This window comes from Mucilaginibacter sp. L3T2-6, from assembly GCF_030519355.1.
Lineage (GTDB): Bacteria > Bacteroidota > Bacteroidia > Sphingobacteriales > Sphingobacteriaceae > Mucilaginibacter.
The window spans coordinates 1-57,671 of the sequence record NZ_JAUMKC010000021.1 but is presented as its reverse complement, the minus strand read 5'-3'; the positions used below and the strand labels follow the sequence as shown (position 1 = coordinate 57,671).

The window sequence follows — 57,671 nt, the reverse complement described above, 5'->3', positions numbered from 1 at the left end:
TGCCGGCGCGCCAAAAATGGCTGTTTCCAAATCGTCTGAAGAAATGTTCAACAGGATAGGTGCAAGCTTTGTACCGCTGAATGCATCGCAAAAAGCTAAGTTCCATGTTAACAATGGCGTAATAGTTACCCAGGTTAGGGAAGGCGGCTTGTTCGACAACACCGAAATCCCTGTGGGTTCTGTAATCAACCAGGTAAACCGTCAAACCATCAATAGCGTTGATGACCTTGATCGTGCATTGAGCAACCCGCGGAATGGCATTCTGTTGATCTCGGGTGTTTATCCTGACGGTTCAAGATTAAAAGTTGCTGTGGAAGTGCAGTAACAGAAAATTTAAGTGATTATATAAGAAAAGAGAGCCTGGTGAAATTGCCGGGCTTTCTTGTTATACCTCAACCAGTGATTTACTGGTGATGGTGGTTTTTTGGGTAATATCTTTTATAATTTCATCGAGTTCACCTGACGAAACCTGGAGCAAATTAATAATTTCTTCCTTCTCTTTCTCATTAGTTTCGGCAGACAGCAGTGTAATTAATCCCATAATGCGCGCTAATGGCGCCCTTACCAGGTGCGATTGTATCCAGGATATTTCCCTGAGCGTTTTGTTTTGCATCTCAATTGTTTGCACATACTTTTTGTGCTCGGTAATGTCGCGCCCGGTTATACAGGCGCCTGCAATTATTCCGCCTTCAAAAACCGGCGTCAACGCAAAATGTATCCATTTGGTCTCGCCGTTTACATAAAAATCGCGGTCGTATTCAATCGTTTCGCCGTTGTGTACGCGGCGCAACAAATCTTTAAATCCTGCCCTTAACGCAGACTCCACAAAATCAAAAATACTGCGGCCTGCTTCAAACTCAATTTTATTCTTATTAAATATTACCGACTCCCTGGCTTTTGAATTTGATGTGATAATATCATTGTCAGTGTTCAATAATACAAATCCTTCATTCGTGTTATCAAATATGGCGCGAAGATTTGACTCCGACTGTTTAACCTTTTCGTTCGATTTCTGAATTTCCGCCCGGCTTCTTACCTGCGCTGTAATGTCGGTTGCTAAAACAAGCTTGGCTTTGTAACCGTTAAATTCCAGGAAGCTGCTTTCTATTTTTACGTTGATCTGCTGCCCGTTCTTTTTTAAATGAACGATATTGTCGTTATAGAATTTATGCTCATTCTTATGAAACTGAACCACCTGCTCAATGCCCTTTACATATTGCGCCGGACGAATTTCTCTTATTGTTATATTTAGAAATTCCTCTTTGCTGTAGCCGTATTGTGCGATAGCAGCCTCGTTAACATCCAAAAATTTCAGCGACTCCACATCAAAAAGCCACATGGGCTGCGGGCTGGTTTCAAAAATGGTTTTATACCTGAGTTTCAGCTGGTCCTTTTTAGTGATGGACAATTGCAAGCCGTTAAACATTTTATGAATAAGCATAACCAGCACAATGCTTAGAAAAACAAGATTCGAGCTGAAGGCAATCCATTGCCCGGCTGAATAGTCATTTTCAATAGCTGAATTAAAAGGCTTCAGATAAATCAATGCAGCAAAGCCGGCGAGTATTGAGGTATTGGCGATTATTGACCAATAGCTGAATTTTACCGGAAATATAAGTGCCGTTAAAATTGTAATGGCGAATAAGTAAAATATCCCCGGGCCTATATACCCGAGGTTTGCCGTCAAAAAAACTGCCAGGAGGTAAAACAAAAAAATGACAATAACTTTTCTGCTTCGCAATTTCAGTCGGCGGGCAAATGTGCTTACTGCCAGGAACACCATGCAGAAAGTGTCGATGATCCCGACAACCGGGTGGCCCGTAGTAAACGATATATAAATGCCGGGTACAGCGGCTATAAAGCTTACCGGGAAACAATAAATCAGGAATTGTATAAACAGCCGGTCTTTCCAGTTATTGATATCGTCTTTATCGGTCTTGACGTCATCGGCCCAGCGGGTTTTCACGAATCGCTCATAGCGCAGCATCCCTTTTCGGACGTGATTTACAGACATTAATTATAAATTAGCTTTTATGCATTTTACGAAAAATAGCGAAAATGGTTGTGGCTATTTATAGTAAATACACCAGTAATATGGTATTTATGCCTGACTGACTTGCCAATCAATCAGCGATCAAATAGATTAGATAATTAATGGAGCATACGCAGATGCTTCACTGGATATTTTTCATTACAGGAGAGATTTTTCTTTATCAATGGCTTCATTGATGGCTAGTGTTTCGGTTTGCGGCTGTAGTAAATTTTGCGAAGAGAAGTTGGTCAACTGCAGTTAAACCCATTGAAAATAATTAAAGTTGCTGATCGCGAATATGCCCTTACTTATTCTTTTGTGCTTTGGATCCGATATTTTTTTTGCCGGCATTCCAAAAGGCGTGCAACTCCTCATTTGATTGAATTGCCAGCTTTAATCTTTCCCCTGGCGGTTTAGACAACCAGATTTCAAGCTGAAGTTTTTTTACATGTTCTGGTGTATCCTCCACTATATAACTAAATTGAATGTTTTCAAATTTAAAGTATTTATCCAGTAATTTACATATTCCCTTTGTAGGTCGGGTAATGAAGAAAGGTTTTTTATATCTTCCATTTGTATGGCGGATTGCAATTGCTGTATCCATATGAGCTTTGAAATTAACAGGTCCTCTTTTGATACAGCGTAAATCTGCATATCTCCAAAATCTACTAATTGTCGCCGCTCAAACTCAGCCAGCCTATAGTCGTTGTTTTTCCGGATTACAAAGTCGGCCTTGAATCCTGAAACAGGGTCTATAATATTGAACATGCTTTGCCGCTCAATAGCATCGATTATAGCTTCTTTACTGCAATAGAAATCGGCTTGAAAATAGTTAACAAACTCATCCACGTCTTCAGGACGGAGGTTAACAACAAAATCAAAATCCCTGGTGGAGCGGGGAACCATATAAAGACTCATCGCCATACTGCCTGACAGCATATAAGGAATTTGCCGGGAATCAAAGTATTTTATTATATATTTTAAAAAATCAAGCACACTCAAAGATAAGCATTAGAATTACCCTGTTTATAAAACTTCGCAATTCTTATCCGGTTTCCTATTTTTGCCCCATGATTATGGGGAGCGGGAAATCTTTCAATTTACTAAATCAGGACCTTTTATTGTTGCCACAGCGGGCCGTCTACTGGAAACAGGAAAACGCCCTTATTGCTGCCGATGTGCATTTGGGCAAAGTAGGCCACTTTCGCAAGGCCGGCATAGCCGTTCCGCGGGATATGGAACAAAACGAACTGGCAGTGCTGTCTGATCTTATATTTGAGCATAAGCCGGAAAAGTTAATTCTGCTCGGCGATTTTTTTCACAGCGACATGAATGCCGACTGGGACTGGTTCATTCTTTGGCGCAGCCAGTTTCCAAAGCTTGAAATTATACTGATACGCGGCAATCACGATATTATAGACGACAGTCACTACCTGCAGCTTAATATCAGCTTACATGAGCAGTTGCTTATCGGGCCTTTTCTGATGCTGCACCACCCATTAACGGACAGCAAACTTAAAGATACCGAAGGCTATGTATTTTGCGGACATATACATCCCGGCGTAAGATTGATCGGCCGTGGGCGGCAGTCCATTACATTGCCATGTTTTGCGTTTGGGCAAAAGCAGGTTGTGCTGCCCTCCTTCGGTAAATTTACCGGGAAAGTAGCCATACGCAGCAGTAAAAGCGACAAGATATTCGCGATAGCAAAAGATAAAGTGCTGACGATTGATTAAGGGTGCTTCTTCAAATATTCCCCAACTTCGAAACCAATACTTTTCAAGCCTATTTGGGGGACTAAGATCGTCCAGTTGCCGTCGAGCAGGTAATAGCTTGGTATCTCGGTTATATTATAATTCGCTGCATTGGGCGAGTCGTTGCCTTTAAGGTCAGATACTTGCATCCAGTTTAACTGATCGTCTCTCAGGGCTGTTTTCCACCAATCCGGTTTTGAATCGAGTGATACACTGATAAAAGCTACATTATTTTTAACATCCGGTTGTTCCAGCAGCGTTTTAATCTGGTCGTGGCTGGTCCGGCTGAATGAATTACCGGCCTTCCAAAAGTCCAGGACGATTAACTTTTTATGGATGCTTTTAGGGTCGAATGGTTTTCCGTCCGGCGTGTTACCCTCCAGTGCGGGCGCCTTTTTTCCGGCTACCAGCTTTACCATGTGGCTTAGCTTATCCCCTATTTCCTGCCCGTCTTCACTTTGTTGTGCGGCAGGCGAAAGAGTTTTAAACAGCGCATAGTAAGTAGCCGGGTCGCCCTCATAGTCAAGCTTCGAAAAAATATGAGCGGCTATTTCACTTTGCGGATATCGTTTTAAAAACTGCCCGAAAACAACAGCATTGGCATTTCGCAGCTTAGCTTCATTTTCCCCGAGCTTAGCCAAAAGGCTATTATAAGCGTCGGGCGTTAATTTGGCGTAATCGTCTTTAAGCTTTTTGTTAATCTTTAATATCTGTTGTTGTGCGCCTGCACTAAGGCTATCAGCCATCGTATAAAATGACGACAGTTCTGCCTGGGCTTTTGAAGGAGAAGTAATTTTGGGATATTTATATAGCTGACTTGCGGTGGCTCCTATAGTGTATTTGCCACCATCCAGGTAAACTTCAAATTCGCCGCGATCCTCGTTATTGCCATCTTCGGATATACTCATTTTATAGAAGCCCGGGTGGTTAAGCCGCTTTTGCGCTATGGCAAACTTCCCGTCTTTAATATTTTCGCCAAACACAGTGCTGTCTGCCATGTTTTTAATTGTAAACACACCGCTCTTTAAACCGGGTACACTCCCGGAAAATTCTATTTGTGCTTGTTTTTTGCAGCCGGCTATTACAACAGCTATTGCGATAAGATAAGGGAATTTCATTTGTGTGGTTAGAATCGGTTAACAGTTAAGAATCAAACGCCAAGATATAAAAAAGAGGCACAGAAATAAAACTAATCATCACAAGTCAGCAATTGCGCTTAGGTCCGGGTTCGTGATCCTTTCAGCCTCTTTTTAGATTGTTTCTAAATAGCTAATTCATACTCAATAAGCTGAATCCATTAATATCTTTTGGCATATAATAAATACTTTTGCGGAAAATAAATCTGACAATATAATGAGCGAATTTAAACAAACCTTTAACTCGTCGTTAGGGAAAAAGCTGATAATGGCTTTAACGGGCTTGTTTTTGTGTACGTTTTTAATTGTGCACCTTGGCGGCAACCTGTTGCTGTTCAGAAATGACGATGGCTATGGTTTCAACCTTTATGCTAATTTCCTGACGCATTTTCCGCCAATCGAGGTGATAGCATATATCCTTTACATCTCGATTGTAATACATGCTATCTACGCCCTGGTCTTAACCATCAAAAACCGCAAGGCAAGGCCTGTAAGCTATGCAACACCAAACAGGTCGCCCGCTACATGGTCGTCAAAAAACATGGGGCTGCTGGGCTCAATCCTGCTGCTGTTCATTGTAATCCACATGAGTGATTTTTGGTTTGCCTATAAATACAGCAACAAGGTGCCTTATAAAGAATACCGTACAGATTTAGCGACTGATAAGACCACCTCACAAGCGTTCACGCCGGTAACGTCTGATTTTGAAAAATCGGTAACTACAGAAAATAACGTTGAAGTTATTAAAGTGAAAGATTTGCATGCACGGGTAGCAGAGAGCTTTAAAAACCCGGTGTATGACTTATTCTATGTGATAGCCATGATAGCGGTAGCCTACCACCTGCTGCACGGCTTTCAGAGTGCTTTCCGCACATTAGGATGGACGCACCGGAAGTATACGCCTATTGTTGAATTTGTAGGTACCTGGCTGTTTGCTGTAATAATCCCTGTAGGATTTGCACTGATGCCGATTTGGTACTATTATATAAATGTTATAAGTAAATAGTTGACTAAGTTAGATTAGTTGATTAAGGAGCAGTTGAACGGGGAAACCTGGTCAGCAACTCAACCTGATCAACCACTCACTAAATATAAAAGAGAAATGACTTTAGATGCTAAAATTCCAAAAGGTCCATTAGCCGAAAAATGGAGCAAGCATAAATTCGACTTAAAGCTGGTTAACCCCGCCAATAAGCGTAAATACGACGTGATTGTTGTAGGTACGGGTTTGGCCGGGGGAGCAGCAGCGGCATCACTGGCCGAGCTGGGCTACAACGTAAAAGCGTTTTGTTTCCAGGACAGCCCGCGCCGTGCGCACTCTATTGCCGCGCAGGGTGGTATAAACGCCGCTAAAAACTATCAGAATGATGGCGACAGCGTTTACCGCCTGTTTTACGATACTATTAAAGGCGGAGACTACCGTGCCCGCGAAGGAAACGTTTACCGTTTGGCCGAGGTGTCGGTGAATATCATCGATCAGTGCGTGGCACAAGGCGTTCCGTTTGCCCGCGAATACGGCGGCTTGCTTGATAACCGGTCATTTGGTGGTGCGCAGGTATCGCGTACATTTTATGCCAGGGGCCAAACCGGGCAGCAATTATTGCTGGGCGCTTATTCAGCGCTAAACCGGCAGATACATTTAGGCAAGGTTAAAATGTACACCCGTACCGAAATGCTGGACGTGGTGATGATTGATGGTCATGCCAAAGGTATAGTTACCCGTAACCTGATTACAGGCGCGATTGAGACACACAGCGGTCACGCGGTATTACTGGCAACCGGGGGATACGGCAATGTGTTTTACTTATCTACCAATGCTATCGGCTCAAACGTAACTGCTGCGTGGCGCGCGCATAAACGCGGTGCATTCTTTGCAAACCCCTGCTATACACAGATACACCCGACCTGTATCCCTGTAACCGGCGACCACCAGTCGAAGCTGACGCTGATGTCGGAATCGCTGCGTAATGACGGACGTGTCTGGGCTCCGAAAACCCAGGCTGTTGCCGAGCGCCTTCGCAAAGGAGAGCTTAAAGCTGCAGATGTGAAAGAAGAAGACAGGGATTACTTCCTGGAAAGAAAATATCCGTCATTCGGCAACCTGGTGCCACGCGACGTGGCTTCGCGTAACGCCAAGGAAATGGTTGACGACGGAAGGGGCGTAGGCGGTTCGGGCATAGCCGTATTCCTTGACTTTGCTGACGCCATAAACCGTTTGGGCAAGGACGCCGTATCTGCAAAATATGGTAACCTGTTTGACATGTACTACCAGATCACTAACGAAGACCCATACACCCAGCCAATGCGTATATACCCCGCGGTGCATTACACTATGGGCGGTCTTTGGGTAGATTATAACCTGAGCACCAACGTGCCCGGCCTGTATGCTTTGGGTGAATGTAACTTCAGCGATCACGGCGCCAATCGCCTGGGTGCATCTGCACTGATGCAAGGCTTGGCCGACGGCTATTTCGTTATACCATATACATTGGGCGATTACTTAGCATCAATAGGGCCAAAACCGGTGGATATTAAGCACCCGGCATTTGAGCAAACCAAACAGGAGGTTATCGCCCGGATAAATAAGTTGCTTGCCCTAAAAGGCAACAAAACAGTAGTTGAATATCACCGTGAACTGGGCCACATTATGTGGGAATATTGCGGAATGGCGCGCACCGAAGAAGGCCTGATCAAAGCTAAAGGTTTAATACGCGAGTTAAGGGCCGACTTTTGGAAAAATGCCAAAGTAGTAGGCGAGAATGATGAAGTTAACCCTGCCCTTGAGCGTGCCGGCCGCGTAGCCGACTTCCTGGAATTGGGTGAACTGATGGTTGACGATGCCCTGCAGCGCAAAGAATCATGCGGCGGTCACTTCCGCCTGGAATCGCAAACTCCTGAAGGCGAAGCGCTTCGCGACGATGATAATTTCTCGTTTGTTGCAGCATGGGAGTACACCGGTGACAATCAGCCTGAAAACATGCATAAAGAAATGCTCGAGTTTGAATTTGTTCATCCGTCACAACGTAGTTATAAATAAGTCTAAAGTTTAAAGCCTTGAGTCGCTTACCGGCTCAGGACTTTAAACTTAGGGCTCAAGACTTAATAATATGAGTACTGGAAATATGAATTTGACGCTAAAAGTCTGGAGGCAGAAAAATGCCCAGACCAAGGGCGCTTTTGTTACTTACAAGGCTGAAGGCATCTCGCCTGACATGTCATTCCTGGAAATGCTCGACGTGGTAAACGAGAGCCTTATCCATAAAGGCGAGGAGCCTATCCATTTTGATCACGATTGCCGCGAGGGTATCTGCGGAATGTGTTCGCTCTATATCAACGGGCATCCGCACGGGCCTAAGCAGGCAATTACAACCTGCCAGTTGCACATGCGTTCATTTCACGATGGTGAAACTATCGTGATTGAGCCATGGCGTGCCGCTGCATTCCCGGTTGTGAAGGACCTGGCGGTTGACCGTTCAGCGTTCGACAGGATACAACAGGCGGGTGGTTTCGTCTCGGTAAATACCGGCGTTACTGTCGATGCGAATGCTATCCCTATCCCAAAGGTAATTGCCGATGAAGCCTTCAACTCGGCTACATGTATAGGTTGCGGCGCCTGCGTAGCGGCTTGTAAAAATGCATCCGCTATGTTATTTGTTTCTGCAAAAATTACCCAGTTGGGTATGTTGCCCCAGGGCCAGCCCGAGCGTTACAGCCGTGTGCAGGCTATGGTAGCGCAAATGGATGAAGAAGGATTTGGCAATTGCACCAATACAGGCGCTTGCGAAGCCGAATGTCCTAAGGAAATCAAAATGACCAATATCAGCCGCATGAATAATGATTACTTCAGCGCCAAGCTGTTCAGGCAGGAAGCTGCACATGATCATGCGGGCGGTGAATAGATAGCACACAATTGTTTAATTACGATAAGGCTCCGTGGGAAATCACGGGGCTTTTATTTTTTAATTCGCTGTGGATAATTACATTCGTTGCAGCGTCGCCACAATTAAAAGGCAGCTACAACCCGGCTGTTTGCCCGGCAGGATTTACCCGGCCATGGTTTACAGGTACTTTACAGTTTTTTATGTAAACCCTTGATGTAACTAACTGAAAATAAATTAATTAGACTGAAACGTTGGAGCCAAACCTGCAACCATTATTAATTTACAATAAACTATTGATTTACAGATATTTAACAAAAAATCTATATTTCCTCCCTATTGCCTAATATGGCCGTTATCGGTTTGTTGGTTACAAGGCATGCAACATCAGCAAACGCATTACCGTTTTTCATAAAACACCGGTTCTCTGCTATATATCTCAATTCAATCAAGGCAGTTTATCAATAGTAATGCGCGAAAAAGTAACACAATGCAACCATTTTTGTAAGAATATCGTCTTGCCTTAAAACCCTATAAAGATGATGACCTTACCCTCTAAACTAAAATGTGCAGCAGTAATACTTTTGCTGACCACAACTACTGTAATCGCGCAAAACAAGTATAAAACCAGGCATATCGGCAATAAGCCCCGCGATGGTTCGGCAAACAGCAGCTTCGACCTGCGAAAGGGCAACCAGGTAGGTGTTAAAATGAATATCGGGCACAAGCCGGCACAATTGCTGAAGTTTCATTTCGATGTGGAGAACGGCAACAGTGATAGCCTTAGATTTAAAGTGAATGTTTACAGGTTCAATGATGATGGTCCGCAGGAAAAGCTGTTCACGCAGGATATCTATGGTGCAGCGCCAAAAGGGAAAAGCTGTGTAAATATCGATCTCGAACCCTACCATCTGCAGACAAAAGGCGCCATATTAGTCGCTATTGAGAGCCTGGCTGATTATGGCGGAGACAATCATTTTCCCGTAGTTATATTAAACGGAGGCACCTGGACTTATAAAGACAGCCATTGGAAAAAAATCCCGGTAGTTGGTGTCGATTTTAATATGCTGGTTAGAAGGATATAATTTAATAACCGGTTTGCCGGGCATCCCGCGAAAATGAAGGGGGCGCGCTGAATTTGATTAACATTAACTTAACATAGCCGTAATTTCCTGTTAATCTGTTAACCTTACCTTTACAACACTGCTAACTGACAAAGCAGAGCTGGTTCTTAGTGTTAAACGATCGTTAAAAAAGCATTAAAAATTAGTTTCAGCTTAAGTCAGAAGGTTGTAAGTCCGTAATTGCAATCTTAGCGTAGAGTAAATGTTTAAGTAAATTAATTCCATTAACCGTTCGCTAAAATCAATTGAGCTATGAAAAACAACAGTCAAAATCAAAACCGGGAAATAACGCAGATCCAGGCAAATTCAGCAGATGAGTACTGGACAAAAAAATATGGTGTATCCACCGACGAACTAAAAGCAAAAAGCCATCGCATGAGCATAACCGACAAGATATTGGAGGTTGCTGCAAAAAACAAAACTTTTAGCTATTAAGCCCCGAAAGGCCTAAACGATTTAACTAAAGATTTTTAGTCCGGCTCTGCAATCGCGGGGCCGGATTTTTTTATCATCTCGCCTGTCGATGCTCAGGCTACTATTTGTGCCGCAGTAAGTAATTCCATTGGAGCATTTTTTTACTGATCTTGTTTGTGGAAATAGTTTTTTCCATTTGCACATCCCCGCATCAGAAATTCGCACATCAATCATCTGCACATCCGCACATCAAATAAATTCCTATCTTGCGAATTACTTTAATGTTTAATTATGTCCCAACTCTGTTGTATAGGTCATATCACGTCTGATAAGGTAGTTACAACCAAAGCTACTAAACACATGCCTGGTGGCACGGCGTATTATTTTTCGTGCGCAGTAAGCAAGCTGGATATTGATTACTTGCTGGTGACAGCATTGGCCCCCGCCGAGATGCACTATGTGACAGCCCTGCGAGAAAAAGACATAAACGTGCAGGTACTGCCAAGCGCCCATACTGTTGTTTTTGAAAATATTTATGGCGAAAACCAGGATGAGCGCACTCAAAACGTTTTGGATACGGCCGACCCGTTTGAGCCAGGCGGGCTCTCTGATGTAAATGCGCAGCTATTTCATTTAGGCCCGCTGCTGGCAGGCGATATGGATGTTGAGCTGATAGCAGAGCTGGCAGCCAGGGGGCGTGTAAGTATTGATGTGCAGGGCTACCTGCGCAGGGTAGAAAACCAAAAAGTATATGCCACGGGCTGGCCGGATAAACAGGCAGCACTTGCCTGCGCAGAGATTGTGAAAGCCGATGTTGCCGAATTGCAGGCCTTGACTGGATGCGAAACTACTAAACAGGGGGCGCAACAATTAGCCGAATGGGGTGTAAAAGAAATTGTAGTAACCAACGGCAGCCACGGTTCGGAGATTTTTCAGGACGGAAAACGCTATGTCATACCGGCATTTGCCCCCCGGGAAGTTGTGGATGCAACGGGCTGCGGCGACACCTATATGGCGGGCTATCTTTATCGCCGGCTTAAAGGGGATGATATTCAGCATGCAGGAGAATTTGCAGCTGCTATGGCCAGCCTTAAAATGGAGGCCTCGGGCCCATTTCTGGGGACTGAAGATGAGATTAATGATTTTTTGAATAAGCACTCAGGCCGGCTAAATTCTGCAGAACTGGGAAAAGAACCGATATCCTGAACATATATACAACTCTCTTTTTGTTAACAGCCATCTTAAAGTCACATATTGAATAAGGCCGGCCCAATCGGTTATTCTGTCAATTAATTTGATCAATTAAAACTTATCTTTAACCAAGTATTCACAGAAACAATTGACCGAGCTCAGCCCCTCTAAACGAACCTGGACAATATTTAAGCGCAATAAGCTCGCTGTCGCAGGCCTGGCCCTGATTGTTTTAATGCTTGTGGTAGCTGTACTAGGTTATCTTATAATGCCCGATTCTACCCCACTTGCTAATAACATGACGATACAGCTTAGCGTGAAAAAGCCCGGCTCTTCATTCACTATACTTCGTCTCCGCAAAACGGAACCGGTCGACACAGTTAATTTCTTTAACAAAATGCTCTTCGGTCAGCCTTCCTTTTACAGGGAAATACCCATTACCGGCTACCACGTAATAAAAGACTCCATATATGTAAACGAGTATATCGGGGCAGAGGATAAGCCGGAAAAGAAAGCTTACAAATTTACTCCCCCTTTGGGAGGCCGGGGAGCTGATATTATCCAGCGCACGTATTGGTTCGGAACTGACATTTACGGCCGCGACCTTTTAAGCCGTTTGATTCTGGGCACGCGCATATCTTTATCGGTAGGTTTAATGTCTGTTATTATAAGCATGCTGCTGGGGGTAAGCATAGGGGCTATTGCGGGTTATTTTGGCGGATGGATTGATGCGGCCTTAAGCTGGCTGATGAATATTTTATGGTCGTTACCTGCATTACTCCTGGTTATTGCCATTTCGTTTGCGCTGGGCAAGGGGCTATGGCAAATTTTTATTGCCGTAGGCCTGTCTATGTGGGTTGAGGTAGCACGCCTGGTACGCGGACAGGTTTTAAGTTTAAAACAGGTAGAATACATAGAAGCAGCGCGCTCACTGGGATTCAACAACGCACGTATTATCACCAGGCATATTTTGCCAAACATTATCGGCCCGATACTGGTTTTAGCATCATCCAACTTTGCATCCGCCATATTGCTCGAAGCAGGATTAAGCTTCCTGGGGTTTGGTGCGCAGCCGCCTATGCCCACCTGGGGCAGTATGATTAAAGAGCATTACGGATATATTGTAATGGATTCGGCATACCTGGCTATTATTCCGGGATTGGCTATAATGGTGCTGGTTTATGCCTTTAACCTTGTAACGGTAGGATTAAGAGATGCTTTTGATATAAAATCACAAAGTACCCGCATTTAAAAAAATAATCTTTATTTTAGGCTGCCCTTCCCAATTAACTGATGGATAATATTGACGAACTCTCAGCCGAAGACGAACTGATACGCTTGCTGCTTAAACGGCAAACCGAATTAAACGCTTTGCTTGAGGTTACGCAGGCCATTAACAAGGACACAGCCACCTCTACCCTGCTGCAGATGCTGCAGGTAATTCTAAAAAGCTATCTGCAGGTTGGTAAACTTAGATTTTTAATAGAAAAAGACGGCACTTATGTGCTGTTATCCAAATATGGTGGCGATATTGAGCCACTTACCGAGCTGCATAAAGCCTGCCTTAAACTGGGGAAATTTAAATGGCCAACCCCGCTTGCCAATAATGAAAATCCGCTGCTGGCAAAGTATGACTACTTTATTCCTATTTACCATAAAAAGAAAGCTTTGGCTTTCGCGCTGATCGGCGATTTCAATACTTCAAGCGAATTGCTCAACAACGATCTTAATTTTATCCAGACCGTAATAAACGTTATTGTAGTAGCGCTTGAAAATAAAAAACTTTTCCGCGAAAGGCTGCAATCAGAACGTTTTCAGCGTGAGATGGAACTTGCCGTTGAGGTGCAGAATATGCTTATTCCGTTAAAAGCCTATAAAGACAAAAGTGTTGAGGTTAGCGCGCGCTATATCCCTCATCAAAACATAGGCGGAGATTATTTCGACTTTATACGTTTGAATGAGCATGAATTTTTATGGTGTATTGCAGATGTGTCGGGCAAAGGTATTTCAGCGGCGCTGCTGATGGCTAATTTCCAGGCCAGTTTGCATGCATGGGCAGCTGTAGAAGACGATTTGGCAAACATCATTGACCGCCTGAATAAAGTTGTTATTAATAACACCAAAGGCGAGCGGTTTATCACCCTTTTCCTTGCTAAATATAACGAACGTACACATAAATTAAGCTACATAAATGCCGGCCACAATGCAACGGTGATGGTACTCAATGGCGAAAATATCTCTCTTAAGCTGGGTACTACCATGATTGGCGTGTTTGATGAGCTGCCCTTCATTAACCAGGGTGAAGTTGACATTGAACCCGGCACTATGATTGTAAACTACACTGACGGCTTGATGGACCACGAGCACCCCAACAAGAACTGGACTGAAGAAAGTTTGCTGGATTTTATTAAAGCTAACGGGCACTTATCTCCAAATGATTTCAACCAGTTGCTGATGAACCACATTAACCTTGTTATAAAAGGTAAGCCAATTGATGACGTGACGCTGCTAACGCTCAGAATATTTTGATCTTTGTTGTAAAGTTGAAAGGTTAAAAAGTTTTAATGTTATTAGCTGGGTTACAGTTTATGGATTTGATAGTGGTAACAACTTATTCGCGTGGCAAAAATTGAACGATTTGAGGACCTGGAGATTTGGAAATTAGCAGTTTCTATAGCCGTAGATGTTTATTTATTGTGTGACATGGAGCCATTAAAACTGACTGGGGGATGAAAGACCCAATCAAAAGGGCAGCTTGCTCAATGTCTGACAATATTGCAGAGGGCTTTGAGTATAATAACAATCCGGATTTTATTCGTTTTCTTAATTATGCTAAGGGGTCATCCGGGGAATTCCGCAATAAACTTTCAATTTTAAATTTAGCAAACAAGATTGATGACGATATTTGCCGGGAACTTTATGCCAGAAGTATCGAATTTTCAAGCAAAACTAAAAGCCTGATAGATTATTTAAAAAAATTTGAGGCAGCTAAGAAAAAAACTATATTGAAAAGCACAAAAACTTAACAAAAGAAAATAAACATTCCAACGTTACAACTTTACAACATTCCAACAATAAATGCTGTTATCACGATATCAATTCGAGTTTTTAGAGGCTGGTTGTGATGAGGCCGGGAGAGGCTGCCTTGCCGGACCGGTGTTCGCGGCTGCTGTTATACTCCCTGATAATTTTGAGCACGATTTATTAAACGACTCCAAGCAGCTTACTGAAGAAATAAGGTACCAGTTACGCATGGAAATAGAGGAGCGGGCGCTTGCCCACGCAGTCGGCATAGTTGATAACAATGAAATAGATGAAATTAACATCTTGAATGCCTCTTTTCTGGCAATGCACCGGGCAATTGAAAAACTGCACCTCATTCCCGAATTCCTGATCATAGACGGTAACCGGTTCAATAAATATAAAAAGGTGCCCCACCAGTGTATAGTTGAGGGAGACGGGAAATACTTCAGCATTGCAGCAGCTTCTATCCTTGCAAAGACCTATCGCGACGATTACATGAAAAAAATAGCCGAAGAACACCCGGAATATGACTGGCACCAGAATAAAGGCTATCCCACCGTAAAACATCGCGAAACGGTAATGAAAATAGGTTATACGCCGTATCACCGGCGTACGTTTAGAGTTACAGACCCTCAATTAGAATTATTCGGCGAGGTTTGATTTAACGTCTCACACAGCAGGCTTGGTTTAAGATTATTTTTCCATTTTTTGTAATTTCAGTGCAAAAAATTGACTATATGCTATCATCAGTGGCCCTGATTGGTCATTTTTTATATTTTTGTTAAAAAACCTGCAAACAGTTGAGGATACTAATTTTAACCCACCGCGTTCCGTTTCCGCAAAATGGTGGCTATGCAATAGTAGTTTGCAATACTATCCGCGGCCTCGTAAACCAGGGGCACGAGGTTTCATTAGTCGCCCTTAACGCACGTAAAAACCATCATGAACACACGGATGATGATAATTACCTCCTCTCTAAAATAAACTACCGGGCTTATGACATTGATACCAATGTTTCGGTATTGGATGTAGCGGTAAATCTCTTCAGCAGAACATCATTTAACATTGATAAGTATTACGACGCCGAATTTGAAAAGCTGCTGGTACGCGAACTTAGGAATAAGGATTATGATATTATCCAGTTTGAAGGCTTATATGTGTCGCTTTACCTGCCCGCTGTGCGCAAAGCATCAAAGGCAAAACTCATCTATCGTTCTCATAATATAGAGAACCAGGTATGGCAGCGAATGTCGGAACAAAAAAACGACCCCTTTAAAAAGTCGTATCTGAAAATGCATGCAAAGCGTATTAAAAACTATGAATTGCAGCAGCTGAACAGTTTTGATGGCATCGCCGTATTTACCAACCAGGACAGAAATACATTGCTGGGATATGGTATTAACATCCCCATTGAAGAATTGCCGGTTGGCCTGAACCTGGAGCATTATAAACCAGACTTTACCAAAACCGAATTTCCCAGCCTTTTCTTCCTGGGCTCGTTGGATTGGCTGCCCAATCGCGAAGGCATAGAGTGGTTTATTGAAAATTTTAACAAGGATTTAACCGACGGCGACCTGCGGGTAAAGTTTTATGTGGCCGGCAACGATATCCCCGAACGTTTTGACGACTACGACGTAATGGGCAAGATATTTATACAGGGGGAAGTTGATGATGCGCTGGAATTTGTAAACAGCAAATCGATAATGATTGTACCCCTGATGTCGGGCGGGGGCATGCGGGTAAAAATTGTAGAAGGCATGGCTATGCAGAAATGTATCATTTCTACATCGCTTGGAGCGGAGGGGATCAATTACACCAACCACGAAAATATCATTATTGCCAATAATTACGACGAGTTTTATGAGGCCATTAAGCTTTGTATTTCCGACGAGGATTTTTGCAAAAATATAGGTATAAACGCAAGAAAGCTGATGGAAGAACAACACAACCTGGAGAAGGTAACCAACATGCTGGTGTCGTTTTACGATACTATTAAGCTTTGAAGAATATCAGGACAGCGCGATTCAATAAAAAATCTAATAAATCCTTTAAATCCCTAAATCGTATTATTTTTGCCGCTTAATAATTGTAAATGAAAAATACAGCTTTAACCGAAGTTCATATAAAAGAAGGCGCTAAAATGGTGCCATTTGCCGGATATAACATGCCCGTGCAATATACAGGCATTAATGCGGAACACGAAACCGTACGCACCGGTGTTGGTGTGTTCGACGTGAGCCACATGGGCGAATTCATCATTAAAGGCGACCATGCTTTGGATTTGATCCAGCGGGTTACCAGTAATGATGCTTCCAAACTGTACGACGGTAAAGTGCAATACTCCTGCCTGCCTAATCTTGATGGCGGTATAGTCGACGACTTGCTGGTCTATCGCATCGACGAAAAAACCTATATGCTGGTAGTTAACGCATCAAACATCGAAAAAGATTGGCAGTGGATTTCAAAATTCAATACCATGGGCGCCGAGATGAAAAATATCTCCGACCGCACTTCGCTTTTAGCAATCCAGGGGCCTAAAGCCGCAGCCGCTTTGCAGAGCCTTACCGCTATCGACCTGGCTTCGATGGAGTATTATACCTTTAAAAAAGGCACTTTCGCAGGTATCGGTAACGTATTGGTTTCAGCCACAGGTTATACCGGCGCCGGCGGATTTGAGATCTATTTTGATAATGAGAATGCTGAACATATCTGGAACGCCGTTTTTGAAGCCGGCAAGCCTTTTGGCATAAAACCTATCGGGCTTGGCGCACGCGATACCCTGCGCCTGGAGATGGGTTTCTGCCTTTACGGAAACGACATTGACGATACTACTTCGCCCCTTGAGGCCGGCTTAGGCTGGGTAACTAAATTCAGCAAAGAATTTAACAATTCTGCCGCGCTGCAACAACAAAAAGCAGACGGCCTTAAGCGCAAGCTGGTAGGCTTTGAAATGATTGACCGCGGCATCCCGCGCCATGATTATGACATTGAAGACGCAGATGGCAACAAAATCGGCCGTGTAACTTCAGGCACACAATCGCCATCGCTGCAAAAGGCTATCGGAATGGGTTATGTAGATAATGCTTATGCTAAAGAAGGCACAGAAATATATATTAGTATCCGCGATAATAAAGTAAAGGCACAAGTTGTAAAACCGCCATTTATAAAATAATCATTAGTCACTGGTCAGGTAGTCATTCGTAAAAGCGAATAGCTACCTGACCAATGACAAATGGCATTAATGACTAATGACAAATGACTAATGACAAATGACTAATGACTAATGACTAATGACTAATGACTAATGACTAATGACCTTAACGTTTGCCTTACTCCTTCCCTGCTTTCCTTATATAATGTTGAAAACTACATTGTAGTTATCATCGATATTTTTCGCGCAACTTCTTCTATTTGCTACGGTATTGAAAATGGTGCAAACGCTATAATTCCAGTTGCTGAAATTGAAGAATGCGAAGCCTACCGCACGCATGGTCACCTGCTGGCGGCCGAGCGCAATGGCGAGGTAGTAACAGGATTTGATTTTGGTAACTCGCCTTTTTCATATACTGCGGACAAGGTAGCCGGTAAAACTGTTGTACTTACCACCACAAATGGTACACAGGCGCTGCATTTATCACGGACGGCTAAGCGCGTGGTAATCGGTTCATTTTTAAACCTTACCGCGCTTTGCGATTGGCTTAAAACGCAAAATGATCATATCCTGCTGGTATGCGCCGGCTGGAAAAACAATTTCAACCTGGAAGATACCCTTTTTGCAGGCGCCGTTACGGAGCAATTAAAATATGGTAATTTTAAGCTTGACGACCCTGCAATTGCGGCAAATGATTTATTTCAAGCCGGCAGGAACGACATTAACGGTTATCTCAAAAAAACGTCGCACAGCGAACGGCTTAAAAAACTGGGTATAGAAAAGGATATTGAGTTTTGCCTTCAGGTTGATTTGACGACGGCAATTCCGGTGCTTGAAGGAGAAAAGTTAGTGAAATTGCTAATATAAAACCTGCTATAAGCTTCTGTATTATTATTTCAATTTCTCGTTATTCTTGTGCCGTTCAGCGTCCCGAATACTTTTCTTTTGCAGGTTTTTTTCCAGCGCATCGGTTAGGTTAATGCCTGTTTGGTTAGCCAGGCATATCAGCACAAATAATACATCGGCCATTTCGTCTGCCAGGTTAACCTCCGTATCAGATTTCTTAAACGACTGCTCGCCATACTGCCGGGCCATAATGCGGGCCACCTCTCCTACCTCTTCCATCAGGATGGCTGTATTGGTAAGCTCATTAAAGTAACGGATTCCCGTTGTCTTTATCCAGTTATCAACCAATTGCTGTGCTTCTTCAATAGTCATGTTAAAATAGTAGCAGTGATAAACAGCAGTTGCGGTAACAGGCCGGTCACTGGCACTTACCACAGCTACTGCCCCTTAGTGATTATCTTTATCCTTCGTATCCATTATAATTGTCACCGGTCCATCATTAAGCAGCCTGATCTTCATATCGGCGCCGAAAATGCCGGTTTCTACTTTTTTTCCGGTAAGGGCTGTCATAACCTGTATCATACGCTCATATATGGGTATGGCCTTGTCAGGTTTTGCAGCGCGGATGAATGACGGCCGGTTTCCCTTTTTTGTTTGAGCAAATAATGTAAACTGCGAAATAAGCAGTATGTCTCCGTTAATATCAGCCAATGCTTTATTCATCAGCCCATTTTCATCACCAAACACACGCAGGTTAACGATTTTTTGGGCAAGCCATTGAACATCTTCATCTGTATCTGCATCCTCGATACCAAGCAGAACCACATACCCGGCGCCGATTTTTCCTGTTATCACATGGTCGACTGTACAACTTGCTTCGGTTACACGCTGGATAACTGCCCTCATAGGTTGAATTAGTTAAAGCCCAAACATAATCAACTTAATGTAAATCTATCAAGCCGTCAGAGCAATAATTTCAGATTTAATTAAAACTCCTTCCGTATTTTATTAGTTTCGCAATTCGTATTACTGTAATACTATTATGAGCACCAACAGAGGTTTTACAACTACCATACTTCATTCTGACCGCCTTGGCAAACCCGAACACGGCGCTTTGCATAAACCTATCCATACCGCGGTAACTTACGGGTTCGACGATGTGCAGGATTTGGTTGATATCTTTCAAAATAAAAAGAAAGGCTATGCTTATTCGCGCCAGGGGAATCCCACGGTTTCGGCGTTGGAGCATAAGGTAACGCAGATGGAAAACGGCATGGCCTCTATTTGCTTTTCTACAGGTATGGCAGCTATATCAGCCACTATATTGTCGTTAATGAAGCATGGTGACCACGTACTGGCAAGTTCGTATTTGTTCGGTAACACCCGCAGCGTGTTTCAGTCGTTTATTGATCTGGGGCTGGACATTACTTTCACCGATGCAACTTCTATCGATAATATAACAGCCGGAGTTAAGGAAAACACCCGGATGATCTTTGTGGAAACCATAGCCAACCCGGGAACCCAGATTGCCGACCTTGCAAAAATAGGCGACCTGTGCCAGGAAAAAGGCATTATTTATGTGGTTGATAACACCATGACCTCGCCCTACCTGTTTAAACCGGTTAATGTAAAGGCAAGCCTGGTGATAAATGCGCTCACCAAATATATCGGCGGTCATGGCAATGCGTTAGGCGGCAGTGTTACCGATACAGGTTTATATGATTGGAGCAACTTCCCCAACATATTCCCAACCTTTAAAACCCAGGTTAAGCCTGAGGTTTTAGGCATGACGCAAATTCGCAAAAAGGGTTTGCGCGATGCGGGGGGTACCCTATCGCCCGAAGCGGCACATGTTTTATCGGTAGGGTCAGAAACGTTGGCCTTGCGTATGGAGCGTGCTTGTACCAATGCCTTAGCACTGGCTACATTCTTTGAATCGCACCCGCTAATTAAGAAAGTTTACTACCCCGGTTTGAAATCGCACCCGCAGCATGGACTTGCCGGTGAGCTATTTACCAAATACGGTGCACTGATGAGTTTTGAACTTGATAATAGCATCGACCTGTTTGGCTTTTTAAATAAACTGAAACTTGTCATCAAATCGAGCAACCTTGGCGATACCCGCACACTGGCAATACCTGTCGCTCACACCATCTTTAATGAACTGGGCGCTGCCAAACGCGCGGAGATGGGGATTGATGATTCGTTGATCAGGCTATCGGTAGGTATCGAGGATTTAGATGATCTGCTGGAAGACTTTAAAACGGCTTTGGGTGATTGATCTATTCATCAAGCCCTGGTATCATTCCCATTATAAATACTCAGATAGCTTTCATACCGCGACAGCTCGATCTCGCCTTCTTCAAGTGCAGCCAGCACGGCACAGCCGGGTTCGTTTATATGGCGGCAATTGTTAAAGCGGCAATCGTGCATGCGCTCGCGCATTTCGGGGAAGAAATGGCTTAACTCTTGTTTTTCTATATCAATAACGCCAAGCTCGCGGATGCCCGGGGTATCGATAATGTAACCGCCCTGCGGCAGTTCGTACATCTCAGCAAAAGTAGTAGTATGCATGCCTTTATCGCTCCAGTCGGATATTTGATGGGTACGCAGGCCCAGGTCAGGTAATAAAGCATTGATCAGGCTTGATTTACCTACGCCGGAATGGCCGGAAAACAGTGTAACCTTATGCTGCAGCAATGCTTGTACCTGTTCGATATTAGTTCCCTTTAGGGCTGATACTTCGTAACACGGATAGCCTATATTTTCGTAGATGGCTTTATAATCAGCCAATACTTCAAGTCCTTCATCGCTGAATAAGTCGAGCTTATTGAAGATCAGCATTGCAGGAATATCGTAAGCCTCGGCTGTTACCAGGAACCTGTCAATAAACCCCAAGGATGTACGCGGCGAGGCTAATGTTACCACCAGCATCGCCTGATCCAGGTTAGCAGCGATGATCTGCCCCTGCTTGGACAGGTTAACCGATTTGCGGATAATATAATTTTTGCGCGGATGCAGGGTAGTTATAACGCCATTCTCGCTATCCGGCTCCATTTCAAAATCAACGATATCTCCTACGGCTAACGGATTGGTAGTAACGATTCCTTTAATACGGAATTTACCTTTTATGCGGCAATCAATAACCTGCCCGCCCGGCGTTTGCACCTGGTACCAGCTTCCCGTCGATTTTGTAATTAATCCCTGCATTATCAGGCAAAGGTATTAAATTTGTTAGCATCCGTTCAGCTTCCTTATGAAAGTAGCCGTTGCATCTCCCCCATTTCCCAAATCCATCAATGATGGCCTGTACTGGCTCGAAAAACTAACCAAAGAGGCATCTGCAAAGGGTGCCGATGTGATATGCTTCCCGGAATCGTTTATCCCCGGCTATCCGCTGGAAGAATGCAAGGTTGAGCAAAGCACGCCCGGAAAGATGCAGGCTGCGCTTGATAAAGCTTGTGCGATAGCCGCCGGAAACAACGTTGCCATTATTTTACCTATGGATTGGTATGAGGATGGCAAGTATTTTAATATCGCCCAGGTAATTTCGCGCACCGGGAAAATACTGGGCTATCAGTCTAAAAATCAACTCGACCCAACTGAAGACAACATTTGGTCGGCAGGTATCGCACGCCGGGTTTTTGATTTGGATGGTGTAAAAATAGGTATTACTATTTGCCACGAAGGCTTCCGTTACCCGGAATCGGTTAGATGGTCTGCCAGAAACGGAGCACAAATAGTATTTCACCCGCATTGCGCCGGCAGCAATATTGACGGTCCACAGCTGACCGAATGGGGCCATAAAGATAACCCGTACTATGAAAAGGCCATGATGATGCGCGCGCTCGAAAACACCATCTACTTTGCCAGCTCAAATTACGCCTCATTATTTCCCGATTCAGCGAGCGCATTAATCGCACCTGATGGAAAATGTGTTGCACATGCGGTTTACGGCGAACCGGGGGTGTTTGTGGCTGAAATTGACTTGAGCAAAGCTACCGGATTACTGGCGAAGAGGTTTAAGCCGGAGAATTATTATTGAATTATTGCGTTATTGTTCCGAACTTTTGTTTAAATCGGTCGATGAAGCTACTTCAAATTCTTCGATAAGTTCTGCATTACAATCAAACTTGTTCAAAATCTGAACTTCTTCGATAATCTGACGTTCCATATCTTTTATGGGTTGTTCTGCTTCTTTATCTGACTTCGATAACCTATTTTTCATAGTATCAAATATATACTTTTATTTACCGAATGGATTTATTCGGGAATGACCTAATAAAACGCATGCAAAAGACACAAGAATTGTGTCTCTACAAAACCCTGTCAATCTTTAACATAATCGCAAATACGCTGATTAAATAGCTGCATTTATTTCAATTTTCATAAAAAACAAAATACTATTGCATCTTTAAAAAATATCTACTTCCTTTACAGACATTATATGATTACAATAATTACATCAACAACTACAACAACCACCGGCGTAAAAACCGGAGGAAGATAGTCGTATGGTGTAAACGAAGATAAAAACCAAACAGGCGCCTTCCTCCAAAACGGGGAAGGCGCTTTGTTTTTAATAGCTTATTCGATGAAGATTTTAAAATTTGGCGGCACTTCAGTGGGTTCTGTACAAAGCATCCAGACCTTACTAAACATTCTGAAAACAGAAGTGGCAAACGGCGAGCGGCCGGTAGTTATATTGTCGGCCATGAGTGGAGTGACAAACCTCCTGCTTTCAATGGCCGAAGGCGCTGCCAACGGCGTGGACTATTCCGTTTCATTAAATGAACTGGAAACCCGCCATTTTGCCGTGGTAAAAAGTTTGCTTACAGTTCAAAACCAGAACCCTGCCTTTACCAGGCTTAAAATCTATTTTAACCAGCTGGAAGATCTGCTGCAGGGCGTTTTGACGCTGCGCGAACTTACGCCAAAAACCCGCGACCAAATTGTAAGCTTTGGCGAACGCTGCTCGACTCTGATGATCTGCAAAATAGCCGCACAGCACATCCCGCAATCGCATTGCGCAGATGCATCTGAATTAATAAAAACCGACAGCGCCTTCGGCAATGCAAAGGTGAATATGGAGCTGACTGAATTGCTTATCCGCAACTTCCAGCAGGAGCATCGCGATAAGGTGCTTTTTGTAACCGGCTTTATTGCATCAAACGAGGCCGGACAGGTAACCACCCTAGGCCGTGGTGGCAGCGATTATACCGCGGCCATATTCGGCGCAGCTTTGAATGCACAGGAAATACAAATATGGACTGATGTAAATGGCATGATGACCGCCGACCCGCGCATGGTGAAAAAAGCATTCTCTCTGCCGGAGTTAACTTATACAGAGGCGATGGAGCTATCCTATTTCGGGGCGAAGGTTATTTATCCGCCTACTATGATACCGGCGTTTCTGAAAAAGATTCCCATCGTTATTAAAAATACGTTTGAACCGGATTTTGAGGGTACAGTTATCCGCCACGACTGCAAACCATCGAAGCTGCCGATAAAAGGTATATCATCCATTAATAATATCAGCATTCTCAACCTGGAAGGGAGCGGTATGGTGGGTAAGTCTGGCTTTAGCGGCAGACTGTTTTCATTGCTGGCCAGGGAACAGATCAATATTATTTTAATTACGCAATCGTCATCAGAGCATAGCATAACTTTCGCCGTGAATCCGGAAGATACCGCCAAAGCCAAACAACTGATCGAGCAGGAATTTGAACTGGAACTAATGGCTAAAAAGCTGGATGAAGTAGTTGTTGAGCAAAATCTTGCAATTATCGCCATAGTGGGCGAAAACATGAAGCAAACTCCCGGCGTATCTGGCAAGTTGTTTCATGCACTCGGCAGGAACGGTGTAAATGTAAGGGCAATTGCACAAGGCTCATCAGAGTACAATATTTCGGTTATTATTTCGGCACATGATCTGGCAAAAGCATTGAATGCAGTACATGATGGATTTTTTACCCAACTCACTAAAACCCTGCATGCGTTTTGCCTCGGGACCGGCAACATCGGGCAAACTCTGTTTAAGCAATTAAACGCGCATAGCGATTACCTGCAGGAGCATAACGGCATCCAGGTAAAAATTACCGGAGTAGCCAATACCCGCAAAATGATTTTTAATGGCGATGGTATTTCATTAGACGACTGGCAGCAAGAATTACAAATGAACGGGGAGACCGCAGACCTGGAAGCATTTGTAGAGCGCATGAAAGGCATGAACCTGCCTAACTGCGTGTTTATAGATAATACCGCAAGTCCGAACCCGGTTAAGTTTTATGAGGAAGTTTTTAAATCGAACATATCTGTCATCACTTGCAATAAAATCGGAAACTCCGCGTCGTATCAACAATACAAAACCTTTCACGACGCGGCTAAACAGCACGGTGTCGACTTTTTTTATGAGACCAACGTTGGCGCAGGGCTGCCCATCATCGGCACGTTAAAAAATCTGATGAACAGTGGCGACAGGATAGCCAGAATTGAAGCCATATTATCAGGTACTATCTCTTTCATCTTTAATAATTTTAAAGGCGGCGCCAGTTTTCATGATGTGGTAAAAGAGGCACAGGACAAAGGCTACACCGAACCTGATCCGCGTGATGATTTAAGCGGAAGAGATTTTATGCGCAAAATATTAATCCTGGCGCGGGATGCAGGTTACCCCATGGAAGAAACAGATATACAGATTGAGAGTGTACTGCCCCAGGCATGCCTGGAAGCGCAGTCTGTAGATGATTTTTATGCCGCATTGAAAGCCGAAGACGCTTTTTTTGCAGATTTAAAAAATAAAGCCGAAGCAAGCGGGAAAGTATTACGCTATATCGGCAAGCTGGAAGGCGGCAAGGCCGCTATTACCCTTCAAATGGTGGATGAAAGTCACCCGTTTTATACACTATCCGGCAGCGATAATATCATTTCATTCACCACGGACAGGTATAAGGAACGGCCATTAGTAGTGAAAGGTCCTGGAGCAGGCGCTGAAGTGACCGCTGCGGGCGTGTTTGCAGACCTTATCAACGTAGCAGCCTCCTGACCCCTAAAGGGAACGAATGTTCAATAATTAAATCTGTTAAAATGGAAGAAAAATATATAAAAGAAGTAAAAGCTCTAAATGCCGTTAAAACTCCCCCTTTAGGGGGGCGGGAGGCTTCGGCTATTTCCGTCTTCGCCCCGGCAACCGTCGCCAACGTAGTATGCGGCTTTGATGTGCTGGGATTTGCCGTGAACGAGCCGGGAGATGAGGTAGTTATGAGGCTGACCAACAAGCCGGGCATTACTATCAGCAAAATTACCGGTGATAACGGCCGCCTGCCGCTCGACCCGGCAAAGAACACAGTAAGTGTAAGTGTGCAGCATTATTTAAACAGCATCGGCAGGAATGAGATTGGCCTTGATATCGAGCTGCATAAGAAGATGCCCATCGGCAGCGGGCTAGGGTCAAGTTCGGCCAGCACGGTAGCGGGATTGTTTGCTATTAAAACACTGTTAGGCGATGATGCCGATCCGGCCAGGTTATTACCTTTCGCAATGAAAGGCGAAGAAATGGCCTGCGGGTACGGTCATGCGGATAATGTTGCCCCCGCCTTATTCGGTGGATTCGTGCTGATACGCAGCTATGAGCCGCTGGATGTTATCCGGCTGCCGCATCCTGAAAACCTGCATTGTGCCATTGTTTTCCCCGATGTAGACGTCCCTACCCGCGAGGCCCGGCAAATTATCCGCAAAAATATTCAGATGAAAGATGCGGTTACGCAATGGGGCAATATTGCAGGTTTAGTAAGCGGTTTATTTATGAACGACCTTAACCTGATTGGCCGCAGCATGAAAGATGTTTTGGTAGAGCCGGTACGTTCTATGCTGATACCTGATTTTTACAAAATGCGCGATATGGCAATGGAAGCGGGCGCAATAAGCTTTGGCATATCAGGCTCCGGGCCATCTGTTTTTGCTTTTACAGAAGATGCGGATACGGCGCATCGCATCACCCAAAAACTGCAGCAGCATTTAACCGCTTTAAGTATCGGCAGTAATACTTATGTATCAACCATCAATGATAATGGGCCAAGAGTTTTGTGATCTGCGGTTGTGTAACCTGCAGATGTGCGAATGAAAACTTAAATAATTAAACAGATCCGAAATCGAAATTCCGAAATCCGAAGTCAACAATGCAACTATACAGCACTAATAACCCAGCCACACGCGTATCTTTTAAAGAGGCAGTTTTTAACAGCATGCCGCAGGACAAAGGCCTTTACATGCCGGCTGCAATTCCCCGCCTGGATGATAAATTCCTCAACAATCTCGACCAGTACACTTTGCCCGAAATCGCTTTTCATGTAGCCAAAAATCTGCTTGGCGATGATATTCCGGATGGTGATTTGCAAAACATTATACATGGTGCAATCAACTTCCTGGCGCCAGTTGTCAAATTAGAAGATAATGTATTTGTGCTGGAATTGTGGCACGGGCCATCCCTCGCTTTCAAGGATTTTGGCGCACGGTTTATGAGCCGGGTGATGAGCTACTTTTTGAAAGAAGGTGAAAAACAGCTGGATGTACTGGTTGCCACTTCCGGTGATACCGGCGGCGCTGTGGCCTTGGGATTTTTAGGCGTACCCAATACCCGCGTTACTATACTTTTTCCTAAAGGAAAAGTGAGCGGCATACAGGAATTACAACTAACCACCAACGGACGAAATATTCGCGCTATTGAGGTCGGCGGTACCTTTGATGATTGCCAGGCATTAGTAAAACAAGCCTTTACCGATAAGGATTTGAATGAGAAGTTCAGACTGACATCTGCTAATTCTATCAACATTGCCCGACTGATACCACAAACCTTTTATTACTTTAACGCTTATGCTCAGTTATTAAAACAGGGTATCAGCAAAGTAGTATTTTCGGTGCCGAGTGGCAATTTCGGTAATTTGGGAGCAGGCTTACTAGCCTGGAAAATGGGCTTGCCTGCAGAGCATTTTATAGCGGCTACCAACGCAAACGATACTGTACCTGAGTATTTAAAATCTGGCATCTATCACCCCAAGCCGTCAGTAGCCACATTAAGCAATGCAATGGATGTAGGGAATCCAAGCAACTGGGTGCGAATTGCAGATTTGTTTAAAGAAGATAGCGATGTATTGAAAAACCTTGTAAGCGGTTACCGCTATAACGATGAAGAAACATTGGAGGCGGTAAAGTTCATTAACGATAATTACAATTATGTCGCCTGCCCTCATACAGCTATAGCCTGGCAGGCCCTTCGTGATTATCAGCAGGATAATTTTAAAGCCGATACGGCCGGTGTATTTTTATCAACCGCACACCCATGCAAATTTCCGGATGTTTTTCCCGGAAGCATAGCAGCTAAGATTGATGTTCCTGAACAAGTAAAAGGGTTGCATAGCAAGCAAAAACAGGTTGTAAGTTTAGGCAAGGATTTTGATGGATTTAAGGAATATTTGGCGGAGAACGCATAGTTAAACATCGTACTTAAGGCAAAATGCTGCCGTCGGCTGTGGAGGCACAACTGACCAGTGAACCCAAAAGCTAAACCGTGAAAATAACAACCCAAACATATTTAACCGGCGAGCAAAAAGAGATTGCGCTAAAAATCTGGAACACAGAATACCCCGTAAGGCTCCAGATGGCTGCACTGGCAGATTTTGAAGAATTTTTAGCCACGTTGTTGGAGCCTAAATACTATTTTCTTTTAGATAATGAAAATACAGCCGGTTGGGCTGCTACTTTTACCGCAGGGCCAGTCCGCAGCTTTTTTATAATGCTGCATGGCGCTTATCATGGAAAAGGTTATGGAACTATTTTACTGAACGAGCTAAAAAAGGAAGGCCCGCAATTATTTGCCTGGGCCATAGACCACAATAACGATGTAAAGCCAGATGGCAGGCCCTATCCATCGCCAATAAATTTCTATCTTAAAAATGGCTTTACCGTTAATAATGACTTGAGGCTGGAGGATGAAGTCCTGTCGGCAGTGAATATTCTTTGGCAAGCCAAATAATGTTTATTTCCTACTTTTACCTCCATGATTAACACCATTATCTTCGACCTCGGCGCAGTTTTGATCGACTGGAACCCTCATTATTTGTACCGCACCCTCTTCAGCGATGAAGAAGAAATGAAAAATTTCCTGGCAACCGTTTGCACCCCGGACTGGAACGAGGAACAGGATGCCGGCCGGCCATTGGCAGAGGGTACCGAACTATTGGTTAAACAATTTCCGGAGCATGAAGCTAATATTCGTGCCTTTTATGGCCGCTGGGATGAAATGCTGGGTGAGGCATTCCACGATACTGTTGAGGTATTTAAAGAACTGAAAGAAGGCGGCAAACACAAAATATACGCGTTGACTAATTGGTCGGCAGAGACATTCCCGGTTGCTTTAGATCGGTTTGAATTTTTGCATTGGTTTGACGGAGTTGTTGTATCAGGCGCGGAAAAAATGCGCAAACCCGCGCCGGAGTTTTACCAATTGCTTTTGGACCGTTACCAGGTAAAAGCAGATGAAGCCTTGTTTATTGACGATAATTACCGCAATATTTTAGCCGCTGAAAAATTAGGGATACATTGTGTGCATTTTATTGGGGCAGAAGCGTTGAGAGAAAGGTTAGCGCAATTCGAGATATTCTAATAAACTTGCCTTTGCTAGCGAGTAACGGCGAATCAACCCCCGTTATGCTATGACCTCTATGTATAGTTCGCGATACATTGCGACGAGGTTGCTTCGTTCCCCGCAATGAAAAACTTTTTATTTTTTTGCAAGCAATACCATCCACGCCTCCATCACCTTGCATTCATCCAGCAGTTTTTTAGCTTTTAAGTGAATTTGCATTTCCGCATCATCTGCATTAAGTAGCTCTTGTATCTCCCAAGATGATCTGTAACCTGCAATTTGCTCCAATGAGGGTAAAGCCTCAACATTACCCAACTGGCCAAGGTTATTGCCCGTAAGTACTTTTGAATTGCGGATCGCAAATGGAATAGCATCTACGCCGATGCCTATACTTCTCACCGGCTTGGTTACCTCAAAAAGGTTATCATTTGTAACGCGGCAATACCAATCACCGCCCAGGCGGGCCACGTGGTCCATCTTACGCTGGTCTATTTTGCCATTATCGCCCAAAACCGACTCGCTGACGTGTATCAGCTTAACTTCTGCAACCACCAGGTTACCTGCACCGGCGCCATCTCCTAATGGTGTAATATGTTTTACTAAACATTCCAGTTGTACCGGCGATTCGGCAACCCTTGGTGGTTTGACCATCTCTGACGGCAGCATGGTAAACCCTGCTTTTATAAATTCGTTAGTGCCTTTTGGATATTCCACACTTGCAAGCGAAGCCTGATGCACCATATTGTAATTAACGATGTTGATCACACATTCGGGCACTTCACGAATGTTTTCCAGGGTATGCTTGGTAGTATTATCCCGAACCCGGCGCGATGGAGAGAACACGCAAATTGGCGGATTTACACTGAAAACGTTAAAGTAGCTGAAGGGGCTCAAATTAACGTTGCCTTCTCTATCGACGGTAGAGGCAAAGCATATAGGCCGCGGCGCCACCGCGCAATTCAATACACTTTGTACCTCAACAGGCGATAGTTCCGACGTCTTCAGTGTGAGCATCCTTTTTGAAAAATTAGAACTTTGTAAAGTGGAAGGTTATTTTTTCTTTAGTTTAAGTATTGAAAAATCCGAATCGGCCTTTTCGATAACATTTGACAGTACGCCTAAACCTGTAATTTCCATTTCCACCAGGTCTCCGGGCTGAAGCCATTGGGTCTGATAGTTAGGGTCATGCAGTAGTCCTGTGCCGTTAAGCTCCAAAAAGCAGCCTGTCCCTACTGTCCCTGAGCCGATCACGTCGCCAGGCAATACGTCACAACCGTAAGCACAGCGTTCAATGATTTCAGCAAATGTCCAGTCCATATCCGCCATGTTGCCTAATGATACCTGCTTTCCATTTACAATGCATTTCATCTCCAGGTTATAAGCATTACCCGTATGGCCCGGCTTAGCATCAACTTTGTACTGCTCCAGTTCGTCAGGTGTCACCAGCCATGGACCAATAACCGTACAAAAATCCTTCCCTTTTGCCGGGCCAAGGTTCAGCAGCATCTCTTCCATTTGCAGCGTCCGGGCACTCATATCGTTCATGATCATATAGCCCGCAATAAGACTGTCGGCCTCGGCGGCTTTAATGTTGCGCGCCTTTTTGTTAAGCACCACAGCAACCTCAAGCTCAAAATCGAGTTTTTCAAAATGGTCTGGCATGCACTCAATTTCACCAATCCCTTGAATAGCGTTGTGGTTAGTAAAATAAAATATTGGGTATTGGTCAAATTCAGCTATCATCCCTACGCCACGATTCCGCCTTGCCGACTCGACATGTTGCCTGAAAGCATAGCCATCCCGGCAGGAAGTTGGATGAGGAACGGGCGCCAGCATTTCGAAAAACAGTTCTTCTTTAGCCTCCAATTCGCCGGAACTAATGGCAGCGTTTACCTTCTGTGCGCGCTCCATCAACTCATCCCCTCCCCATAAAAATTCGTTCATGTTATCGGGTATAAGTTTATCGCACGAATTGAGGTTATAGATATGTCCCTTTATAAAAACGCCAAGGTGTTCGCGGTCTTCGGTTTTATACGAAACTAATTTCATAGATTTTACAAATTGGTGGTTGCGCCAAAGCTAAGGAATTAGGTTGTAAAAGTTGCAGTGGTTGTAGTAAGTTGAAATAGTAACCACACCAAAACCTTTGCAACTACTGCAACTTTTACAACGTATTCCAACTGCTTGCATCTTTCAAAAAAAATCCCCTAACTTTGTATATCCAAATTATGAGCATACAAAGGCATTTTCTATTTTCCCTGGGCCTCACTTCAATGAGTGATGCTTCTTCTTTCAGGGATGCTGTGCTCGCTAAAATCGTACTGGCGCAATACTAACTTGTTATAAGGTTTTAAAGTTGGAAGGTTGTAATGTTTTGATTATCAACCAAGCTTTAAAACTATATATACTTCCAAACGTTTTTATTTAAACCGATTATGTGCTGCAGGCTGGTAACATTCCAACTTTGCAACATTCAAACTTTTCAATATAAAAACAATGCCTGTTTATCATACCTTAGGAGCCATCCCGCCGAAGCGGCACACGCAATTCCGCAAGCCGGATGGTACGCTTTATGCAGAAGAGCTGGTATCGACCGAAGGCTTTAGCAGCCTTTATTCACTGGTTTACCATACTTATCCTCCCACCCTGGTAAAAGAATTGGGGGAGCCGTACAGTGTTGAGCCGAAAATCGCCCGCGAAAGGCACCTGAAGCATACCAGCCTGATTGGTTTTAAAACCGGCCCGGAAGACGATTATCTGAAAAGCCGGAAACCCGTTCTGGTTAATAGCGACCTTCATATCTCGCTGGCCGCGCCACGCAAGTCTATGACGGATTATTTCTATAAAAACAGCCAGGCTGATGAAATTGTATTCGTTCATGAAGGCTCGGGGAAGCTGAAAACCGGCTATGGTAATATCAGGTTCGCTTATGGCGATTACCTGGTGATCCCGCGCGGCACTATCTATCAAATGGAGTTTGATTCGCCGGATAACCGTTTGTTCATTGTAGAAAGCTTCAGCCCGATACGGATACCTAAACGCTATACCAACGCCTATGGTCAGCTGACTGAGCAGGCGCCATACTGCGAGCGTGACATAAAGCGCCCTGCCGGTTTGGAAACCCATGATGAAAAAGGGGATTTTAAGATCCTGATTAAAAAGCAGGGACTGATTTATCCATACATCTACGGCACCCACCCTTTCGACTTTATCGGCTGGGATGGCTTCCATTATCCATGGGCATTTTCAATTCATGATTTTGAGCCGATAACTGGCCGGCTGCACCAGCCGCCGCCGGTGCACCAGACCTTTGAAGGGCACAATTTTGTGATCTGCTCTTTTGTTCCGCGCAAATATGATTACCATCCGCTGTCGATACCTGCGCCATACAACCATAGCAATGTCGACAGTGATGAAGTGCTCTATTATGTCGATGGCGATTTCATGAGCCGTAAAAGTGTGGTAAAAGGACAAATAACCCTGCATCCCGGCGGCATCCCGCACGGGCCGCATCCCGGCGCTGTTGAAAAATCCATCGGCAAAGAAGCTACCGACGAGCTGGCCGTGATGATAGACCCCTTCAGGCCGCTGATGCTTACCGAAGATGCAATTAAAATTGAGGACGAAAATTATTATAAAAGCTGGATTAGTTAATTGTTGAGAGGTTGAAACGTTGTAAGGTTGAAAAGTTACCTGCATCGTCATCAACCCGACAGAACATTACAACATTCCAACTTTTCCAACTTTCAAACAACGTAAAAATGGAAACACTAACCTTAGATAAAGAACAAAAAACAACTGATTTTTTACCGCTTAACGGTACCGATTATGTTGAATTTTATGTGGGCAATGCCAAGCAGGCAGCTTATTATTATAAAACCGCGTTCGGCTTCCAGGACCTGGCCTATGCCGGTCCTGAAACAGGGGTGCGTGACCGCGCTTCGTACGTATTGCAGCAGGGCAAAATCCGCCTCGTGCTAACCACGCCACTGCATTCTGACCACCCGATAGCCGAACACGTGAAAAAACACGGTGATGGCGTAAAGGTGCTGGCTTTATCGGTTGATGATGCTTACGATGCCTTTTATCAAACCACCAAACGCGGCGCGGAGCCTTATCAGCAACCTCAAACCCTGACCGACGAATTTGGCGAAGTACGTACAAGCGGAATCAAGCTTTACGGCGAAACTGTTCACCTGTTTATTGAACGAAAAAACTACCGGGGAGCCTTTTTACCCAACTATCAAAAAGTTGATACCGGTTATCATCCAACACCGACTGGTCTACTGCATATAGATCATTGTGTAGGTAATGTGGGCTGGCACAAAATGAACGAGTGGGTTAATTTTTATGAGGACATTATGGGTTTCCGTAACATATTAACCTTCGACGACAAGATGATCTCGACCGAATACTCTGCGCTTATGAGCAAAGTAATGAGCAATGGCAATGGTTTTGTTAAATTCCCGATAAATGAGCCGGCTGAAGGCAAAAAGAAATCACAGATTGAGGAGTACCTTGAGTTTTATGAAGGCGAAGGCGTACAGCACCTGGCGCTGGCTACCAACGATATTGTAAATACCGTTACCACCCTGCAAAGCCGGGGCATTGAATTTCTAAGTGTACCAACTACCTATTATGATGAGCTTATAGACCGCGTGGGCCATATTGATGAAGATCTGGAACCGCTGGCTAAACTCGGCATATTGGTTGATCGCGATGATGAGGGATACCTGTTGCAGATATTTACCAAACCTGTTGAAGATAGACCAACTTTATTCTTCGAAATTATACAACGTAAAGGCGCTAAATCTTTCGGCGCCGGAAATTTTAAAGCTCTGTTTGAAGCAATTGAGCGGGAGCAGGAGATAAGGGGAAACCTGTAAAGATCTTGGATTTTAATTATTTTTAGGCCGGGCAATAGTCCGGCCTTTTTTATGACCACGGCAGACGAAATCATCGACATCCTGAAGGAAAAATCCAACGAGAAATACAAAGCAGGAATGAAGCGTTTTGGTATAGTTGATGAATTTGCATTGGGTATCCGCCTCCCCGAATTGAGGAAGATAGCGAAGCTGATAAAATCCGATCATTCCCTTGCGCTTGACTTGTGGAAAACTAAAATTCATGAAGCGCGGCTGCTTGCTTCTATGATTGCCGACCCAAAGCAATTAACTGAGGCGCAAGCCGACAGTTGGGTGCATGATTTCTATTCCTGGGATGTATGCGACCAGGTCTGCGGCAACCTGCTCGATAAGACGCCGTTCGCCATTGACAAGGCCCGGCAATATTCCAGGAGCGAAAATGAATTTGTAAAACGGGCAGGGTTTGTGTTAATGGCAGAATTGGCTGTGCATGATAAAAAGGCTCCAAACGAAGTTTTTAGGCCATTTTTCGCTATTATAGAAAGCGAGGCCTGGGACGGCCGGAATTTTGTGAAGAAAGCTGTCAACTGGGCGCTGCGTCAAATCGGCAAACGAAATGCAGATCTGCGTACCGAAGCCATGGATACTGCGCGTCGGATTTTAGCCCAAAATACCAAAAGTGCCAGGTGGATTGCGACCGATGCGCTAAATGAACTCTCAGGCAAATAACTGATAATTATTAATTAATTTTCAGGCTTTTAGCGTCAAAAATTATCACTCATCCTTTCAATTTACATATAATTGCCAACCATTTTCAAGCGGCTTTCGTATAAGGTTGGCTTACCAATTCGGCCGCTTGTGTTTTTGGCATAAATTTTTCTATTGGTAATCCTGTTGGCTGTTGATTAAACATATGAGCTGGATATTACTATGAGCATTATTGAGGGGAACAACTTTTATTCTGACGATGCGTCCCATCTTGCTCAAATAATTGATCAATTAAATGCGGGTATCTGGGAATATAACGTTAGCACAAAAAACGTTAAATGGTCTGCCGGTTTCTACGCTATTTTAGGATATGCGCCGGGAGAGATTGAGTGTTCCTACAACTTTTTTCTTGATGAACTGCTATATCATCATGATAAGCCTATATTTTTAAAAGCTATCCACACCCGCTCTGCCGATCAAACCAACACAGTTCAAATCAGGCTTTTAACCAAATCTTCCGGCTATCAGTGGTTCGAAAGCGTTACCAGGAAGTGGGAAGATAACGGTATAGCAAAGTTCACTGGTTCGCTCGTTAATATTAACAAATCCAAGATATTAAGTCTTCGTTCGGCACAAAATGATTTTCTGTTTGCTGAGACCGGAACGATAGCTAAAATCAGCGGTTTCGAGATAGATGTGCCAACCATGAACCTGTGGCTGTCTAAAGAAGCCTACGATATTTATGAATTAAACGACCAGTACAAGCTAAGTATCGAAGATGCGGTGGGTTATTTTGAGCCGCAGTATCGTCCGCTGATAAATGATGCGATTGATAATGCTATAAAGTTTTGCAAGCCCTATGATTTGGAATTGCTTTTCCGTTCTGCCAGAGGCAACTTAATATGGGTGCGCACTAAAGGCTTGCCGATTATTGATGACTACGGCAAGTGTGTTAAAATACGCGGCATACTGCAGGACATAGATAGCATTAAAAAGAAGGGGCTGGCACTGCAATCCTCAATCAACTCGCTTAACGACCAAAACAAACGCCTCCAGAATTTTGCTTACATCGTTTCGCATAACCTTCGCTCCCATTCTGGTAACCTTCAATTTATGGTTAACCTGCATGAAGAAAGCGAGTCGGCAGAAGACAGGGCCGAGGTGTTCGCTCACATCAAATCTATCAGTAGCAGCTTAGCTACCACCGTTGAGCATCTGAACGAAATCGTGATGATTCACACCGAGACAGATAAAGAGCGTAAAACACTGGAATTTGAAGGCGTGTTTAAGACAGTCGTTTCGGCTTTACAAAGCAATATCGATTCAACTAATGCCAGGGTAGAATATGACTTTAATCAATGCCCGGTAATTGAATATATACCCGCTTACCTGGAAAGCATATTTCAAAACCTGCTCACCAACGCGCTTAAGTATCGCCATCCTGACCGGCCGCCGGTTATTACATGCCGCACGTTAAGAGATAATAACCATGTTTACATGTTGTTTGAAGATAACGGCGTTGGTATTGATATGGAGCGTTATGGCGATAAGCTATTCGGCATGTATAAAACCTTCCACCAAAATTCAGACGCCAAAGGTATAGGCCTGTTTATTACCCGCAACCAGATTGAATCAATGGGCGGCACCATCAAGGTTGATAGTACCGTGAATGTGGGGACGAAGTTTACGATAAGATTGGTTTAGTTTAAAGAGGTCAGAGGCCAGAGACCGGTTTAAAAACTTTTCCTTATATTAGCGAATTTACCATCCTATGGCAGCCTTTACCGATTTAGAAGTTTGGAAAAAATCCAGGACATTACGAAATAGTATCACCGAATTGGTTAAGTCATTTCCGGCTGAGGAAAAATATCGCTTAACGGATCAAATAATCCGGTCGTCTCGCTCGATAGGTAACAATATTGCTGAAGGACACGGGAGATTTCATTATATTGATGCCTCAAAATTCTTGGTCACCGCTCGCGGTTCGGCTTCTGAGACTATGGATCATCTCATAATTGCTGAGGATAATAAGTTCATCAGCAAAGAAAACTCAGAACAGTTACAAAAAGACTGCGACGAAATAATGAGGATGATTAACGGCTATACCGCTTATTTGAGAAAACAAGCAGAAAAATAATTAATCCAATTTGTGTTCTCTTTCCTGATCTCTGACCTCGGGCTTCTGATCTCTTTTACTTTATGTAACTCTCCAAAATCTTAAACCCATTGCTGGTTACTAACTCCACTTTCTCAATTACCTTTGGCAGCAAAATACAATCTCCCACTTTCACAGGATATTCTTCGCCATTAGCTTTCAGTGTAAATCCCCCTTCAAAGCATACATAAATTATAAATGAATCAAGATCGCTGTAATCCTTGCTGGTAGATTTATCGAAGTCAAGTATGCTGGTAGTAAAATATGGGCAGCTTACCAGTTGAACAGTCTCATCCTTTTCAGGTTGATATTTGGTTTTATACTCAGGGTAGTGCTTATAGTCTATGGCTGCCAGCGCTTCTTCGGTATGCAGTTCGCGTTTATGGCCTTTGTCATCCACACGGTCAAAATCGTAAATGCGGTAGGTTATGTCTGATGTTTGCTGAATTTCGGCAATCAGTAAGCCTTTACCGATAGTATGTACGCGACCGGCCGGCAAAAAGAAAACATCACCCGCGTTAGCATCTTCGCGATTTAGAATATCCATGATATGCCCGCTATTCAGCTTGTCGAGGTACTCCTGCTCGTTTGTTTCCTTGTTAAAGCCAGATATTAAGGTTGAGCCGGGGTCCGATTCTATAACATACCACATTTCGGTCTTGCCGAAAGAGTTATGTCGTTTTTTAGCCAGTTCATCATTGGGATGAACCTGTATCGATAAATCGTCATTGGCATCTATAAACTTTACAAGCAACGGGAAGACATTTCCAAAATGGGCATACACTTTCTCCCCTACCAGTTCACCTTTAAAACGTTCCAGTAAGTCAGCCAGCGATTCGCCATCCAACGCCCCTCCGTTAACCACCGAAACATCCGATTTAACGCCTGATATTTCCCAGGTTTCACCGCAGTTTGGTAATGAACCAAAATCTTTATGCAGGTAAGTCTTGATTTTCTGGCCGCCCCAGATTTTGTCTTTAAAAATGGTTTTGAATTTTAAAGGATATAATGCTGACATAAGTAAATGTTTAAAACGCCAAAGTTATTACTTTGAGAAGGCAAATAATGTTTTTCTAAAAATTAAAACAATCATAGCCATCAATAGGGTATGCAGGTAAATAAAATCGGCGATGCCTAAAAAATGCTGATCTGCCATAAACCCGGATTTCAGCACCTTTCCGAGCAAAATGAATTCATAAGGCATCATGATCAGCATTGGCGCAACACAAAAGGTAATGATAAGGAGCAGTTTGCGTTTGTAGTGCAACCGCTTATAAGCCATGAAAATTGGCGGGAAGGCCAGGCCGGCTACTATCAAAAAACCAATAATTTTAATAAGCCAAACCGGCTCGGCGCTGAAGAGAGTTTTTAAAACCGTAGTTTCATCACCGCCGCCCATACCTGCAGTAAAAATCCGGGCGAAAGGGAGGTTTCCGAGTATCAGGACAAATGCAACGCCCCAGTATTTTTTATTCCAAGAGCGCAGTAGAAAATATCCTGTCCACATCATCAGATAACTAAAAACAGGACCGAATATGGTTGCGATATAGCCATTAGGGTTAACCTGGCAGTCGCCGCACAATGTCCACAAATTAAAATCGGCCTGGCTGCCCGGATAGCCACATACCACGAACGCCGCTGTTAAATGCGCCACCTCGTGTAGCTGACCGAATACAAAAACGAACGCCATGAAAGCCAGGCAATAGCGAAAAGTTATGTTTATCTGCATAGTTTAGTCGCTATGACCATTACAAAAGCAAACAGGTTACACAAATTATGGCAACAAAAAAGTCCGCACATTGCTATGCAGACTTTAATTTATTCAGCCAAGGCACAAAATATTGTGTCCCGGCGAGTGATTACTTACCCAATTTCGCTTTAAGGTTCTCGTCAATTGCAGCGAGGAATTCTTCAGTGTACAAGAAATCTTTGCCGTGCTCAACTTTAGGTTTTATGGTGATAGCCAAATCCTTGGTCATCTTACCGCTCTCAACGGTTTCGATACAAACCTGTTCCAAGGTCTTGCAGAAGTTAATAAGCTCTTCGTTTTTGTCCAGCATGCCACGGAATTCCAAACCACGGGTCCATGCAAATATGGACGCGATTGGGTTGGTTGAGGTAGGCTTACCGGCCTGGTGCTCGCGGTAGTGGCGGGTTACAGTACCGTGGGCTGCTTCCGCTTCCATAACCGTTCCATCCGGAGTAACCAGTGTCGAGGTCATTAAGCCTAATGAGCCAAAGCCCTGTGCAACTGTGTCAGACTGCACGTCGCCATCATAATTTTTACAAGCCCAAACAAAGTTACCGTGCCATTTCAATGCAGAGGCAACCATGTCGTCAATCAAACGATGCTCGTAAGTAAGTTGGTTAGCTTCAAATTCAAGTTTGAATTCGTTTTCATATATCTCCTGGAAGATATCTTTAAACCTGCCATCGTATTTTTTAAGGATCGTATTTTTTGTAGAAAGATATAAAGGCCATTTTTTCAGCAAAGCCTGGTTAAAGCATGCACGGGCAAATCCTTTTATCGATTCGTCGGTGTTGTACATTGCTAAAGCAACCCCATCACCTTTAAAATTAAACACATCGAACGACTGTACCTCTCCACCATCTTCCGGCGTGAATGTAATCGTTAGTTTGCCTTTGCCTTTAGTTAGGAAGTCGGTGGCACGGTATTGGTCGCCAAATGCGTGACGGCCAATGCATATCGGAGCAGTCCAGTTTGGCACCAAACGCGGAACGTTAGCCATAACTATCGGCTCGCGAAAAACAGTACCGTCCAGAATATTACGGATCGTACCATTCGGTGATTTCCACATTTGTTTTAAATTAAACTCCTTCACACGGGCTTCGTCAGGCGTAATGGTGGCGCATTTGATGCCAACACCATATTGCTTAATGGCATTAGCAGCATCAATCGTTACCTGGTCGTTGGTTTCGTCACGATACTCCAAACCAAGGTCGTAGTATTTAATATCAAGGTCCAGGTAAGGAATAATCAGCTTATCCTTGATAAATTTCCATATAATGCGGGTCATTTCATCGCCGTCCAGCTCGACTACGGGATTGGCTACTTTAATTTTCGACATGTTTGATACGTTTTTAGTGGTGCCAAATATATAAAAATGGTTCAAAAAAGTCCGAACATCCGGAAAGTCGGCAAAGTCAGAAAGGCTTAAACATATTGTCAGGCACGTGCAAAGCGCGGCCGATTACCCCTGTTCCAAACTCTGTATTAACTAACCCTGGTCGAAAATAAATAGACAACATTTTAACTTTGCAACATTCAGGCAATATCAACACTTAATCAACTATTCAACTTTTCTTTACCCTCCATGCTGTTTTTATAAACCTAGATACTATTTTTATAAAATATAATTAAACCGGCGGTTAGTACGTTACCAAAGCGTAGTTATAATTTTATGACAAAACATCTACTTAAAACTCTACCCATAATTCTGTTAGTTTGTTCCGCATTTATGGCCAGGGCGCAAAATGGCTACAATTATGCACAATATGATATTGGTACTGCAGTTGGCTTTGATAAGGTTTATGGCGATGCGGAAACAGTTACCACCACCCAATCTATCCATTTTAACTTTACTTACAACGCTACGCCTTTCGTAAATTTTGTATTCGAAACTCAATTGGGCAAGCTGCGCGGTGGCGACTCGGTATTGACTAAATCGGGGCGGTATTTTAATAATGATTTCGCAGCTTTTATTTTCCGCGGGCAACTGCAGTTGGGCGAAATAATGGATTATTCGCGCAGCCCTCTTCAAAATGCGCTTAAAAATCTGTACGTATCTGCCGGATTAGGCTTCGTCCGGAACCACATCACACAGGTAAGCCGTAATTCGCAACAAATAGCAGATTTTTATACCGGCGGCGATGACAAAAGCAAAGAGCCTTTTATACCCTTGCGCATTGGTTATGAAATCAAATTATTTAACCGGTATTCGCAGCCGAGCGCAAAGATAGACCTCGGCTACGGTTACAATTATATATTGGGTGATGATTTGGACGGTTTTGTAGCCGGTGGCAAAAAGGACGTTTACACCCAATTTACTCTTGGCGTAAAATTTGCTATTGGCTCGGCTCTTACATCTTACAGAAAACAAATTACTTATTAGGCAGTTGTAAATGTTGGAGTAGTTAAAACGGTACCGGTTTTAACACTTAAAACTTTTATACAATTAAACTCAAAACCTATGAATAATAAACCATTTGACCCCGTTTTTGATAGTGAAGGCGAGGACAGGGACCGCACCTTAAAAGACCAGCTCGGCGAAACCATTGATAAGGAAGACCTTAAATATAATGCCGACGACGACAGCTTTGAATACGACGTAAAAAGCGATGACCCGGATTATCAGCACGAGGACCCTTATAATACTTCTGTAAAAAACGGTGAGGATTTCAATTCTACTTACGATGAAGCTAATCCTTACGACGCCGGCGAAGAATATATTCCCAATGAATCATTGGAAACTGACGTGGATAAGTTAGGTATGCATATTGACAGCGGCCACATAGTTGAGCTTGATGCCGCCGACAAGGCGTTAAGCCATACCCCCGAAGATGACCGCCAGGACCTTGACGAAGAAGGTTATCCAAAAAACGATCGTCCCAAATAAAAAGTGCCCGCTCCGCGATCTACACCGCCCCCAAAAAGTTAGACACTATTTGGGGGCAGTTTATTTTAGCGAGACGTCGTTTTTGTTTACCGGCAATGCTAATCATTTTTATCCATCACCTAACCGCAACTACACACATTATACACTTTTTGTAAATCACATTGATCGCCATTTTATCTTGTAAAATTAAGCTATTATAGTACATTCGAGGTAATCGGGGAGACATGAAAACACCTACTAATAAAACAGTAATTGCCTGGGATGTTGAAAATTGGTCGAGAGCGCTCAAATTTTGGGAAGAGCATTGTCCGGTTTCAAATAAAGAGTTCAATTGCCTGGAACTGGGCGCGAGTAAAGGGGGATTGTCACTGTGGCTGGCGCTAAAAGGCAATAATGTATATTGCACTGATCTGAATGGCCCTGAACAAGCCGCATATGATATTCATAAAGCGTATGATTGCGGTTCGAGAATTACCTATGGCAGTATTGACGCCACCAATATTCCTTTCGAAAACAGCTTTGACATTATCATCTTTAAATCGATCATGGGCGGGATCAGCTTCGCAAACCAGCAAAACAAAAAGCGTATCATCGAACAGGTTTATAAGGCTTTAAAGCCGAACGGGAGGTTACTTTTCGCCGAGAATCTTGAATCAACCTTTATGCATAAATTTTTTAGAAAGAAATTCGGAACCCGGGGCTGGAATTATTTAAAAATGAATGAAGTAGATAGTATATTTTCATCCTTCTCAAGCGTTAAATATACTACAACAGGTTTTCTGGGTTGCTTTGGCCGCAACGAATGGCAGCGAAACTTTCTGGGCAAAATTGATAAGACTCTTGAATACTTTATTCCGCCCAGAAACAGGTATATTATTATAGGGCAGGCTGTAAAATAATTCAGAACCGGTGCTCTTGAGCGTTTTGTAAAAAAAGTCCGGTCATTTCGGTTCATTTTGATTAGGGCAATCTGTAAAGGCCGTTTGCCTGCGGTGCTTTAAAATTACACCTCTTCTGCACTCTTAACTTATTTATTTGTGAACACGCTTTATACAATAAAACTGCAGTAAAGGGACTGTCGTAAAAGACTGCCCCTTATAATTCATACATATTTATTAATTACTTTTTAGCCTGCGCAAGAGCCTCGCTATTCAGCCGGACGTATTCATCATTATTCCCTTTTTTAGCAGCTTCAACGCCTTCGGCGGCAACTTTGGCTGCACCAGCTTTGTCGCCTGTTCGTAGTAACACGCGGGCTTTCCATAAATTGGCAACATAGGATGGTAAGCCTGGGAGCGTGGCCATTTCCTCAGCCCACGGTAAGGCTTTTTTCATATCTTTATTATTGTTATAATAGTAGACCACTGCATCGTAGTAAGGTTTTTTATCAGTCTTCATCGCAGAGTCTATACGGGCCATTACCCTGGCATCAATGTCAGTAGTCATGTGGATTACCAGCGCCGTATGTTCCCACATGATATGTAACTCGGAAGTAGTTGGGAATACGTTGGCAAACTGCATGGTCAGCGTTTCTATCTTTTCATTCAGTTTGATGGGTTTTATAACAAAGCGCAGGTAATCGTCTGCATCCTTATAAGTATAGGCGCCCCATTGTTTTGAGTTTTTGCTCAGGATGATAGTCCATTCCTTTTCACCTGGGATACTGAATAAACCGTATTCGCCCGCCATTACTTTATGGCCCTCCATAGTTACATCATCGCTGAATTTAATTACAGTTGCCGAGTTTGCACCGGTGCGCCATACTTTTCCGTAAGGTTCAACATTGCCAAATATCTTTCGGCCTTTAACATCCGGGCGTGAATATGTCAGGTTGATTTTGCCCAGACCGAACTCCTGTGTAATGCTTTGCGTAGAACTGGGAGCGGGTGTAAGCTGCGCATAAGTACTTACGGTACAAAATGTTAAAGCACCCAGAAAAATGAGTTTTAGGTTTAATTTCATGGTAATTATATTTGAAGCCAAGTTATTAAAAAATTCATGTCAGATTGTTGAAGACGTTGCATTATTTATTGCTTTGCCAATTGAATTTTATCCAAAGCTGACAGATGCATTTTTGACATTGCATCAAATATTATCCCTGTCAAAATCCTTATCTTTGCCGCTCAGTAACTGACAATTTTATGCTTAAAGGATTTTTCAACGTTCCTGCGCCGCAGAACGAGCCGGTATTGAATTATGGCCCGGGCAGCGCAGAGAGGGCAACGCTTAAAGCTGCTTTAGAAGAGGCACGCTCCCAAAAAATTGATATACCTATGTATATCGGCGGCAAAGAAGTCCGCACCAATAATAAAAAAGAAATTCGCCCCCCACATGACCACCAGCATGTGCTGGCCACTTTCTCCGAAGGTGACGCCGGGCATGTAACGGCTGCTATTGATGCTGCTTTAGCCGCAAAGGCTGATTGGGAAGAACTTCCATGGGAACACCGTGCTTCAATATTTTTAAAAGCAGCCGAATTGCTTGCCGGCCCGTATCGCGCAAAAATAAATGCGGCCACTATGCTGGGACAGTCGAAAAATGCCTACCAGGCCGAGATTGATTCAGCCTGCGAAATAGTAGATTTTCTGCGTTTTAACGTAGAATATATGACCGAGATCTATAAGCAACAGCCTCCCATCTCGGGTAAGGGCGTTTGGAACCGTGTTGAACAGCGCCCGCTTGAAGGCTTTGTTTTTGCTTTAACCCCATTCAATTTTACGGCTATTGCAGGCAACCTGCCCACTTCGGCTGCTATGATGGGGAACGTGGTGGTTTGGAAACCGGCATATACCCAAATTTATGCTGCAAATGTGCTGATGCAAGTGTTTACAGAAGCGGGCGTACCTGCAGGTGTGATCAACTTGATTTATGTTGACGGCCCAATTGCCGGCAATGTGATCTTCAGCCATCCCGATTTTGCGGGCATTCACTTCACCGGTTCAACCGGCGTTTTCCAGAATATCTGGCAAACTATTGGCAACAATATCCACAAATACAAAAGTTACCCGCGTATAGTTGGCGAAACTGGCGGTAAGGACTTTGTTCTTGCCCACCCAAGTGCTGACGCTGATGTAGTTAGCACGGCTTTAGTGCGCGGCGCCTTTGAATACCAGGGGCAAAAATGTTCAGCCGCTTCCAGAGCTTATATCCCTAAATCGCTGTGGCCCGCGGTAAAAGCAAATATGCAACGCGATATAGCCTCTTTTAAAATGGGGCCGGTTGAGGATTTTGAGAACTTTATCAACGCCGTTATAACCGAAGCATCATTTGACAAACTTGCCAAATACATTGACGCTGCAAAAAATGATAACAAAACCGAAATTGTTGCCGGCGGCAATTACGATAAAACCAAAGGCTGGTTTATCGAACCAACCGTTATCCGCGTGGACGATCCATACTATGTAACCATGTGTGAAGAATTATTCGGCCCTGTACTGTCAGTTTACGTATACGAGGATCATCAATTCGACGAAATACTGGATGTGGTTGATAAAACATCTATTTACGCTTTAACGGGTTCGATCATTTCGCAAGACAGATATGCCATCGCGAAAGCAACACATCGTTTGCGCAACGCGGCCGGCAATTTCTATATCAATGACAAGCCAACCGGTGCCGTGGTTGGTCAGCAGCCATTTGGCGGAGCACGCGGTTCGGGCACCGATGATAAAGCCGGTTCGATGATTAACCTGCTGCGCTGGGTATCACCACGTACCATCAAAGAAACCTTCGATCCGCCTAAGGATTATCGCTATCCTTTCTTACAAAAAGAGGGTTAATATCAGTTAATTGGCAATGGTCCATAGTTCATAAGCCGTAGCGTTTCAGCAAATGAATTATGGACCATTCAATTTTTTACTATAGCCTTTCATTCGTGAAGCATGAGCTATGTACTTCCCTGTTAAAAGATGTTAAATAACGCCCGCACATATCAGCGGGGCCAAATAACCGTTATATATTAGCCTTTAAATAAATAATTGACTGATTTATAATATTAACTATCTTTGCAAAATGTTTAAAAAACAACTACGGTTACTGGCGGGTGTATTTGCTGCGTTATTAATTGTACTGGGCGGCTGCAAAAGCAAATACGAAAAGCTGAAAGCCAGTAATGATAATGCTAAGAAATATTCCGAGGCCATTAAGCTTTACAATAAAAGGGAGTACACCAAGGCATTAGGGCTGTTTGACGACCTGGTTGTACGTTACCGTGGACACGAGGGCGCCGAAGACTTGTTTTACTATAACGCTTATGCTAACTATAAGCTAAAAGATTATACCGCAGCTGGTTATCACTTCAAAAATTTTGCAGACACCTATCCATCCAGCCCTAGGGCCGAGGAGTGTCGTTTTATGTATGCTTACTGCCTGTATCTTGATTCTCCGATTTATTCGCTCGACCAGACTAACACTACTAAAGCGATTGATGGATTGCAGCTGTTTATCAACCTTTATCCCAAAAGCGATCGCGTTGCCGAAGCGGGTAAACTGATACAAACGCTACGCGATAAACTGGAAACCAAGGCTTTTGAAAATGCAAAATTATATTTAACTATCGGCGATTATCAGGCCGCTGTAATTGCGTTCGGGTCAACGTTAAGGGACTATCCGGATACAAAATATGGCGAGGAAATTGAATATCTTACCGTAGAAGCGCAATATCAGTATGCAAAACATAGCAACGAATACTTTCAGGAAGACCGTTTCGGGCAAACTATAACCCTTGCGGATCAGTTTACCGATAAGTTTCCGACCAGTAAATACTTAAAAGATGTTGCTCAATACAAAAAAGATGCAAAGGAAGATATGGAAAAAACCAAGCGTCTTTTAGCCGAAGCAAGTATCAATCCTAACCTGGCAAAGAAACTGTCAAAAAAAGATTCAGTAAAAACACAACCGCCGTCTGAAAAGAACAACGGCGATAAAAAAATTCCAAATTAAAGATATGACTAACAACAGTAATAAGCCTGCCGTGGCAAGCAGCACAGTAACCCGCGATTTGCGTGAGTTAGATGTAAAAACCGAGAACATCTATGAGTCGCTGGTGATTATGTCAAAAAGAGCTAACCAGATTTCGAACAACATAAAGGAAGAATTGCATCAAAAGCTTTCTGAATTTGCCTCATCAAACGATAATCTGGAAGAAGTTTTTGAAAACCGTGAGCAAATTGAGATATCTAAATATTACGAGAAGCTCCCAAAACCATCCCTGGTGGCTATCCAGGAATTTTTAGATGGCAAGGTTTACTATCGTAATCCGGCTAAAGAACAGCAGTAAGTAATATTCCCTAAGGGGGATTGAAGGCTGAAATGTATCATAAAAAACTCCCTCCGGGAGTTTTTTTGTTATTTTTACTTTTTCTTAATCTAAATTTTGTTCCCCCTTTAAGGGGTTATTGGGGCCCGGCGTTATGAATATTATTTTAGGCATTTGCGGAAGTATTGCGGCTTATAAATCGGCAACATTGGTTAGGCTGCTGGTTAAAGGCGGAGCAAATGTTAAGGTAGTGATGACGCCTGATGCCACAAGTTTTATAACGCCGCTTACGCTTTCTACATTATCAAAAAACCCGGTTTTAGTTGATTACTTTATTCCGGAAACTGGTGAATGGAATAATCATGTCGAGCTGGGCCTTTGGGCCGATTTAATGCTGATTGCCCCAGCCAGTGCGAATACACTTGCCAAAATGGCCAACGGTCTCTGCGACAACTTACTGATGGCGGTTTATCTTTCGGCAAAATGCCCTGTATATTTTGCCCCGGCGATGGATTTGGATATGTGGAGACATTCCGCCACCCGGGAAAATATCAGTAAGGTCCAATCGTTCGGAAATATCCTGATTCCGCCCAACACAGGCGAATTAGCCAGCGGCCTGCATGGCGAAGGGCGCATGGCCGAGCCGGAAGAAATTGAGGCTTTTATAATTGCCGGCATTAAAAAAAAACTTCCCTTAGCTAACAAGAAAGCCCTGGTTACTGCGGGACCGACTTATGAGGCCATAGACCCGGTGCGCTTTATAGGAAACCATTCATCCGGCAAGATGGGCTTTGCTATTGCTGATGAAATGGCTGCGTTGGGTGCAGATGTAACTTTAGTAGCCGGCCCGACTGCGCAACTTAGTCAGCAGAAATCTGTTACCCGCATTAATGTCACCTCAGCTGCTGAAATGCTGGAAGCCTGCCTGCAATATTTTAAAGAGTCGGATATATGCGTGATGAGTGCGGCTGTAGCAGACTACACCCCGGTTACCGTTGCTGAGCAAAAAATTAAAAAGAAAGATGACGATTTCAGTATCGGCTTAAAGAAAACAACAGATATTTTAAGTGAATTGGGCAAGCAAAAGCAAGACGGGCAAATATTGATAGGCTTTGCGCTTGAAACAAACGATGAGGAATTAAATGCGATTGATAAGCTACAGCGGAAGAATCTCGATTTTATTGTGTTAAATTCGCTGAAAGACGAAGGAGCCGGTTTTAAAGCCGACACAAATAAAATAACCATCATTGATAAGAATTTGCAAAAAACAGCCTACACCTTAAAATCAAAAACTGAAGTGGCGCGCGACATCTGCACGAAAATTATCGAACTTATAAAAAAATGAAAATATTCTGCATTTACATTCTGTTGGCATGTTTGAGCATTAACGCTTTTTCGCAGGATTTGAATGCACGTGTACAGATTGTATCGCCAAAAGTACAATCCACTAACAAGCGAATCTTTCAAACTCTTGAAACAGCGATGAAGGATTTCCTGAACGGACGCAAATGGAGTGCGGATCCCATATTGCCGCAGGAACGCATCGACTGTAATTTTATTCTGAATATTACGGCCTGGGATGGCAGCAGCGGCTTTAACGGCGAATTACAGGTACAAAGCTCAAGGCCTGTATTTGGATCAACCTACAGTTCAACCCTGCTCAACATCAATGATAAAGACATCGACTTTACTTACACTGAAGGTCAGACTTTAGACTATACCGACCAAAACTTTCAAAGCAACTTAACCTCGCTGATGGCTTTTTATGCATATGTTATAGTCGGTATGGATTATGATAGCTTTTCTAAGCTCGGCGGCACCCCCTACTTTACAGCGGCACAAAATGTAGTAACCAATGCACAAACCTCATCAAGCAAGGGTTGGAAAGCCTTCGATAGCAATAATAACCGCTACTGGCTGGCTGAAAACCTGAATAATAAATTGTACCAGCCACTGCGTGAATTTGTTTACGACTATCACCGGAATGGTCTCGATTTAATGTCAGATAATGTAAACAAAGGCCGTAAGGCTATCTCAGCCATCCTGCCCGAATTGAGCCAGGTGGACAGGCAACGACTTGGCGCTATGTTCCCGTTGGTATTCTTCACTGCAAAAAGTGACGAGCTGGTCTCGATTTTGAGCAAAGCTGACCCGCAAGAGCGTGTACAAGCTATGAATATCCTCAACCAGGCCGACCCGGCTAACGGTTTGAAATACCAGAACATGCAAAAGCAATAAGTGAGGTAAAAGGCGAAAGGTTAACGTTGAAAAGCTTTTCCATTCTTCAATAAGCCAATTTTTAGCCTCTTGCTCTTCGGTTTTAACCTTTTTCACCTTATTTTTTGTCACACTTCCCATACCCTCCGCGTCTTATTTAAAAAAGTTCATAAAATATTTGCAAATACGAAAATCATCGTACATCTTTGTACGAAGAAATTCGTATAAGTACAGTATAAAGGATAAAATGGAAATTAAACCAACAGAAAGCGAGCTTGAAATTTTACAGGTGATTTGGAAAAACGGCCAGTGTACCGTGCGCGACGTGCATGAGGAATTGTCTAAAAATAAAGACGCCGGCTACACCACTACCTTAAAGCTGATGCAAATAATGCACGACAAAGGAATGGTTGAGCGTGATACGACTTCAAAAACCCACTTGTACAAAGCGCTGGTAACACGCGAACAGGCACAGCAAACCGCAATCGATAAAATAATATCGACGGTGTTTAAAGGATCGACTTCTGATCTGGTGATACAAGCTTTAGGCCATCACCGCGCCTCAAAGGATGAGATAGATGCTATTAAGGATTATTTGAAACAATTTGAGGGGAAGTGATTAGAGGCCAGTTAATCAGAGATTAGGTTGATATCGGAGAAAAATTCATTATAAAATATAGAACAGTCTTTCCGGCTTTCGGACTAAAAATACCAACATGGAAACCCTACTATATAACATCAGCCAGATTTTAGGCATCACCATCATCCACTCGCTATGGCAGGGATTGCTGGTTTACATTGCACTAAGAATAGTATTTGCTGCCAGTTCATCGCTTACTGCGGTTAAAAAATACAATTGGGCAGTTGCAGCATCGTTAGCCATTACTGCGTGTTTTATCTACACTTTATTTGCCGAGATAAAGGATTACAGCTGGGTAACCTTAAAGCCGCACCAGCACCCGTCGTTGCTTCCATACCTGGCGTTGCCTGCCACCACACACTATCAAACCATTTGGTATGCCAAACTACAGGTTTATTTACCTTATATCTGCGCTGTTTACTTCACCGGCTTTACCATAAACATTGCCCGCCTGGTAATGGAATGGGGTAAGCTTCGCCAGGTTAAATCTACCGGCCTGCCTGCAGTGCAATTACAACAATACATAAACACTGCTGCCAGGAAATTAAACATCGGCAGGCAAATCGGCGTAAAATTTAGCGAGCTGATTGATGTACCTTGCATGATCGGATACTTTAAACCGCTGATATTATTACCGGTATCGATATGTACCAACCTGTCGGCCGAAGAAGTTGAAGCAATCATATTACACGAGCTTTCACATATAAAGCGCAACGACTATCTGATGAATTTGCTGCAGCAGGTTATAACGGTATTGTTGTTCTTTAACCCTTTTACCCAATTAATTAACAGGATTATAAATCAGGAGCGCGAGAACGGCTGCGATGACCTGGTAGTTGAAGAGACCGGCGAGCCACTTGTATACGCCCAGGCTTTGATAAAGCTTGAAGAGGCCCGCAGAAGCAACTTCCAGCTCGCCCTTGCCGCAACCGGTAAAAAGTTCCACTTATTAAACCGAATTGAAAGAATCATGAAAACTAAAAAGCATATTGGCAGTGTACGCCACTTTATAGTAGCCCTGTTTTTATTAACAGGCTCGTTAAGCTGTATCGCATGGTTTAACCCCAAAACAGCTTTGGCTAACATTAAGCACACGGCAAACAGTGTAGCCGCGTTGATCAGCAATACCGATTCCACTTATAGCTACAGCCAGGACACCACAAAAAGAAAACACAAGGGCAAAGCCATCAGCAAAACTAAAAGTCAAAAACTGAAAGCTGAGAAACTGAAATCAGAAAAAGACCAGGACCTTACTGAAAATTATTGGGACGACGAATATCTTTCAGACTCGGCAAAGAGATTTTTCCGAAGCCCACAATGGAAACAGCAGATGGAAAACATCCGGAAGCAGTTTAACAGCCAGGCATGGAAAAACCAAATGATGGCTATGCAAAAACAGTTTAATAGCCCCGAATGGAAGAAGCATATGGAAGACATGGGCAAACAGTTCAACAGCCCCGAGTGGAAAAAGCAAATGGAAGGCATGCAAAAGCACTTCAACAGCCCCGAATGGAAAAAGCAAATGGAGGACATGGGCAAACAGTTCAGCAGCCCTGAGTGGAAAAAGCAAATGGAGGACATGGGCAAACAGTTCAACAGCCCCGAGTGGAAAAAGCAGATGGAAGATATGGGCAAACAGTTCAACAGCCCTGAGTGGAAAAAGCAAATGGAGGATATAGGCAAACAGTTCAACAGCCCTGAGTGGAAGGAAAAGATGAAAGAATACCGGAAAGGTGGCAAGTATTACCACAAGCGATGGAAGTTGAGAGATACTGTAGGGGGAACTAAAATGTATGTTCCCGAAAAAGATACAGTGGACCAAAATAATTAGCCGGAATCGATAGAAAGCTTAAATTGCTATGCAGAATCTGTTATATAACATCAGTCAGGTTTTAGGCATCACCATTATCCACTCATTGTGGCAGGGCCTGGTAATATATTTTTTATTAAAGCTGGTGTTGATGTTCAGCGGACAATTATCGGCCTCGAAAAAGTACCTGCTGGCGGTTGGCAGTTTATTGGCGATAACCGGGTGGTTCGGCTATACATTGATGAACGAAATAAATATCTACAATTGGCTGGCTGTAACGCCGTCGAAGCTATCGGTCATGCCTGTGTTAGCAGAGTTACCCGAAGGTATCGCAAAGCTTAACGGCCAAACTCTAAGATATTATTATAACATCGAAGCCTACTTGCCATATATAGCGGCGTTGTACATAGCCGGGCTGATTTTCAATACCTGCCGGCTGGTGGTATCGCGCAATAAAATAAACACCATTAAAAGCAGCCTGGTTATTGACGGCGCCATACAACAGACTGTGGATAGATTCAGCCAGGCGTTGAATATTGGCAAGATGGTAAAAGCCGGCATGAGCAACCTGGTCGATGTTCCCTGTATGATGGGCTATCTGAAGCCGGTTATTTTATTGCCGTTCAACCTGGCCACCTTCTTGTCTCAGGAAGAAATTGAAGCCATATTGCTTCATGAATTGGCGCACATCAAGCGAAACGATTACCTGGTGAACATGGCGCAGCAGGTTATCGCAATCCTGCTGTTCTTTAACCCCTGCGCCCAACTGATCAATAAAATTATAAACGAAGAACGTGAGAACTGCTGCGACGACCTTGTTGTAAAGGCAACCGCAGAGCCTATCATATACGCAAAGGCTTTATTTAAGCTGGAGCAAACACGCCAAAACGACTGGAAGCTAGCGCTGGCCGCCACAGGCAAAAAGTACCAATTATTAAACAGAATTGAACGAATCATGAAAACTAAAAAGCAAATGCCCAGCCTGCGCCCTACTTTACTGGCCACGCTGATATTAACTGTGACAGCAGGCGCCATGGCCCTCCTGAAGCCGGAAGTGGCGGAAGGCAGGATCTCGGTAAAATCAATTACCCCGATAATCGACCATATACTGGCTGATACCGGCAAAAAGGCCTCCAAAGTAAAAAAGGCCGCTATTAAATCGACCGTCAAAACAAAGATGAAAGAAAAAAGCGGCGATAACATCTACGCTTATTCAGACGACCGGGACGATGACTGGAATTTCCATGATCCTGAATTGGACAGGCTGAGTAAAGAGGTTGAAAAACATGGAAACGCCATCAGCAAGTACTATGAAAGCGGTGAGTTTAAAAAAGTACAGGAAGAACTGGAAGCAAAAGGCAAAGAAATGCAGGCCTTTTATGACAAGCCTGAATTGAAAGAGCTGCAGGCCAAAATGGAAAAAGCCAGCCAGGACTTTGAGAAAAACTGGGGCGAGACCTCCGAAACCAGGGAAATGCAGCAGAAAATGGAAACGCTGGGCAAAAAACTGGATGTATATTATAATAGCCCTGAGTTCAGGAAGATGAATGAGGCTTTAGAAAACAAATATGGTGTTCCGCATGACCGCCCTTATTCTGATAAAGATGATGAAAAATACCGTGCTTACGAGGCTGAATTGCAAAAAAATATTCCCGGCGACATACACCAGGCTCAATCAGAAATAAAAGCTACCGGCGCAAAAATGAGAGAACACTTCCGTTCGCCGGAGCATGAAAAGCAACGCGAGTTGCTGCGCAGCCTTGGTGATAGCTTAAGAAAAGCTTATCATAATCCGCAAGCCGATCAACAAAAAGCGGAAATGCATGCCTTAAGCGAAAAAATGCGCAGCCTTAGTCATAATCCCGAAATAGAGAAGGAAAAAACTGCGTTACATGAAGCCTCTGCAAAAATGCATGCCTATATGCAGACACCTGATTTTAAAAGGCGGTTAGCAGAATATAAAAAAGCGCACCCAAGGCATTACAACTGGCGCGAGTTTGATAATGATGAGGATAAACCGGAGAAAGCTGAAAAGGCTGAAAAGGCTGAAAAATCAGAAGACCAAAAATAACTAGTCCTCTAGCCAATAAGCATCAAATTTGAGTTAAGTTTATGCGTCCCTTGCGGTAAAATGCAGGGGACTTTTTTTTATTACCTTAAGTTGATCAGGTTGACTAAGTTGGATTAAGTTGGTAGGGTTAAGCTGATTTAAATCAACCTATCGCCCCATCAACTTTATTAACTAATCAGTAATTTAGGGGCTTTTAAAACAGCAGGCTCTTTTATGCTTCAAAAGCTTAGTATCAGTAATTACGCGTTAATTGATAATCTGGAGATCAGCTTCAATAGCGGTTTAAATATACTCACCGGCGAAACGGGTGCAGGAAAGTCTATCATTTTAGGCGCCCTGTCGCTGATCCTCGGGCAGCGGGCCGAGAGCCGTTATTTTTTCAATCAACAGAAAAAATGTGTAATCGAAGGCACCTTCACCATTGGCGCATTTCATTTAAAGCAGTTTTTTGAGGATAATGACCTGGATTACGAGGCTGAAACCGTGCTTCGCCGCGAAATATCTGCTGATGGTAAGTCGAGAGCCTTTGTGAATGATACGCCTGTAAACCTTAATTCGTTAAAGGCATTGGGTGAACGGCTGATAGATATCCACTCACAATATGCCACGCTTGAAATTAACGACCCGGAATTTCAATTACTCGTAGTGGATGCCGTGGCAAAACATGATGACTTGCTGAATGATTATCGCTCAAAATTTCGCGCTTATAAAAAGTCGGCGGCAATGTTGCAACAATTAATTGAACAGAGTGATAAGGCCAAAGCCGATCTGGATTATTACCAGTTCCAGTTTGACGAGTTGGAAAAAGCAGCACTATCTGCGGATGAGCAGGAACTTTTGGAACAGGAGCTTTATTCATTAAACAATGCCGGCGAAATAAAGCGTAACTTGCTTGGCGCCTTTTACCTGATGGAAGACGGCGAAACATCGGCCATCATACAATTACGCGAGGCCGGTCATCAATTATCTTCGCTCGAAAAATTCAACCCGCAAATTGCCGAGCTGCATCAGCGTTTAAACAGCGCTGTGATCGAACTAAAAGATATCGCTGCCGAAATAGAAAATATAGAACAGCGTACCCAAACCGATGAAGCGCGGGCAGAAGAAGTCAACACCCGTTTAAGCCTGATCTACCTGCTGCAAAAGAAACATCGCGTAAGCACCAATGCCGAACTCTTAGCCTTGCAAAGCGACTTGTCTGATAAAATACAACAGGCCGTATTCGGCGATGAGGCCATAGAAAAACTATCAAAACAACTTGAGGTTGATAAAAAGGACCTCGGGAAATTAGCTGCCGGGTTATCCGCTAATAGGATAAAAGCCATCCCATCCATCGAAAAGCAGGTTTCAGAAATCCTTGCCGAAATGGGAATGGGAAATTCCAATTTAAAGATTGAATTAACTTCGTCTAATGGTTTAGGGCCGGACGGAATTGACCTGGTAAAATTCTTGTTTACCGCCAATAAAGGTCATGCGTTGGCCGAGATGAGCAAAGTAGCGTCTGGCGGGGAGCTATCGCGGCTGATGCTGAGTATCAAATCACTTATTGCTCAAAATACGGCCCTACCTACCATAATTTTTGATGAAATTGACACAGGTGTATCTGGCGAGGTAGCCAATAAAGTTGGTCAGATAATGGAAAAGCTGGCGGACAATTTACAGGTGATCACCATAACCCACCTGCCACAAATCGCCACAAAAGGCCGAAGCCATTATTTTGTTTACAAGGATAACGAAAGCGCCACCACCTACACCCGCATACGGCAGTTAACAAAAGATGAACGTGTTTTAGAAATCGCCAAAATGTTAAGCGGTGATAACCCGGGTGAAAGTGCGCTGCAAAACGCCAGGGAATTGTTGGGTTAACAGATTGAAAACCTTTTATTTAGGTTCCACTCCCCATTTGCCTGTTTACTTCTTCCAATTTTACAATAATTTCGTTAATCGCTTTGCGCTGTTTTCGTACGCTTCGGGCATTAATGTAGAACCAATTTATAGCCAGAAACGTAAGTGTAATACCATACACACATAACTGGAAAACCCAATTCCCACGACTTATATATTCTATAAAATAAAGCCCCAGACCGACACACAGCATTAAAAAGTAAATGGTTGTTATGGTTTTATTAATGAATTCTTGCTTATGCTTAATACGTATCATCTGCAATAAAAAAGTATTCGTATCCGTTTGCATGTCGGCTTTAGCAAGTAAAGGAGATAACTGGTTAGTAGTTATAATGAAAATAACCATAGCGCAGATCATCAAAGTAAGACCAATTTTGGTGGTGATCAGGCGGGGGTGAAGATGCCACCATATCATTGCAAGCACTATAATTGTAAGGGACAGCACAATATTGCACATCCATATCTTCCTTCGCGAGCAATAGTTGAGCCGGTTGGCTTTGGCAAGTATTTCGCTAACATCAGGGGCGCTGGCTTTCTCGCGGCCCCAAAGCGATTTAAAATCTATCTCAGTGCTCATAATCTTTAAATTTTTGAGTGAGCTTTTCTTTTATTCTGAAAATCTTAACACGAACATTACTTTCCGACAGGCCGGTTATTTTGGCAATTTCGGCTTGCTTAACGTCTTCCAGTTCCAGTGATATGATGATGCGGTCCGTCTCCGGCAATTCAGCAATGCATTTGTAAAGGAATTTGGTTTGGCCTTCCTTATCGGGCCCCACAACATCCTCAACGTGTTCAGGGAAATCAGACTTAGGCATACGGCTCAGCCTTTCAATCTGCCGCAGACAGTTATTGGCCGCAATGCGGTAAATCCAGGTACCGACTGCTGATTCATTCCTGAAGTTGGGCAATTGCTTCCAGATGTTGATGAACGTTTCCTGGGCCATATCCTTAGCCAAATCGGCATCATTTACATAGCCCATGCAAATACGGTAAACTTTGTTCCAGTAATGTTTATAAATCTCCTCGAACACCATAAAAGGTAAAATTCGCTTATTTTGATGGTTAGATACGGGGATGCTTAAAATGCTACAGGATCATCGATAAAATCTTTGGTCCGGAATAAAAAATCCGGACTATGGGGCGAATCAGTAAAATATTTTCTTTGCATTGTTCGCCCCTTTCCTGGTACTCGGTGGTTAAACATCCGGCGTCCGTCAATTTTATTGTAAACAATAAATACATACCTTTGCCCTTATCATAATTAAACTGAACACATGGCTTACAACTTATTAAAAGGTAAAAAAGGGATAATTTTTGGCGCGCTCAACGAGCAATCTATAGCCTGGAAAGTGGCACAACGCGCTGTACAGGAAGGCGCTGAAATTGTTCTGAGCAATGCCCCCATCGCTTTGCGCATGGGCGAATTAAATAAACTGGCTGAAGAATGTAAAGCCCCCGTTATAGGCGCCGATGTTACCAGCAATGATGATCTGGTTAACCTGTTTACCAAAACACAGGAGCATTTTGGCGGTGGTGTCGATTTTATACTGCACTCTATTGGCATGAGCGTGAATGTACGCAAAGGCATCCCCTATCCTGAAAATAATTATGATTTCACCCACAAAGGATTTGACATATCGGCCCTGAGCCTCCACAGGGTTCTGTCTACCGCAATGAAAATGGATGCTATAAACGAATGGGGATCGGTATTGGCACTAACTTATATCGCCGCTCAACGCGTATTTCCTGACTATAACGATATGGCCGACAATAAAGCATACCTGGAAAGTATAGCCCGTAGTTTCGGCTATTACTACGGTAAAAAGAAACATGTGCGCATCAACACCATATCACAATCGCCAACCCGCACTACTGCTGGTTCGGGCGTAAAGGGTTTCGATGGCTTTATCAATTATGCTGAAAAAATGAGCCCGCTTGGCAATGCTGACGCTGACCAATGCGCAGATTATTGTGTAAGCATGTTTAGCGATTTGACCAAAATGGTTACTATGCAGAACCTCTTTCACGATGGAGGTTTCTCCTTCACGGGTGTAACGCAGGAAGTGATCGAGCAGATGGAGAAATAGCAACAATTCAATCAAGTACTGAAAGTCTGAAGCCGAAAAAAAGGTTTATATCGAGTAGAGGGCGAAACTTTTATTCGTTTCACCGCTCTCTCACACCACCGTACGTACGGTTCCGTATACGGCG

The 57,671-nt window shown here is 43.6% G+C and carries 55 protein-coding genes (1 of these 55 running past the window's edge); 40 read left to right on the top strand and 15 right to left on the bottom strand.

Annotation, left to right across the window (positions count from 1 at the left end; genetic code table 11):
* Window positions 1-325, top strand: the 3' portion of a protein-coding gene (locus Q3W13_RS20020; protein ID WP_302866841.1) for a Do family serine endopeptidase. Its footprint begins 1,226 nt before the window's first position; the window shows 325 of its 1,551 coding nt (coding positions 1,227-1,551); the start codon falls outside the window, past its left edge; its stop codon occupies window positions 323-325.
* A 60-nt stretch (window positions 326-385) separates the two neighbouring features.
* On the opposite strand, the gene Q3W13_RS20015 is transcribed toward Q3W13_RS20020, so the two are convergent.
* Entirely contained in the window at window positions 386-2,014 is a 1,629-nt protein-coding gene (locus tag Q3W13_RS20015) for a PAS domain S-box protein (RefSeq protein ID WP_302866839.1), read from the bottom strand.
* A 486-nt stretch (window positions 2,015-2,500) separates the two neighbouring features.
* Window positions 2,501-2,956 (bottom strand): hypothetical protein, encoded by a 456-nt coding sequence (locus Q3W13_RS20010; RefSeq protein WP_302866837.1) that lies wholly within the window; start codon window positions 2,954-2,956, stop codon window positions 2,501-2,503.
* Window positions 2,957-3,108: 152 nt separating this feature from the next.
* On the opposite strand from Q3W13_RS20010, the gene pdeM reads away from it, so the two are divergent.
* Entirely contained in the window at window positions 3,109-3,768 is a 660-nt protein-coding gene (gene pdeM, locus Q3W13_RS20005; RefSeq protein WP_302866836.1) for a ligase-associated DNA damage response endonuclease PdeM, read from the top strand.
* On the opposite strand, the gene Q3W13_RS20000 is transcribed toward pdeM, so the two are convergent.
* Complete coding sequence (locus tag Q3W13_RS20000) at window positions 3,765-4,904, bottom strand: thioredoxin family protein (RefSeq protein ID WP_302866834.1); 1,140 nt, start codon at window positions 4,902-4,904, stop codon at window positions 3,765-3,767. The genes pdeM and Q3W13_RS20000 overlap by 4 nt on opposite strands.
* Before the next feature lie 235 nt (window positions 4,905-5,139).
* Between Q3W13_RS20000 and Q3W13_RS19995 the strand changes: the two genes are divergently transcribed.
* The 13 genes from Q3W13_RS19995 (at window position 5,140) to Q3W13_RS19935 (ending at window position 18,571) form a co-directional block, all read left to right on the top strand.
* Window positions 5,140-5,928, top strand: coding sequence for a succinate dehydrogenase cytochrome b subunit (locus tag Q3W13_RS19995; protein ID WP_302866832.1), 789 nt, complete (start codon window positions 5,140-5,142; stop codon window positions 5,926-5,928).
* Window positions 5,929-6,024: 96 nt separating this feature from the next.
* Complete coding sequence (locus Q3W13_RS19990; RefSeq protein ID WP_302866830.1) at window positions 6,025-7,959, top strand: fumarate reductase/succinate dehydrogenase flavoprotein subunit; 1,935 nt, start codon at window positions 6,025-6,027, stop codon at window positions 7,957-7,959.
* Window positions 7,960-8,029: 70 nt separating this feature from the next.
* Window positions 8,030-8,821: a succinate dehydrogenase/fumarate reductase iron-sulfur subunit gene (locus Q3W13_RS19985; RefSeq protein ID WP_302866828.1), complete on the top strand. Its 792-nt coding sequence runs from the start codon at window positions 8,030-8,032 to the stop codon at window positions 8,819-8,821.
* A gap of 518 nt (window positions 8,822-9,339) precedes the next feature.
* On the top strand, window positions 9,340-9,885 hold the full coding sequence (locus Q3W13_RS19980) for a hypothetical protein (protein ID WP_302866825.1): 546 nt from the start codon (window positions 9,340-9,342) through the stop codon (window positions 9,883-9,885).
* A 291-nt stretch (window positions 9,886-10,176) separates the two neighbouring features.
* Window positions 10,177-10,359 carry a hypothetical protein gene (locus tag Q3W13_RS19975; protein WP_302866823.1) on the top strand — a complete coding sequence of 61 codons (183 nt, stop codon included), beginning with the start codon at window positions 10,177-10,179 and terminating at the stop codon, window positions 10,357-10,359.
* Window positions 10,360-10,629: 270 nt separating this feature from the next.
* Window positions 10,630-11,544, top strand: coding sequence for a PfkB family carbohydrate kinase (locus Q3W13_RS19970; RefSeq protein WP_302866822.1), 915 nt, complete (start codon window positions 10,630-10,632; stop codon window positions 11,542-11,544).
* Window positions 11,545-11,677: 133 nt separating this feature from the next.
* A complete protein-coding gene (locus Q3W13_RS19965; protein WP_302866820.1) occupies window positions 11,678-12,781 on the top strand; it encodes an ABC transporter permease in 1,104 nt (367 codons plus the stop codon).
* A gap of 41 nt (window positions 12,782-12,822) precedes the next feature.
* Window positions 12,823-14,058, top strand: a complete 1,236-nt coding sequence (locus tag Q3W13_RS19960) for a PP2C family protein-serine/threonine phosphatase (RefSeq protein ID WP_302866818.1) — start codon at window positions 12,823-12,825, stop codon at window positions 14,056-14,058.
* A gap of 200 nt (window positions 14,059-14,258) precedes the next feature.
* Window positions 14,259-14,555, top strand: a complete 297-nt coding sequence (locus Q3W13_RS19955; RefSeq protein ID WP_302866816.1) for a four helix bundle protein — start codon at window positions 14,259-14,261, stop codon at window positions 14,553-14,555.
* A 52-nt stretch (window positions 14,556-14,607) separates the two neighbouring features.
* Window positions 14,608-15,213, top strand: a complete 606-nt coding sequence (locus Q3W13_RS19950; RefSeq protein WP_302866813.1) for a ribonuclease HII — start codon at window positions 14,608-14,610, stop codon at window positions 15,211-15,213.
* A 140-nt stretch (window positions 15,214-15,353) separates the two neighbouring features.
* A complete protein-coding gene (locus Q3W13_RS19945; RefSeq protein ID WP_302866812.1) occupies window positions 15,354-16,556 on the top strand; it encodes a glycosyltransferase family 4 protein in 1,203 nt (400 codons plus the stop codon).
* Window positions 16,557-16,645: 89 nt separating this feature from the next.
* Window positions 16,646-17,725 carry a glycine cleavage system aminomethyltransferase GcvT gene (gene gcvT, locus Q3W13_RS19940; protein ID WP_302866810.1) on the top strand — a complete coding sequence of 360 codons (1,080 nt, stop codon included), beginning with the start codon at window positions 16,646-16,648 and terminating at the stop codon, window positions 17,723-17,725.
* Between the two features lie 132 nt (window positions 17,726-17,857).
* A complete protein-coding gene (locus tag Q3W13_RS19935; protein ID WP_302866807.1) occupies window positions 17,858-18,571 on the top strand; it encodes a 2-phosphosulfolactate phosphatase in 714 nt (237 codons plus the stop codon).
* 24 nt (window positions 18,572-18,595) lie between these two features.
* On the opposite strand, the gene Q3W13_RS19930 is transcribed toward Q3W13_RS19935, so the two are convergent.
* Both Q3W13_RS19930 and dtd read right to left on the bottom strand, forming a co-directional pair.
* A complete protein-coding gene (locus tag Q3W13_RS19930) occupies window positions 18,596-18,922 on the bottom strand; it encodes a nucleotide pyrophosphohydrolase (RefSeq protein WP_302866804.1) in 327 nt (108 codons plus the stop codon).
* Between the two features lie 75 nt (window positions 18,923-18,997).
* Window positions 18,998-19,456, bottom strand: coding sequence for a D-aminoacyl-tRNA deacylase (gene dtd / locus Q3W13_RS19925; protein WP_302866802.1), 459 nt, complete (start codon window positions 19,454-19,456; stop codon window positions 18,998-19,000).
* A gap of 136 nt (window positions 19,457-19,592) precedes the next feature.
* On the opposite strand from dtd, the gene Q3W13_RS19920 reads away from it, so the two are divergent.
* Complete coding sequence (locus Q3W13_RS19920; protein ID WP_302866800.1) at window positions 19,593-20,831, top strand: cystathionine gamma-synthase family protein; 1,239 nt, start codon at window positions 19,593-19,595, stop codon at window positions 20,829-20,831.
* Between the two features lie 8 nt (window positions 20,832-20,839).
* On the opposite strand, the gene rsgA is transcribed toward Q3W13_RS19920, so the two are convergent.
* A complete protein-coding gene (gene rsgA, locus Q3W13_RS19915) occupies window positions 20,840-21,760 on the bottom strand; it encodes a ribosome small subunit-dependent GTPase A (protein ID WP_302866797.1) in 921 nt (306 codons plus the stop codon).
* Between the two features lie 46 nt (window positions 21,761-21,806).
* On the opposite strand from rsgA, the gene Q3W13_RS19910 reads away from it, so the two are divergent.
* The gene (locus Q3W13_RS19910; RefSeq protein WP_302866795.1) at window positions 21,807-22,595 is read left to right on the top strand and encodes a carbon-nitrogen hydrolase family protein; all 789 of its coding nucleotides are present in this window, start codon (window positions 21,807-21,809) and stop codon (window positions 22,593-22,595) included.
* A gap of 9 nt (window positions 22,596-22,604) precedes the next feature.
* Here the strand turns inward: Q3W13_RS19910 and Q3W13_RS19905 are convergent, their stop codons facing one another.
* Entirely contained in the window at window positions 22,605-22,778 is a 174-nt protein-coding gene (locus Q3W13_RS19905) for a hypothetical protein (protein ID WP_302866793.1), read from the bottom strand.
* A gap of 366 nt (window positions 22,779-23,144) precedes the next feature.
* On the opposite strand from Q3W13_RS19905, the gene thrA reads away from it, so the two are divergent.
* The 5 genes from thrA (at window position 23,145) to Q3W13_RS19880 (ending at window position 29,210) form a co-directional block, all read left to right on the top strand.
* Window positions 23,145-25,595, top strand: a complete 2,451-nt coding sequence (gene thrA / locus Q3W13_RS19900) for a bifunctional aspartate kinase/homoserine dehydrogenase I (RefSeq protein WP_302866792.1) — start codon at window positions 23,145-23,147, stop codon at window positions 25,593-25,595.
* Between the two features lie 41 nt (window positions 25,596-25,636).
* Complete coding sequence (locus Q3W13_RS19895; protein ID WP_302866789.1) at window positions 25,637-26,638, top strand: homoserine kinase; 1,002 nt, start codon at window positions 25,637-25,639, stop codon at window positions 26,636-26,638.
* An 89-nt stretch (window positions 26,639-26,727) separates the two neighbouring features.
* Entirely contained in the window at window positions 26,728-28,038 is a 1,311-nt protein-coding gene (gene thrC / locus Q3W13_RS19890; protein ID WP_302866787.1) for a threonine synthase, read from the top strand.
* Between the two features lie 77 nt (window positions 28,039-28,115).
* Window positions 28,116-28,580, top strand: a complete 465-nt coding sequence (locus tag Q3W13_RS19885) for a GNAT family N-acetyltransferase (RefSeq protein ID WP_302866786.1) — start codon at window positions 28,116-28,118, stop codon at window positions 28,578-28,580.
* Window positions 28,581-28,604: 24 nt separating this feature from the next.
* Window positions 28,605-29,210, top strand: a complete 606-nt coding sequence (locus tag Q3W13_RS19880; protein ID WP_302866784.1) for an HAD family phosphatase — start codon at window positions 28,605-28,607, stop codon at window positions 29,208-29,210.
* A 117-nt stretch (window positions 29,211-29,327) separates the two neighbouring features.
* On the opposite strand, the gene Q3W13_RS19875 is transcribed toward Q3W13_RS19880, so the two are convergent.
* On the bottom strand, window positions 29,328-30,206 hold the full coding sequence (locus tag Q3W13_RS19875) for a flavin reductase family protein (RefSeq protein ID WP_302866782.1): 879 nt from the start codon (window positions 30,204-30,206) through the stop codon (window positions 29,328-29,330).
* A gap of 36 nt (window positions 30,207-30,242) precedes the next feature.
* Complete coding sequence (locus Q3W13_RS19870) at window positions 30,243-31,241, bottom strand: fumarylacetoacetate hydrolase family protein (RefSeq protein WP_302866780.1); 999 nt, start codon at window positions 31,239-31,241, stop codon at window positions 30,243-30,245.
* A gap of 447 nt (window positions 31,242-31,688) precedes the next feature.
* Between Q3W13_RS19870 and Q3W13_RS19865 the strand changes: the two genes are divergently transcribed.
* The 5 genes from Q3W13_RS19865 (at window position 31,689) to Q3W13_RS19845 (ending at window position 36,902) form a co-directional block, all read left to right on the top strand.
* Window positions 31,689-32,846, top strand: coding sequence for a homogentisate 1,2-dioxygenase (locus Q3W13_RS19865; protein ID WP_302866778.1), 1,158 nt, complete (start codon window positions 31,689-31,691; stop codon window positions 32,844-32,846).
* A gap of 107 nt (window positions 32,847-32,953) precedes the next feature.
* Window positions 32,954-34,078: a 4-hydroxyphenylpyruvate dioxygenase gene (hppD, locus tag Q3W13_RS19860; RefSeq protein ID WP_302866776.1), complete on the top strand. Its 1,125-nt coding sequence runs from the start codon at window positions 32,954-32,956 to the stop codon at window positions 34,076-34,078.
* A gap of 51 nt (window positions 34,079-34,129) precedes the next feature.
* A complete protein-coding gene (locus Q3W13_RS19855) occupies window positions 34,130-34,786 on the top strand; it encodes a DNA alkylation repair protein (protein WP_302866774.1) in 657 nt (218 codons plus the stop codon).
* Window positions 34,787-34,987: 201 nt separating this feature from the next.
* A complete protein-coding gene (locus Q3W13_RS19850) occupies window positions 34,988-36,469 on the top strand; it encodes an ATP-binding protein (protein ID WP_302866773.1) in 1,482 nt (493 codons plus the stop codon).
* A gap of 67 nt (window positions 36,470-36,536) precedes the next feature.
* Window positions 36,537-36,902, top strand: coding sequence for a four helix bundle protein (locus Q3W13_RS19845; protein ID WP_302866770.1), 366 nt, complete (start codon window positions 36,537-36,539; stop codon window positions 36,900-36,902).
* A 55-nt stretch (window positions 36,903-36,957) separates the two neighbouring features.
* Here the strand turns inward: Q3W13_RS19845 and Q3W13_RS19840 are convergent, their stop codons facing one another.
* From Q3W13_RS19840 to Q3W13_RS19830, 3 genes are all read right to left on the bottom strand, one after another.
* Complete coding sequence (locus Q3W13_RS19840) at window positions 36,958-37,938, bottom strand: type I phosphomannose isomerase catalytic subunit (protein WP_302866768.1); 981 nt, start codon at window positions 37,936-37,938, stop codon at window positions 36,958-36,960.
* Window positions 37,939-37,965: 27 nt separating this feature from the next.
* Entirely contained in the window at window positions 37,966-38,649 is a 684-nt protein-coding gene (locus Q3W13_RS19835; protein WP_302866766.1) for a hypothetical protein, read from the bottom strand.
* Between the two features lie 130 nt (window positions 38,650-38,779).
* A complete protein-coding gene (locus Q3W13_RS19830; RefSeq protein WP_302866764.1) occupies window positions 38,780-40,009 on the bottom strand; it encodes an NADP-dependent isocitrate dehydrogenase in 1,230 nt (409 codons plus the stop codon).
* A gap of 333 nt (window positions 40,010-40,342) precedes the next feature.
* On the opposite strand from Q3W13_RS19830, the gene Q3W13_RS19825 reads away from it, so the two are divergent.
* From Q3W13_RS19825 to Q3W13_RS19815, 3 genes are all read left to right on the top strand, one after another.
* Window positions 40,343-41,053, top strand: a complete 711-nt coding sequence (locus Q3W13_RS19825; RefSeq protein WP_302866762.1) for a hypothetical protein — start codon at window positions 40,343-40,345, stop codon at window positions 41,051-41,053.
* Between the two features lie 78 nt (window positions 41,054-41,131).
* Window positions 41,132-41,557 carry a hypothetical protein gene (locus tag Q3W13_RS19820; RefSeq protein WP_302866761.1) on the top strand — a complete coding sequence of 142 codons (426 nt, stop codon included), beginning with the start codon at window positions 41,132-41,134 and terminating at the stop codon, window positions 41,555-41,557.
* Between the two features lie 224 nt (window positions 41,558-41,781).
* Entirely contained in the window at window positions 41,782-42,456 is a 675-nt protein-coding gene (locus Q3W13_RS19815) for a class I SAM-dependent methyltransferase (RefSeq protein WP_302866758.1), read from the top strand.
* A gap of 220 nt (window positions 42,457-42,676) precedes the next feature.
* Here Q3W13_RS19815 and Q3W13_RS19810 read toward each other — a convergent pair whose 3' ends face one another.
* Window positions 42,677-43,519, bottom strand: a complete 843-nt coding sequence (locus tag Q3W13_RS19810; protein ID WP_302866756.1) for a DUF2911 domain-containing protein — start codon at window positions 43,517-43,519, stop codon at window positions 42,677-42,679.
* Between the two features lie 179 nt (window positions 43,520-43,698).
* Here Q3W13_RS19810 and pruA point away from each other — a divergent pair, with 179 nt between their 5' ends.
* The 9 genes from pruA (at window position 43,699) to recN (ending at window position 55,418) form a co-directional block, all read left to right on the top strand.
* Window positions 43,699-45,336, top strand: a complete 1,638-nt coding sequence (gene pruA / locus Q3W13_RS19805; protein WP_302866754.1) for an L-glutamate gamma-semialdehyde dehydrogenase — start codon at window positions 43,699-43,701, stop codon at window positions 45,334-45,336.
* Window positions 45,337-45,568: 232 nt separating this feature from the next.
* Window positions 45,569-46,498 (top strand): outer membrane protein assembly factor BamD, encoded by a 930-nt coding sequence (locus tag Q3W13_RS19800; RefSeq protein ID WP_302866752.1) that lies wholly within the window; start codon window positions 45,569-45,571, stop codon window positions 46,496-46,498.
* 4 nt (window positions 46,499-46,502) lie between these two features.
* Window positions 46,503-46,835, top strand: coding sequence for a DNA-directed RNA polymerase subunit omega (locus Q3W13_RS19795; protein WP_302866750.1), 333 nt, complete (start codon window positions 46,503-46,505; stop codon window positions 46,833-46,835).
* Window positions 46,836-46,968: 133 nt separating this feature from the next.
* Window positions 46,969-48,159: a bifunctional phosphopantothenoylcysteine decarboxylase/phosphopantothenate--cysteine ligase CoaBC gene (gene coaBC, locus Q3W13_RS19790; protein WP_302866748.1), complete on the top strand. Its 1,191-nt coding sequence runs from the start codon at window positions 46,969-46,971 to the stop codon at window positions 48,157-48,159.
* Window positions 48,156-49,052, top strand: coding sequence for a DUF4835 family protein (locus Q3W13_RS19785; protein WP_302866747.1), 897 nt, complete (start codon window positions 48,156-48,158; stop codon window positions 49,050-49,052). Before coaBC ends, Q3W13_RS19785 begins: the two co-directional genes overlap by 4 nt.
* Before the next feature lie 226 nt (window positions 49,053-49,278).
* Complete coding sequence (locus tag Q3W13_RS19780; RefSeq protein ID WP_302866745.1) at window positions 49,279-49,650, top strand: BlaI/MecI/CopY family transcriptional regulator; 372 nt, start codon at window positions 49,279-49,281, stop codon at window positions 49,648-49,650.
* Window positions 49,651-49,747: 97 nt separating this feature from the next.
* On the top strand, window positions 49,748-51,502 hold the full coding sequence (locus tag Q3W13_RS19775) for a M56 family metallopeptidase (protein ID WP_302866743.1): 1,755 nt from the start codon (window positions 49,748-49,750) through the stop codon (window positions 51,500-51,502).
* A 28-nt stretch (window positions 51,503-51,530) separates the two neighbouring features.
* Complete coding sequence (locus Q3W13_RS19770) at window positions 51,531-53,552, top strand: M56 family metallopeptidase (RefSeq protein ID WP_302866742.1); 2,022 nt, start codon at window positions 51,531-51,533, stop codon at window positions 53,550-53,552.
* A 213-nt stretch (window positions 53,553-53,765) separates the two neighbouring features.
* On the top strand, window positions 53,766-55,418 hold the full coding sequence (gene recN / locus Q3W13_RS19765) for a DNA repair protein RecN (protein WP_302866740.1): 1,653 nt from the start codon (window positions 53,766-53,768) through the stop codon (window positions 55,416-55,418).
* Between the two features lie 19 nt (window positions 55,419-55,437).
* On the opposite strand, the gene Q3W13_RS19760 is transcribed toward recN, so the two are convergent.
* Complete coding sequence (locus Q3W13_RS19760; RefSeq protein WP_302866738.1) at window positions 55,438-56,034, bottom strand: hypothetical protein; 597 nt, start codon at window positions 56,032-56,034, stop codon at window positions 55,438-55,440.
* On the bottom strand, window positions 56,024-56,494 hold the full coding sequence (locus Q3W13_RS19755; protein WP_302866737.1) for an RNA polymerase sigma factor: 471 nt from the start codon (window positions 56,492-56,494) through the stop codon (window positions 56,024-56,026). Before Q3W13_RS19755 ends, Q3W13_RS19760 begins: the two co-directional genes overlap by 11 nt.
* Before the next feature lie 240 nt (window positions 56,495-56,734).
* Here Q3W13_RS19755 and Q3W13_RS19750 point away from each other — a divergent pair, with 240 nt between their 5' ends.
* Window positions 56,735-57,547, top strand: a complete 813-nt coding sequence (locus Q3W13_RS19750) for an enoyl-ACP reductase (RefSeq protein ID WP_302866735.1) — start codon at window positions 56,735-56,737, stop codon at window positions 57,545-57,547.
* The last annotated feature ends 124 nt before the right edge of the window (window positions 57,548-57,671 follow it).

Coding starts and splice junctions, on each gene's coding strand:
- Q3W13_RS20015 (WP_302866839.1), bottom strand. CDS start 2,014: ATGTCTGTAAATCACGTCCGAAAAGGGATGCTGCGCTATGAGCGATTC.
- Q3W13_RS20010 (WP_302866837.1), bottom strand. CDS start 2,956: ATGGCGATGAGTCTTTATATGGTTCCCCGCTCCACCAGGGATTTTGAT.
- pdeM (WP_302866836.1), top strand. CDS start 3,109: ATGGGGAGCGGGAAATCTTTCAATTTACTAAATCAGGACCTTTTATTG.
- Q3W13_RS20000 (WP_302866834.1), bottom strand. CDS start 4,904: ATGAAATTCCCTTATCTTATCGCAATAGCTGTTGTAATAGCCGGCTGC.
- Q3W13_RS19995 (WP_302866832.1), top strand. CDS start 5,140: ATGAGCGAATTTAAACAAACCTTTAACTCGTCGTTAGGGAAAAAGCTG.
- Q3W13_RS19990 (WP_302866830.1), top strand. CDS start 6,025: ATGACTTTAGATGCTAAAATTCCAAAAGGTCCATTAGCCGAAAAATGG.
- Q3W13_RS19985 (WP_302866828.1), top strand. CDS start 8,030: ATGAGTACTGGAAATATGAATTTGACGCTAAAAGTCTGGAGGCAGAAA.
- Q3W13_RS19980 (WP_302866825.1), top strand. CDS start 9,340: ATGATGACCTTACCCTCTAAACTAAAATGTGCAGCAGTAATACTTTTG.
- Q3W13_RS19975 (WP_302866823.1), top strand. CDS start 10,177: ATGAAAAACAACAGTCAAAATCAAAACCGGGAAATAACGCAGATCCAG.
- Q3W13_RS19970 (WP_302866822.1), top strand. CDS start 10,630: ATGTCCCAACTCTGTTGTATAGGTCATATCACGTCTGATAAGGTAGTT.
- Q3W13_RS19960 (WP_302866818.1), top strand. CDS start 12,823: ATGGATAATATTGACGAACTCTCAGCCGAAGACGAACTGATACGCTTG.
- Q3W13_RS19955 (WP_302866816.1), top strand. CDS start 14,259: ATGAAAGACCCAATCAAAAGGGCAGCTTGCTCAATGTCTGACAATATT.
- Q3W13_RS19950 (WP_302866813.1), top strand. CDS start 14,608: ATGCTGTTATCACGATATCAATTCGAGTTTTTAGAGGCTGGTTGTGAT.
- gcvT (WP_302866810.1), top strand. CDS start 16,646: ATGAAAAATACAGCTTTAACCGAAGTTCATATAAAAGAAGGCGCTAAA.
- Q3W13_RS19935 (WP_302866807.1), top strand. CDS start 17,858: ATGACTAATGACCTTAACGTTTGCCTTACTCCTTCCCTGCTTTCCTTA.
- Q3W13_RS19930 (WP_302866804.1), bottom strand. CDS start 18,922: ATGACTATTGAAGAAGCACAGCAATTGGTTGATAACTGGATAAAGACA.
- dtd (WP_302866802.1), bottom strand. CDS start 19,456: ATGAGGGCAGTTATCCAGCGTGTAACCGAAGCAAGTTGTACAGTCGAC.
- Q3W13_RS19920 (WP_302866800.1), top strand. CDS start 19,593: ATGAGCACCAACAGAGGTTTTACAACTACCATACTTCATTCTGACCGC.
- rsgA (WP_302866797.1), bottom strand. CDS start 21,760: ATGCAGGGATTAATTACAAAATCGACGGGAAGCTGGTACCAGGTGCAA.
- Q3W13_RS19910 (WP_302866795.1), top strand. CDS start 21,807: ATGAAAGTAGCCGTTGCATCTCCCCCATTTCCCAAATCCATCAATGAT.
- Q3W13_RS19905 (WP_302866793.1), bottom strand. CDS start 22,778: ATGAAAAATAGGTTATCGAAGTCAGATAAAGAAGCAGAACAACCCATA.
- thrA (WP_302866792.1), top strand. CDS start 23,145: ATGAAGATTTTAAAATTTGGCGGCACTTCAGTGGGTTCTGTACAAAGC.
- Q3W13_RS19895 (WP_302866789.1), top strand. CDS start 25,637: ATGGAAGAAAAATATATAAAAGAAGTAAAAGCTCTAAATGCCGTTAAA.
- thrC (WP_302866787.1), top strand. CDS start 26,728: ATGCAACTATACAGCACTAATAACCCAGCCACACGCGTATCTTTTAAA.
- Q3W13_RS19880 (WP_302866784.1), top strand. CDS start 28,605: ATGATTAACACCATTATCTTCGACCTCGGCGCAGTTTTGATCGACTGG.
- Q3W13_RS19875 (WP_302866782.1), bottom strand. CDS start 30,206: ATGCTCACACTGAAGACGTCGGAACTATCGCCTGTTGAGGTACAAAGT.
- Q3W13_RS19870 (WP_302866780.1), bottom strand. CDS start 31,241: ATGAAATTAGTTTCGTATAAAACCGAAGACCGCGAACACCTTGGCGTT.
- Q3W13_RS19865 (WP_302866778.1), top strand. CDS start 31,689: ATGCCTGTTTATCATACCTTAGGAGCCATCCCGCCGAAGCGGCACACG.
- hppD (WP_302866776.1), top strand. CDS start 32,954: ATGGAAACACTAACCTTAGATAAAGAACAAAAAACAACTGATTTTTTA.
- Q3W13_RS19855 (WP_302866774.1), top strand. CDS start 34,130: ATGACCACGGCAGACGAAATCATCGACATCCTGAAGGAAAAATCCAAC.
- Q3W13_RS19850 (WP_302866773.1), top strand. CDS start 34,988: ATGAGCATTATTGAGGGGAACAACTTTTATTCTGACGATGCGTCCCAT.
- Q3W13_RS19845 (WP_302866770.1), top strand. CDS start 36,537: ATGGCAGCCTTTACCGATTTAGAAGTTTGGAAAAAATCCAGGACATTA.
- Q3W13_RS19840 (WP_302866768.1), bottom strand. CDS start 37,938: ATGTCAGCATTATATCCTTTAAAATTCAAAACCATTTTTAAAGACAAA.
- Q3W13_RS19835 (WP_302866766.1), bottom strand. CDS start 38,649: ATGCAGATAAACATAACTTTTCGCTATTGCCTGGCTTTCATGGCGTTC.
- Q3W13_RS19830 (WP_302866764.1), bottom strand. CDS start 40,009: ATGTCGAAAATTAAAGTAGCCAATCCCGTAGTCGAGCTGGACGGCGAT.
- Q3W13_RS19825 (WP_302866762.1), top strand. CDS start 40,343: ATGACAAAACATCTACTTAAAACTCTACCCATAATTCTGTTAGTTTGT.
- Q3W13_RS19820 (WP_302866761.1), top strand. CDS start 41,132: ATGAATAATAAACCATTTGACCCCGTTTTTGATAGTGAAGGCGAGGAC.
- Q3W13_RS19815 (WP_302866758.1), top strand. CDS start 41,782: ATGAAAACACCTACTAATAAAACAGTAATTGCCTGGGATGTTGAAAAT.
- Q3W13_RS19810 (WP_302866756.1), bottom strand. CDS start 43,519: ATGAAATTAAACCTAAAACTCATTTTTCTGGGTGCTTTAACATTTTGT.
- pruA (WP_302866754.1), top strand. CDS start 43,699: ATGCTTAAAGGATTTTTCAACGTTCCTGCGCCGCAGAACGAGCCGGTA.
- Q3W13_RS19800 (WP_302866752.1), top strand. CDS start 45,569: ATGTTTAAAAAACAACTACGGTTACTGGCGGGTGTATTTGCTGCGTTA.
- Q3W13_RS19795 (WP_302866750.1), top strand. CDS start 46,503: ATGACTAACAACAGTAATAAGCCTGCCGTGGCAAGCAGCACAGTAACC.
- coaBC (WP_302866748.1), top strand. CDS start 46,969: ATGAATATTATTTTAGGCATTTGCGGAAGTATTGCGGCTTATAAATCG.
- Q3W13_RS19785 (WP_302866747.1), top strand. CDS start 48,156: ATGAAAATATTCTGCATTTACATTCTGTTGGCATGTTTGAGCATTAAC.
- Q3W13_RS19780 (WP_302866745.1), top strand. CDS start 49,279: ATGGAAATTAAACCAACAGAAAGCGAGCTTGAAATTTTACAGGTGATT.
- Q3W13_RS19775 (WP_302866743.1), top strand. CDS start 49,748: ATGGAAACCCTACTATATAACATCAGCCAGATTTTAGGCATCACCATC.
- Q3W13_RS19770 (WP_302866742.1), top strand. CDS start 51,531: ATGCAGAATCTGTTATATAACATCAGTCAGGTTTTAGGCATCACCATT.
- recN (WP_302866740.1), top strand. CDS start 53,766: ATGCTTCAAAAGCTTAGTATCAGTAATTACGCGTTAATTGATAATCTG.
- Q3W13_RS19760 (WP_302866738.1), bottom strand. CDS start 56,034: ATGAGCACTGAGATAGATTTTAAATCGCTTTGGGGCCGCGAGAAAGCC.
- Q3W13_RS19755 (WP_302866737.1), bottom strand. CDS start 56,494: ATGGTGTTCGAGGAGATTTATAAACATTACTGGAACAAAGTTTACCGT.
- Q3W13_RS19750 (WP_302866735.1), top strand. CDS start 56,735: ATGGCTTACAACTTATTAAAAGGTAAAAAAGGGATAATTTTTGGCGCG.